This window comes from Shewanella sp. K8, assembly GCF_028823715.1.
In the GTDB taxonomy this organism is placed as follows: Bacteria; Pseudomonadota; Gammaproteobacteria; order Enterobacterales; family Shewanellaceae; genus Shewanella; species Shewanella algae.
Window position 1 is genome coordinate 1 of sequence record NZ_JAPEHY010000042.1, and the last position, 40,636, is coordinate 40,636.

Sequence of the window (40,636 nt, forward strand, 5' to 3'; positions counted from 1 at the left end):
GAATACTTCTTTCTGAAAGTCAGAGAGGCGTTCCCCGGAGATCCGCGATGAACCTGAAAAGAGGCCTGCAGTGCCGATGCATTCCGCTAAAGCTTTCTTGGGCTTCCTCTGGTTTTCTAGGGCTGCCTCTGGTTTTCTAGGGCTTCCTGGGGCTAAGCTCAGTCCTGCCAGCGGCGGAAGATCAGCGAAGTATTGATGCCACCAAAGGCAAAGTTATTGCTCATCACCAAGTCGGTATCCAGTGCCCGGCCTTCGGCGCGAATATAATCCAGCTCGGCGCAATCCTCGGCAACATTCTCCAGGTTGATGGTGGGGGCAAACCAGCCGTCACGCATCATCATAATGCTCCACCAGGCCTCCAGCGCGCCGCAAGCGCCCAGGGTATGGCCGGTATAGCTCTTCAGCGATGAAATCGGCATCTGCTCACCAAATACTGCGACAGTAGCCCGGCTCTCGGCGGCATCGCCGCGGTCGGTGGCCGTACCGTGGGCGTTGACATAGCCTATCTGCTGCGGCGCTATCTTGGCATCTTTGAGCGCCAGCCGAATCGCCTTTTCCATGGTGTCGGCGTTAGGTTGCGTCACATGCAGGCCGTCTGAGTTGGTACCAAAGCCCAGCACCTCGGCGTAGATGCGGGCGCCTCTGGCCTTGGCATGCTCCAGCTCTTCGAGCACCAGGGTGCAGGCGCCTTCGCCTATCACCAGGCCGTCCCGGTCGCGATCGAAAGGCCTGGGGGTCAATTCAGGAGTGTCGTTGCGGGTACTGGTGGCAAACAGGGTGTCGAACACGACCGCTTCTGTGGGGCAGAGTTCTTCGCCGCCACCCGCCAGCATCAAATCCTGCTGGCCATACTTGATGGCTTCATAGGCATAACCTATGCCCTGGCTGCCGGACGTACAGGCGCTACTGGTGGTTAATACCCGCCCCTTGAGGCCGAAAAATACCCCGACATTGACCGCCGTGGTATGGGCCATCATGCGGATATAGCTGGTGGCGGTGACGCCGCTCATATCGCCGTGTTTGAGCATGTCGCCAAAGGCGGTGATGGGATCTGTACTGCCGGTGGAAGAGCCGTAGGCTATGCCCATGGCGCCTGAGGCTATCAGAGGATCATGCAACAGGCCGGCATCCTCCAGCGCCATTTCACTGGCGCGGGTGGCCATCAGAGACACCCGCCCCATGGAGCGGATCTTCTTGCGCGAATAGTGTGCCGGAGTGCTGAAGTCGCTGACCGGCGCCGCCAGACGGGTGTGCAGGCCATCGAACCTGTCCCATTCATCCATGCGAACCACGGCATTTTGGCCTGCCTGCAGCCTGGCCTTGACGCTGTCCCAATCCTGGCCCAGGGCGGAAATGCCGCCCATGCCGGTAATCACCACCCTACGGCTCATAGCATGCCTCCGTTGACCGAGATCACCTGGCGGGTGATATAACCGGCTTCGTCAGACATCAGGAAGTTGGCCAGGGCAGCTATCTCTGCAGGCTGGCCCATGCGCCGCAACGGCACCAGTTGCTGTACCAGTTCGGGGCTGAAGGCATCGACCATTTCGGTTTCGATAATCCCGGGAGCGATGCAGTTGACCGTGATCTTACGTTTGGCCAGCTCCAGTGCCAGCGCCTTGGAGGCGCTGTAGTTCACCTGGCCACGGTTACCGGCCAAACCGGAAACCGAAGACAGCGTAATGATGCGGCCGCCCTTGCGCCGTTGGATCATCGGCATCAGCGCCGGATGGATCACATTGTAGAAACCATCGAGATTGGTGTGGATGACACCGTCCCACTCGGCCTCTGTCATCGCCGGGAAAGCCGTATCGCGGGCGATTCCGGCATTGAGAACCAGGCCGTGATAGGCACCGTTGGCTTCTATGTCGGCCTCAATGACTTGGCGGCAGGTCTGGCGCTCGGCGACATCGAACTGCAGCAGGCTGACCTTGACGCCCAAGGCTTGGATTTCGGCGGCGCTGGCCTCGGCGGCGGCTTGATTGGCATGAAAGTGCAGGGCGATATCAAAGCCGGACTGCGCCAGGCGCAGGGCGATAGCCTTGCCTATGCCGCGGCTGGAACCTGTGACCAAAACTCTCTGTGTCATGCGGAATCTCCCTGCATCGCCTCCAGACTACCGGCAATATAGGCCTGGGTGTCCTGGGGCTGAAAAACGTTTACATTGGCGCTGGCGATCTCTGTGTCGCCATCAAAGATGCGGCAGTCGAACACTGCCAGTCCCGTGTCTTCCTGATAGAGGCGCTGCACCTGAGTCAGGTATTCGCGTCCGGGCAGGAATCCCGGGATATGCATGCTGAGCTTACGGCTGCCCAGCAAAAAACCGACCCGGATAATATCACCGCGGGCCTCGGCTTCCACTCCGGCCAGTGCTGCTATGCTCTGGGCCATATATTCTATGCCGACATAATTGGGCACCAGAGCTCGGGCGTCATCGAAATAGGGGCTCTGCTCACTAATCTTCACCTTGGTCAGCAGCCTGTCTTGGCTGTGCTCGACCACGGCGTCTATCAGTATCATGGGCGCCCTGTGGGGCAGAAAATCGGCGATATCACGCTCGGTTAAAGGCTGGGTCATTCCGGGGCTCCACGGCTGAAGATCAGGCTGGCATTGCTGCCGCCAAAGGCGAAGGAGTTACTCATCAGGTGATTCAGAGAGTGGCGGCTGCCCTGTTTGACCAGCGGCAGTGCGGGATCCTTGCCATCCTGCTCACCATCCCACAGATGCGGCGGCAGTTGTCCATCAGGGTTGAGGGGCGACAACAGCAGCCAGCAGAATACCGCTTCCAATGCCCCGGCGGCGCCCAGTGCGTGGCCGGTCAAGGGCTTGGTGGAACTGCAAGGCGGCAGTGCTTCGGCAAATACCGAGTGCATGGCGCGGCTTTCCATGGCGTCATTCTTGGGGGTGGCAGTGCCGTGCAGATTGACATAGTCGATGTCATCAGGCGTCAGCTCCGCCTGCTTGAGTGCCATCTCCATGGCGGCAATTGCGCCGCTGCCCTCGGGATGGGGCGCCGAGATATGGTGGGCATCGGCCGACTCGCCGACACCGGACAGCAGCACCTGGCCGCTTCCTCTCTCCAGGGTAAACAGCGCCGCGCCTTCACCTATGTTGATGCCGTCGCGGTTGGCGCTAAAAGGATTGCAGTGCCCCTTGGAGACAGACTCAAGCGCATCGAAGCCGTTGAGGGTCAATTGGCACAGGCTGTCGACCCCGCCGACTATCACCATGTCGCACAGTCCGGCGTCCAACAGCCGTTTACCGGCGGCAAACACCTTGGCGCTGGAGGAGCAGGCCGTCGACAGTGTGTAACAGGGACCGCTCAGCTTGAACCAGGCTTGCAGGAAGCGACTGGTACCCCCCAGCTCCTGCTGAAAATAGTGGTAATCCGAAGGGAAATGGCCGTGGCGATTGCGGTACTCCAGTGCCTCTTCGCCCTTGGAGATCCCTGAGGTGCTGGTGCCTATGACAACCGCGATGCGCTCCTTGCCATATTTGGCCTTGGCGGCTTCCACCGCCGGGGTAATTTGCAGCGCGGCACACAGCAACAGGGCGTTGTTACGACAGTCATAGTCGGCAAACTCGGCGGGAATGGCCGGTAATTCGCTGTTCACTACCCCGACTATGGCCGGCCGTTCAAACAACAGGTTGTCGCGGCTGACCATGCCGCGGCTGTCACCGGCGAGCAAGGCGTTAAGCACCTCGTCGGCCCGGTTGCCGAGAGGGGTACAAAAACCCGCATGATTTATGGCTGTAGTTGTCATATCTCTGTTTTGGGATCCGGCCCTGTATCCATTACAGGGGCTTAATGTTCAGTTTTAAATCGGCCTGCGGCATGTTCATGGCCACTTCCGCATGCCAGATGTCGGGGCTGGAGTAACTTATCCGTATCAGCTCGCGATTGTCATTGCTCAGCAATACCCGGCACAGGACGGCGGCGCAATCTTCCAGTTTCACCCTGGCACCATCCAGATAAGCGTTCAGCTTTTCCTCCGGCCAATAGATGAGCTGCAGCAAGGCCAGCAGATATTCTGCTTTAAACTCATTGCCGAGCAGCACACTCTGCTCGCTGGTCAGTGTATGTCCATCGTAGATCAAGGTAAACAGTGCTTGGCCCAGAGGTGCCAGCCCCACCACAGTCATCTGCTGCGGCTGCAGTTCCAGTTGGCTGATAAGCTCATGGCTCTGCTCCCCTCGTTGCAGCCGCACCTGCTGGCTGAGACTGAGCGTTTGCTCCAAAGTTTGAGCTTGAACCGAGTCACTGCCCTGGGGCTCATCTGGCTGCTTTGCGTCTTTGGCAGCCTTGGTATCAGAGGTTTGTCCCTTGGGCGCGGCCTGGTTCAGCGGCAGCGGCGCCAGACAATAACTGACATCCTTTGCCAGGGCAACGCAGGTTTGGCGATACAATAGCTGGCTGCAGCCACTCAGGCCAACCAGCACAGTGGCAAGCAGTAGCAAGCGGGTGACAGCGGCTGTCATAAGGCTTCCTCGACGGCGTCGCGGCAGAGGTTCACCACCAGATCCAATCTGCGCCGGGATTCACTGACAAAGGGGTTGTTGCTGTCCCAGGCGTAGCCCGCCAGGATAGAGCAAATCATCTGTTTTATTTTGGGGTTGGCGTCTTCAAAGAAGATCACCTCCTGGAATCTGCCGTCATACCAGGCTTCCACATAGGTGCGGAAGGTGTTGACCCCCAGCATCAAGGGCTCGGCATAATCCTGCTGCCAGTCTACCGCTTCCCCCTTGAGTTGGCGTACCAGACAGTCGCAGGCCAGACTGGCCGAGTGCATGGCTATGGTCACCCCGGAGGAGAATACCGGGTCGAGAAACTCACCGGCATTGCCCAGCAGGGCAAACTTGTCGCTGGCCAGGGTGCTGACATTGGCCGAATAGCCCTTCAAGGTGGCGCAGTCGCGGATCACTCTGGCGTCCTTAAGCAGCGCCTCCAGCCCTGGCTCTTCATTGACTATGGTGCGCAGTTGCTGCTCCAGGCTGCCTTCGAGTCTTGCCAGCAGATGCGGTTCGGCCACCACCCCCAGCGAACAGGTGCCGTTACTGAAGGGGATCAACCAATACCAGATATCCTTGTTGCGCGGATGCACGCTGATAAGGATCTTGTTACGGTCAAACTCCGGGTCGCTGATATTGTCCTCAATATGGGTAAAGATGGCCGAGCGGGCCGGCAGGCTGGAGGGGCATTCCAGCTGTAGCAATCTTGGCAGTACCCGGCCAAAGCCACTGGCATCCAGCAGATATTTGGCCTGCACTGAATAGACTCGTCCATTTTCGTCTGCCACTGTCAGCCGTGGTTCTGCGCTGAGATCTACCGCGGTGACCGTCTGGCCATAACGTATCTCTACCCCTTGGGTACTGGCGGTGTCGGCCAGCAGTTTGTCGAACTGGCCTCGGGGAACCTGAAAGGTGGTGCCGGGGCCCGGGGTAAACTTGTCACTGAAATCAAAGGTGGTGTAGCGGCCGTTGCGCCGAAAGGCGGCGCCGTTTTTAAACTGAAACCCGGCCTCGGCTACGGCTTCTGTCATCCCAGCCTGCTCCAGCACTGTCATGCAGCAGGGCAGCAGGCTCTCTCCGATGGAAAAGCGTGGAAATTGGGCCCGCTCCAGCACCAGAGCATCTACTCCTTGTTGTTTCAGCAGGCTGGCCGCGACCGAGCCGGATGGCCCGGCACCGATAATTACCACATCGACTTGTTCCACGGCATTGGCAGTGTTCACTTTGCATTCCTTGTAAGAGTTGAGGTTAGGGGAGCGAGTAACAGGGTAAAACCTATGCCCAGCGCCAGGGTCATGCCAAAGGCGGCAATGGCATAGGTGTCACTCAAAGCCAGCAGGCCAAAGGCCAGCAGGGTTGAGGCGGCAGACATCAGCACCGCCAACATCACGCCTCTGGGATGCTGTTTAGCTTCGGCAAAAAACAGGCTGTAGTCCACGCCTATGCCGAACACCAACACCAGTGCCAGGGCATGAAACAGGGTCAAGCCGCTGCCGAGCCAGCCAAGGGCGCCCAGAGTCAGAATCGCCGCCAGAGTCGGCACCAGCGCCACCCAAAGGCCGCGGCGCAAACCAAAGCGCCAGCTGAAAATCACCGCCGCTAGTGTCAGTGCCAGTGCCAGCATCAGCAGGGTCAATTGACGGTATTTGGCCATCAGCGCCGAGATATCGGCGACCTTGTCGACCAACTGCGCGCCCGGGTTGCTGCTTGCCAGCTGCTTGAGGGCGTCGAGATCGTGGATGCCACCGAGCAGCACTATGGCGGCGTGAGCCGTTATTCCGTCAGTGGGGGCGAGGTAGAGGTCACTCAGCCCTGAGGATTTAGCCCCTTCACTGGTGAGCCAGTCTGTGGCCGAGAGCGGCTGGAATTCGGCCCATTGCCTCGAGAGCGGCCCGGCCAGCTCGGCGTTCAGCCCCAGGGTGTCCAAAACCTTGTCTGTTTGGCGATAGATAAGCCCCTGCAACTGATGATCTTGCTGCTGGCGTTTGATGCTCGGCAAATAGCGGGCGATATTCACGCTGTTGCCGAGTTTGCCTTCAGCAATCAAACGCTCGAGCCCGGGCGCCAGCTGTTCGAGACGCTGCAGCATCTCCTCGGCGCTGTCACCTCGGACCAGCAGGAACTGGTTGTCTGTGCCGCCACTCAGCAGTTGCCTGAGAGTATTTTCCGGCTCGCTGACTGCTGGTGGGCTGCTCTGCAGCGCGCGGATATCATCGTTGGCCTTGAGGTTAATGCCGCCAAACAGCAGCAGTAACCCCAGTGGCACCAGGATTAACAGACTGCTGCGCCGACCGAGAGCTTGCCAGAGATTCAGCAAGCGTCCAGCCAGCGCCAGGCGGCTGTCTCCGGCAAGCAAAGGGCTGGCGGCTATGGCCGGGTAAGCCAGCAGCAGTGTCAGCCAGGTGAAAATCAGCCCGCTGGCACAGAACACGGCCACTTGTTGCATGCCGGGAAAAGGCGCCTGGCCTATGCCCAGGTAAGCGCCGACACTGGTGATCAAGGCCAGGGTCACGGCCGGGAATATCAGGCCAATCACCTGCCTGGGAGAAGCCTTGGGATGTTGCAAGCGCTCGCAGTAGAAGTGAAAGCTGTAGTCGATGGCGATTCCGATAAGGCTGGTGCCGAACACCAGTGTCAGCAGATGCAGTTCGCCAAACAGTGTCAGGGTAGTGACCGTCGCCGCCAGAAATCCACTGCCCAGGGTGAGCAGTGCCACCGTCAGCGGCATCAAGGAGCGAAACGCCAGCAGCACCAGCAGGATCACTCCAAGCAGGGAGACTAATCCGATACGGTTGATCTCGCTCTTGGCCGATTCTGTGGCGGCCGCGGCATGAAACAGGGCGCCGGCCTTGAGCACTCGAATATCTTGCGGCAGAGGCGCCAAGGCCTGCTCCAGTGCCTTGAGCTGGGTGGCCTGTTGCTGCGGGTTAAAGGCGCTGCCTATGCCCTCGGCCATCACTATGGCAGCATACTGGCCTTGCGGCGTTGGCGCCAACAGTATGCCATCTGCCTGGGTGAGACTGCGGCCCTCGGCCAGCGACTTGAGCCAGTCGGGGAACAGCAACAGCGGATCTTCGGCAATCAGGTCGCTGCCGGCGGCGCCAAAGGCGCTATAGAGCTGTTGCTGCGCGTTTTGAATCAGAGTGGTTAATTCACCGCTAGCGAGTTGCTGCCTCTGGCTGTCACTGAGCAGCCCCATGCGATAGGGGAAATAGAAACGCCCCAGAGCGCTGAAGCTGTCGGCCTCGGCGCTGCGCACTCTCTTAAAGGCGCCTTGCTCCTTTTCCAGCGCACTCAGTAGCTGTTTGCCGGCGTCGATCGCCTGAGGCTTATCCTTGGCAATCAGGCCGATATACACTTGATTGCCCAGTTTCTGCTCCATGCGTTTCAGCGCCGCTTCGGCGAGCGGATCTTCCTGTACCTTGGGCAGCATGGCGAGAATATCGCTCTGAATACGGCCGCCCTGTTGCCACTGCCAGACGCCAAGCAGAATAAGCAGCGTCAGCAGCCCCAGCCACAACAGCAGGCCAACCGGCGCCGAGAGCCAGGGACGAGCGGGTTCAGGGCGAGGCGACATCAGGGGGTCACCTCGGGAAAGAAGCGAGCGCGCTCGCTGTCATTGAGTGGGGATTTATCCAGTTCAGAGAAGAATATCTGGCTGATATCGCCGTTCTTGGCCAGCAGGGTCAGAGATTCGAGATCCTGATTGCCTTCGAGCACCATTTGCGGCAGCAGAGCCGCCATTGTCTGCTCCTTGGCCTTGAGTCCCAGTTGCCAATGACCCGCTTGGTCATTGAGCAGATAGAGTTCAAACCCCTGGCTCAATGCCTGAATATCACCGGAGAGCAGGGATTGCATCATGCGCGGCAGCATTTCAGCCACGGCCGCCGGGCCGGCATTGGCCTTGGTAACACTGAGCTTGCCTTGGCTGTCCTGCTGGATAAGCTCGCCCTGTTTCAGCAGCAAGAGGTTGCCGAAGGGAGTCTGCTGTTGCCAGAGCATGCCCAGCTCTCGCTGAAACAGAAATTCGCCGCTGCTGCGAAGTGGCTGCTTCAGTACCCTGAGCCAGCGCACTTGCTCAAACTGGCCTCGGCTGCTGTCGCTGAGAGCCATCTTAGTGCTTAACTGCTGCAGGGCCTGCTCTGTGGCCAGGTTGGCAAAGAGTTTGTCGAATGCCTGCGCCTCCGGCCTGATTTTTCCCTTGGCTTCGGCGGCCAATACTGCCACCGGCTCTGTCTGAGTGTTATCAGCCGGCGCCACTTTTCCCAATGCCATAGTGGCTGGCGCCACTTCTCCTAATGCCATAGTGGCTGGCGCCACTTCCCCTAAAGCCATGTTGCTGCAAGCGGCACCAAACCAAACCAGTCCCAGCAGCCCAAGCAGTAAGGCGGGCTGCCGAGTGAGCCGAAAGCCGAAAGCTGAGGGTTTCATGGTTTGGCCTCGGCGGCCGCGATGAAGGGCGCCAGGCGCTCGCGGAATACCGGCGGGGTCACCAAGCACAGTTCCTGAGTCTGCATATCCACTGCGGCCTGTATGGTGTAGCCCTTGGTGAGGCGCTCACCGCTGGTGGCGTCGCAAATCTGGTAGTTAATCTTCAGCCGATTTTCCCACTCAACCAAGGCGGCACTCACCCGGATCTTCTGCTCGAAACGGCTGGGTTTGACGTATTTCAGCTGCAGATCTACTATCGGCCAGGCGTAACCTGACTCCTGCATTCGGCTGTAGCCGTAGTCGAACCTGTCCAGCAGCTTGCAGCGGGCTATCTCAAAATAACGCAGATAGTTGCCGTGCCAGGTAATGCCCATGGAATCGACATCGTGGAAGGGGATCTCCAGCTCTATTTCAGTGCTGAGGATGGCTTTCATCGGCACACCTCCCACTCCCCGGCTTGGATCTTGGCCAGGGTTTGCCGCAACAAGGCTTCCAGCGGCCTGTCTTCAATCAAGAGTTCAAAGTCGGCTTCCAGCTGCGCCAGGGTGGTAGCTACTGACTCGGTCAGCGACTCACGTTCCAGTTCACCGCCGAGCAGGCGCAGGCGGATCCCCTGACTCATGGCCAGCAGTGCGGCGGCGGCCACCTGCTCGGTCAGTTCCAATACCCGCAGGGCATCACGGGCGGCAATGGTGCCCATGCTGACCTTGTCCTGGTTGTGGCACTCGGTAGAGCGCGAGAACACGCTGGCGGGCATAGTGTGTTTCAGTGCCTCGGCGGTCCAGGCCGAGCAACCTATCTGTACTGCCTTGAAACCGTGGTTGATGGGGCTGCGCTCGCCCTGGCTGGCCGACAGGTTGGCCGGCAGGCCGTTGTTGAATTTGGGATCCATCACCAGAGCCATCTGCCTGTCCAGCAGGTCCGCCAAATTGGCCACCGCATTCTTGAGGCTGTCCATGGCAAAAGCGATATGGCCGCCATAGAAGTGGCCACCGTGGAGAATATGTTCCCCCTCGCCGTCCACTATCGGGTTGTCGTTGGCGCTGTTGAGTTCGGTCTCGATAAACTGGCGCATAAAGGGCAGGGCATCGGCCAAGACCCCGATAATGTGCGGCGCGCAGCGAATCGAATATCTGTCCTGCAGTCGGTCAGAGTTGCGTGGGTGCTCATGGTGGTTGAGGTCTTCACGGATCCAGGCCGCGACCTGGTTCTGCCCCGGATGCGGCTTGGCGGCAAACAGTATCTCGTCGAAATGGTTGGAGTTGCCCTTGAGCGTCAGTGAGGCCATGGCGGTAATGCGGGCGCACAGGCGGCTCAGGTACTCGGCCCTGTCATAGGCCAGACAAGCCAGCGCCGTCATCACGGCGGTGCCGTTCATCAGTGCCAGGCCCTCTTTGGGCCTGAGCTTGAGGGCGCTGATCCCAAGTTCGGCGTAGACCTCGCTGGTGGCGCGGCGCTGTCCTTGATAGAAGACCTCCCGCTCGCCAACCAGTACGGCGGCCAGATAAGACAGTGGCGTGAGATCGCCGCTGGCACCCACAGAGCCTTCCTCCGGGATCACCGGCACTATGTTGAGATTCAGCAGCAGGGCTATACGCTCCAGCAGCTCATAGCTGACACCGGACTTACCCACGGCCAGTGAGTTGAGGCGACAGGCCATCACGGCTCTGGCCTGGGGGATCTCCAGCACCTTGCCCATGCCGCAACCATGAAAGCGCGACAGATGCAGCGGCAATTCGTGTACCAGATCCGGGCCGACATTGACGGTACAGGAATCGCCGTAGCCTGTGGTGACCCCATAGACCACGCCTTCTTCATGAAGCAGGCTGTCGATAAAGCGGGCGCCGCGCTGGATATAGTCACGGTACTCTGCACTGGCGTTGAGGGTTACCGGCGCTCCTTTGGCGATGGCGACCACCTGTTCCAATGTCAGTGATGTTTGGCCGAAGCCGACCGTCTTGGCGGCCAGAACTGTTGCGCTCATGAATTGTCCTTGGGGCGGTCAGCAACTTGGTCCTGCCGCCAAAAATCAAAAAAGTTAAACCACTGCAGTGGTGCCTTGCGGGCAAAATGTTCCAGTCGCTGGGCATAGAGGCCTGCTGCCTGTTGCAGTCGCTGCTGCCGCTTGGCTCTCGGGCCTTTGAGGCTCTGCTCGAAGGGCTCGAGCCAGACCTTATAGCCCTGCTGCTCCCGCAGGCAGAACATGGTGTAGATGGGGCAGTCCAGCAGACCGGCCAGAATAAAGGGGCCCTGGGGGAAGGGCGCCATTTCGCCGAGGAACGGCACTTTCACCGTGCGACCCGGGCTGTGGCTGGAGGTGCGGTCGGCGGCAATCACCACCAATTCTCCGGCCTCGACCTTACTTTGCAACAACATGGAGGTGGCCGGATTGAGTTCGGTGACCTGGAGTAAGTTGAGTTCACTGTCCGGGTTCAGCTGCTTGAGCACCCGGTTGAAGTTTTCGGCATTGCGGGTCATCACCATCACATTGACCTTCACCTTGCGCTGGTGAATGGAGATGGCGCGGCACAGCTCGATATTGCCAAGGTGAGACACCAGCAACACGGCTCCCTGGCCGCTTTGTAACTGCTCGGCCAGCTGCTGACGGTCGCTGAACTCCACCTGCTGCAAGCGAATGCGATCGCACCAGGCATCGATGCGATCCAGCGCGGCATTGCCAAAGGCGAAGAAGTGGCGCAGGCTGTCGCGCCAAGTCACCGGCTGACTGAGGCTCGGGTGCTGTGGCTCCAGTGCCTGTACCCGCTTTAGAAACGCTTGTGACGCCTCGCGGGCCTGTCGCCCCGTGATAAAGAAATAACAGATCACCGGGTACATGATCGCCCGTGCCAGCCAGTGGCCGCCGAAACGATAGCTTTCGGCCAGCAGCTTGATACCCCAGTAGCTGCCCCGCTCCTTGACGTTAGACCAATGAGCGCCTTGGGGGTTGTCTTGTGCCGCTTGGGTTGGCCCCAGTTTCTGCCCCTTGAGCTTGCGCCACAGCATGGAGAAAAACAGCCTGGTGTGCAGCTTGCTGATCCTTACATTGTCGGCCAGCCCCTGAAAATGGCTGCTGCCGTCTTCCGGGTAGATCACCTTGGTGGGAATATGTTCTATGGCAACACCGCGCCAGTAGAGACGCACCATGACTTCGATATCAAAGTCCATCCGCTCGCCGAGGGCTTCGCTGCTAAGCAGGGCCTCGGTGGCCGCCAGTGGATAGATTCGAAAGCCGCACATGGAATCGCGGATATCCAGGCTCAGGGTCTCGACCCAGACCCAAAAATGGGTCAGGTAACGGCCGTAGAGCCGACCCTTGGGCACGGAATCATCATATTGCGGCAGGCCGGAGATCAGCGCCTTGGGGTTGAGCTGTGCTCTGGCTATCAGCGCCGGAATATCTTCCAGATTATGTTGGCCGTCGGCGTCCACCTGTAGGCCATGGGAAAAACCCGTGGCCCAGGCGGCGCGCAGGCCTGTCATCACGGCGGCGCCCTTGCCGCGGTTATAAGGGTGATGCAGCAGGCTGACCCAGTCGCTGTGTTGTTCGGCCAACTGTTGCAACAGATAGCGGGTCTCATCGTCGCTGCCGTCGTTGATCAAAAAGCAGGGCAGCCCCAGTGGTTTGAGGGCTTCCAGCGTCGCAGCGATATGGCCCCTGTGGTTGTAATTGGGGATGATCAGCGCCAGCTTCATTGCTTGGCCTCTGTCTTGAAGGCGATACGACCCGAGCCGAACTTCTGTTCGCCGTCGCTGTAGCTGAAGCTCAATTTGCCCTTGGCGGGGTTATTGCTGATGCTGAGGGTGACTTGCATATTCGGCAACAGCAGTTGCTGAAACTTGAGCACCTCGAGTACCGCGACTTCGGCATCATAGCCGAATGCCTGGCTGCCGAGACGCACGGCCCAGTCCAGTTGAGTCACGCCGGGCAATACCGGCTGGCCGGGAAAGTGGCCGGCAAACATAGGCAGCTCGGCCGGAATGCTCAGGCACCAACTGGCTTCATTGTCCTGATGCCGGTGTTGAAGAATGGGCGGAAGAACAGACTTAATCATGATCAAACAGCTCAAGAATATCGTTTTTGAGCAACTTGCCCTGGGCGTTGAGCGGCAGCTGCTGTGGATAGCGCCAGCGCCTTGGCAGAGTCACACGTTCAAATTGGCTCAGCAGATGGGCCTTGAGGGCGTTGTTGATGCTGAGTTTGCCCTCGGCTTCCAGCTGTGCCTTACCGGCGGCGGAAAGCTCTACCGCCGCGCCCAGTTGTACCCTGGGGTTTTCCAGCAGCACCAGATGCGATTGGGTCACCCAGGGATGGGCGTTGAGCAAGGTTTCCATCTGCACCAGAGACAGGCGCTTTTCCTCTATCTTGACGATGCGGTCCAAGCGGCCTTCGAGGCAGAATTGGCCTTCGCCCAGCAGCCGAACCTTGTCTTCACAGCGGTATTGGCCGTCGTCTTCGAGATAGGGCGAGCGCAGCAGCAAAGCGCCGTCGCTGTCATTGCTCAGCTCCATGGGGGCAAAGGCCTGCCAGGGCGTGTCGCTGCTCTGTTGGCGCCGATAACCTATGCCGCCGGTTTCCGTGCTGCCGTAGACCTCGATTGGCAGGCTACCGTAGCAGCGCTTGACCCCTTGGGCGGCTTCCAGGCTCAGGGGCCCGCCGGAGCTGAAGATCAGGCTGGGAGTGTGCAGCTGGCGTTCATGCTCCAGCGCATCCGGCAGCCTCGACAGCTGCGCCGGGCTGCTGATCAGGCACAGGTTGGGAAATAGGGCGGTGTAATAACTCAGGGTTTCCGGGTATTCCACCAGATCGCTGAGGAAGGGGCGACTGGCCGCCAGTGGCCAGAGAATCTTAAACAGCAAGCCATAGATATGCTGGTGGCTGACGGTGGCAATCACGCTGCAGTGTGGCAGGTGAGCGGCGAAGGTCTGCTCCAACACACTGACTTCGGCATCCAGTTGCTGCAGACGCTTGCGAACCGCCTTGGGTTGGCCGCTGGAGCCTGAGGTGAACAGCAGCAGTTCGCCGAACTCATCCCCCTCGGCCATCTGCGGCCAGGGCGAGTGGGGCAGTGACAGCTCTTTTTTCAGCTCGAGCCAGATCTTGCCCTCACACAGGGGGCGGTCTGACACTATGGCATCAAACTCCTGGGTCAGTTCGCTGAGAGTACCCGGCTGAGTGTTGGCCGGCAGTATGATCTGCTTGCCCGACAACAGGGCGGCGCAGAGGCCAACGGCGAACAGATCGCTGCTGTCGCAGGCCAGTAACCAACGCTTTTCCGGCCGGGCTTGCAGGCGCTGATGCAGATGATAGACCTGGGTGGCGAACAGTGAACCCGTGACTATGTCATGGTGGTTAAAACTGATCAGTTGTTGCCCTGCGGGGCCTTGGGTAAGCCAGGTTTTCAATAACTCTGTCATAACTGTCCCTTTATGATCGCTTCAGACAAAAGTGGCGATAGAGCCATTCTCCGCCACCGAGCAGCCCCATCAGCAGATAGGCTATCAGGCCGTTGTACAGGGTCCAGGTCTCCAGGCTGGTAAACAGCGCCGTATAAGCCGCCGTGCCGCCGTTGAAGACAAACAGACCGCACCAGAGTTGTGTGACCCTTACCAGGTAGGGCCTGGCTTCCTCGGGCAGATCCGGCTCGGCCAACCTGGCCAGACGTTCCACCATGCTGGGACCTTTAAGCAGCGAAGAGGCAAACAGCACCAGCATGCAGGCATTGACCAGCACAGGGTAGTACAGCAGCCAGTCCTGACGCTTGGCGAGCAGGCTGCCGAGCGCCAGCAGTAACCCCAGAACGACCGGGGCGGCCAGCGCCTTGAGCTTTTGCTTCCCCAGCAGCAACCTGGCACCGAGCAAGGCCGCCAGCAAGAGTGCCAGGCCATTGCCCGGCAGATAGTTCAGCCCCAGATATACCGCCAGGGGATATCCCAGCAGCAACAGGGCCGTGACTGTCTGAGCCAGGGCACGCATCAGTCTTTAACCAGTCCCTCGATGGCGTTAACCACGTCGTTGACCGTCCGTACCGACTTGAATTCATCGGGCTGGATCTTTTTGCCGGTCAGCTGCTGCAGTTTGATCACCAGATCCACCGCATCTATGCTGTCCAGATCCAGCTCTTCATAGAGGGAAGCCTCAGGGGTTATCGCCTCGGCATCCACTTCAAACTCATCGACCAGGATCTTGCTCAGCATTTCCAATATCTGTTCACGGCTTTGCATGAGCACCTCCTACGCGCGCTGGGATTCGATAAACGCGGCAAGGCTGGCAACACTGTAAAAGTGGGCCTTGGTTGCCTCTGAGTTGGCTTCGATCTTGACGTCGAACTGTTTCTTGATCGCCAAGCCCAGCTCAAGTGCATCGATGGAATCCAGTCCCAACCCCTCACCGAACAGCGGTGCTTCGGTATCTATATCGTCGATACTGATATCCTCAAGATCGAGGCAATCTATGATTAGCTGTTTAATTTCGTTATGTAAGCTCATAATTTATATCTAATTGTTGTTTGTAATAGGTTTCCAGATCTCTGGTGAGTTGGCGCGCCATCCGGGCATCGCCACCGCTTTCGGCATCATACCTCAGATGCGCTATGCTTGCCCCGGTTTCCACTTGCATCTGTATGGTGCGTCTCGGGATTTCGTACCAGGGATCCTGTTTGGTGAGTCCGGGATGAACCACCCTGAGTACCACTGGCAGAATATCGGCCCCGGTGCGTAGGGCGATATTGGCCGAACCGCGGGCAAAGGGATTGATCACTGCGCCTTTTACCGTGCGGGTGCCCTCGGGAAAGATGATCAGATTGGTGCCTCTGGCCAACACTTCACGGCAGTCCTGTAGCAGCAGCTCGGCGCCGCGATTGGGAATATAGCCGGCGGCGGAGACGACTCCGCGCAGAAAGGGGTTACGCCACAGTCCCTGTTTTACTATGCAGCCGGCATTGGGCATCAGGCTGATTAACACCACCACATCTATGAGGGTGGGGTGATTGGCAATCACCACCATGCCTTTGGCCTGCCGTAATCGCTGCAGATTTACCGTGCTGACCCTGACCACGCCGGCCCAGGTCAACATATGCACGAAGCCGCGGAACATGTAGTGCACTGCTTTTTGTACTCTTTGAATGCGCACATCGCGCTCGCCGGGCCAGAACCTCAGCACAGGTAAAATGGTCAAGGAGCTCAGCAAGCCGCCGAGGCCGAAGGCGATATAACAGCTGATGCCGGCGAGCCAACGGGGAAAATAGCCGATACCGGTTTCCGGGGCTGTCATAGCGGCTCCCTTGAGGGTTCCAGCTGCCAATGCCAATGGGCCAGTTGCCCCTGGATTGCCGTGCCGTTTGCCAGTGCCTGCAGCAGGGCGCCGAAGCTCAGCGGCTGCCCGGCGCCGGTCTGCTGGCTCAGGGTAACTCGGGCTATGCCGGTAACATTGGCCGGGGCCAGCTGCAGAGACAAGGCCAGCGGCAGTTCCATCTCTTGGGTAAATTCATCATAGACTGGCGGCACAGGGTCATCGCCGAACACCAATAGCAGGGGGCTGGGGTCCTCGGCCAACTGGGCCCAGGCTTCCAACATGGCTTGGGACAGGGTATCTGTGCCCGCCGCCACTGAAGTTGAAGCGCCTGTGTTACCCGTGACTATGCCAAACAGACCGCTGGCGGTGTTGTGAACAGATTGGCTGAAACCCATGGGAGAGAGTGGCTGCCTGGCAATAATATCCTGCAGCAGTTCTATGGTGCGATTGAGTTCGCCATGGCGCGAGGCAAATACGCTGCGGCATTGGCTGGGGGCTTCAGCCTGAAAGGCGGCTTCCAGCATCATCTTGCTCAGGCGGCTGAAACGGCGCCGCTGCATGGCGGCAACCTGGGGTAACTTGGGGGCAATGCGATCGCTGTCATCAAGGGCGCAGTTGCTACTTTGCCACTGCTGCCAATCTTGCTGCTGTTGATACTCCGGGGACCAGGCTCCCCAGGAGAGAATACTGAACGCTAGTTGCACTGCTTTGCCTCTGACACAGATCTTTGTTGCTATCCCTTACGGGTCGTGAGGGAGTGAATCTGTCGGGTCGGAATGCGACCGCCGTACCGATTGCCCGTTCCCTCTGAAACACCGGTACAAAGGGCCATATTCTACACTGAAAGTACGGGTTTTAAGAAGGGGTTTAGGTTACAGCTAAAGATCAGTTACAACTTTTCGCTAACAAGGGAATCACCCGGCGGGCGCCGGGTGATTCAGATGCCGCTCAGTTGCTCAGCTGGCTCTGCAGCCGCCGCAGTACCGTCTTGATCTTACGAGTGTTGTCGGGACCCATACGTACCAGCATTTTCTGCGCGTTGGGCAGGGCTTCCAGTTTGGGATCGACAAACTTGTAGTTCACGCTGATGGCGTACAGCTCGATAGGATCTTCTATCACTGGGGTTGCCAACAGCACCTTGATGGCTTGTTGCATCCGCTCATCGAATTTGAGGTTGGGGTAACCCAGCTCATCGAAGGCCTGCTCCAGCAGCGGCGACAACTGACGATAGGTGTTGAGCAACTGCTCGTCGTTGAGGCCGGTGAGGAAGTCGGCGTAAAGGTCGTATCTGTGGTAGCTATCCGGATCCAGATAGGTCTTGTTGGAGATTTCAGATACTGTGAAGGTGTCGCTCGGGCCTTTCATCGGACTGGTTTTACGGGCCAGTTCGCCTTGGGCCAGATTATCGACAAACACCACGAACTGGCGTACCAGATCTTGTTCAACCAGCAGTGGCTCTATCTTCATGCCATCAGCCATTGCCACGGCCTTTTCATGAACATATTCATCACTTTCGGCCAGTGAAGGCAGAGGTTGTTCCTGCTCGACTTCGGGCTGAACCACTTCAGGTTCTGGCTCGGGTACGGTTTCAGGTTCAGGCACCTGGACTTGGGTTTGCAGCGGTTCGCTGGGAGCGGGTTCGGGGAGTTCAACCTGGGTGGGCTCTGCTGCTTGCTGCGGCTCTTGTTCGCCGCTGAAATAGTAGTAGGCTCCTCCTGCAATCAGCAATACCAACACCAATAGGATGATAGCAATGCCACTGTTGCCAGAGGACTTTTCCTGCGGCGCGATTCTATCTTCTTGATTGACTTGCATTGGATTTCCTTTCATTGATACCTGTGAGGCAGCGCCTCTCCCATTCTGCAAATATTGGCCATCTTGTCCAGCGTTCGGCCGCCTGGCAGCAGGATTTATTTGTGAAATATTGCCAGTAGAGCAGATCCTGTGGTGATTGACTTGAATCCCGGCTGAACTCTCGGCAACTTTGTGACCTTTTTAGCGCACTAGGCCTGAACATACTGCTGCCGGTCGCCCAGCCAACGCTGAATGATGGCATCGACATTCTCCGGTGCCTGGCTCATCACGTGGCGAGCCAGTTTCTGGATGTGAGGAATAAGCGCCTGATCCCGTACCAGATCGGCCACCTTCATATCGGCTATACCTGTCTGGCGGGTGCCCAGTACTTCACCCGGGCCGCGGATCTCCAGATCTTTTTGGGCAATGACAAAGCCGTCGTTGCTCTGGCGCAATACTCCAAGCCGTTTGGTGGCCGTGTGTGACAACGGCGCCTTGTACAGCAGGACGCAGTGGCTGGCCACGGCGCCACGACCGACCCGGCCGCGCAACTGGTGCAACTGCGCCAGCCCCAGCCGCTCCGGGTTCTCGATGATCATCAGACTGGCGTTGGGCACATCGACCCCCACTTCAATGACTGTGGTGGCCACCAACAACTTGAGTTCGCCGCGTTTGAAGCTGTCCATGACTTGTTGTTTTTCGGCGCTCTTCATACGGCCATGAACCAGGCCTATGCTCAGCTCCGGCAGGGCGGCACGCAGTTCTTCGCAGGTGTCTTCGGCTGCCTGGCATTCGAGCACTTCGGATTCTTCGATAAGGGTGCAGACCCAGTAGGCCTGGCGACCGTCATTGAGCGCCGCCTGACGTACCCTGTCGATCACCTCCTGACGCCGACTGTCACTGATGGCCACTGTGGTGACCGGGGTTCGCCCCGGCGGTAACTCGTCGATGATGGAGGTATCCAGGTCCGCATAGGCGGTCATCGCCAGGGTGCGGGGAATAGGGGTCGCCGTCATGATCAGCTGGTGGGGATGAAAACCCTGGCTGATGCCTTTCTCTCTCAGCCCCAGGCGCTGATGTACGCCGAATCTGTGTTGCTCATCTATGATGATCAACGCCAGCTTGTGAAACTGTACCTGCTCTTGAAAGATGGCGTGGGTACCTATCACCATGTGGGCACTGCCGGAGGCGATATCCTCCAGCGACTGGGCCCTGGCCTTGCCCTTGAGCTTGCCCGCCAGCCAGCCGACTTTGAGCCCCAATGGCTCCAGCCATTGACTGAAATTAATTGCATGTTGCTCGGCCAACAGCTCTGTGGGCGCCATCATGGCCACCTGATAACCGTTTTCTATCGCCTGCAGTGCGGCCATGGCCGCCACCAGGGTCTTGCCCGAGCCAACATCGCCCTGAACCAGGCGCATCATGGGTTGCGGCTTTTCAATATCGCGGCCGATATCTGCCACCACTCGCTGCTGCGCCCCCGTAGGTTTAAAGGGCAAGGCGGCGAGGAAGGGATTGAGTAAAGCGCCGGTGGCGGGCAAAGGCACGGCTTTGTCATGATTACTGCGCTCCCTGAGCTTGAGCATAGACAGGTTATGCGCCAGCAGTTCTTCCTGCACCAGGCGTTGCTGCGCCGGGTGTTGCCCCTGTTCCAGACGGTAGATATCGACATCCGCCGGGGGCCTATGCAGGGTGCGCACCGCCTGAGCCAGGCTTTGCTGATTGGGGCGCAGCGCCTCGGGCAGCAACTCCTGCAGTCCGTCCTCCTGCAGCAGGTTTAGAGCCTGCTCGGTCAATTTCATCCAACTGGCCTGCTTGAGCCCTTCAGTGGTGGGATAGATGGGTGTCAGGGTTTCACTGAGGTTGGGCGGTTCGTCGCCCTTGAGTATCTTGTAATCCGGATGAATGATCTCGGCCTGGTGGTTACCTCGGCGCACTTCGCCGTAGGCTCTAATGGTCAGACCTTGTTGCATGGCATTGCGCTGGGCGGCTGAGAAATTGAAGAACCTCAGGGTCATGGTGCCGCTGTCATCACGGACATTGCAGATCAACATACGCTTGCGGCCATTGATGATCTGGCTGGACTGAATTTCGGCTTCTATGGTGCCGTAGCTGCCGGGAGTAAGGCTGGCTATGGGGTAGATGCGGGTTCTGTCTTCGTAGCGCAGCGGCAGGTGGAACAGCAGATCCTGTACCGTGTTGATTCCGAGCTTGTGCAGTTTCTCAGCCATTTTAGCGGCTACGCCCTTGAGCTCGGTGATAGCAATAAGATCCAGTCTCTGCAAACCTTTAGCACCGGATTACTGTGAATTTATACATATACTATCAGAGAAATAGCCCTTGGCAATGCGTTGCGTTTATCGGCTGGGTAAAGTGTGGAGCAATGGTGGCAGGGCTTCTGCCTGGGGGCGAGTGTATGGCAAAAGCCCTGATATATTGGTGGCAGATTAATCTGTCAGCGCCACCAGTTCAGCAGGGTGACCAGGGGCTTTATCAGTAGCTGAACACTGCCTATTACAAACAGCCAGGCGCCGATAATAGTGTGAACATCTGTGAGAAAAAAGAAGCTGCCCAGTAGAAAACAGAGAGCGACTATCAGGTCGCTTAGGGTATTGAACAAGGCGTGTTTGGGAAGAGGGGTGGCGGGGGCTTTGATATCTTGCTCGGCAAAATATCGCTGCTTACTGTCGATCATGGTTCCTTCTTGGTAGTTATGATTCGCCGCGATACCTTAACGCTGCCATCCTCCGAGCGCAAATCTAATTCCCTTTGTTTTTGTGTGTATAAATATATCAACATAATCATTGAATTAAGTTAACAGCTGGCCCCTTTGGTTTGTCAGGCTTGGCTAAAGAGTAGCGTAACTTAACGGCCCAGGCCTGAACCCTGGGTAACTGTTATTTCGCCGTTAAAGCCTATCAGTTCGGCGAGTGTTTGTGCGTAGGCTCTGGCCTTGTCTGTGGCCTGCTTTTGAGGTTTGAACAGGCCAAAACCGAGTCGCTCACGCTCAGCAAAACAGAGTACCACGCTGACACTTATGAGCTCTTCGTCAGTCAGGTGTTCAAGCATGTGACTTCTGAATCTTTCGTTATAGGTATTGCGTTGCACCTCTATGCGGCAGAGTTGACTGAGAGGCTTGCTTTTTCCGCCCCGGAAGAAGCAGCCCTGTTGCAGATCCAGAGTAACGGGTTTGAGCAGGCGGTAGAGGTTCAGGCCCATGATGATGCCGCTGAGCCCCAGCACTATAGCTATGATGGCAGCCGTAAACCAAGTGTCCTGTCTGGCGGGGTCCAACACCAGTACTCCCAGAATTCCGGCAAGCATCGCCAGTAGTCCCCAAAGCGCGTATTTCAGTTGCGTTTGCCTGCTGCGCCAGACGAGTTTCAACTTGCCTGGCTCAGCCTCGAGCTTTGTCATCAGCATATGCTGCTGATATTGGCATAGCCTGGTCTGCTGTGGGTTTTTGGTCATAAAATGGTCACCATGAAATCAGTAGTTCGTCGTAAAACCCAGTGCTCAAACCAGCAGGCTCGAGTGAGCCGCTATCAGTTGCCAGCCGGTTGTCCTGTGCAGCCAAACCCGGGTAAAGCGAAAACGGCCGTTGGTCGGCGCTTTGGCATAGCTGCCTTGAATATTCACCTCCGCCGACACTATCGTAGTCCCCTGATGCAGCCGTATCTCTTCGGCCAGGATGTCTATCCGAGTGATGTTGAGCAGGCCTGAGCTGTGGGCATGCAGATCCTCTGCTTTGCCGAGCACTTGCCCCAGGTGATTGGTGAATATCAGTTGAGGCGACAACAGTCTATCCAGCAAATTGATATCCGAATTCAACATGGCGCTACGCAGTTGGCTTTCCAGTTGCTGAATGTCTGAGATGTGATTCATGGTTATTCCCAAGGCCTGATGAGTGACGGCAAAGAGGCAAGAAGGTTTAAAAAATACTGACTTTGGCACACTTGCCACAGTACCAGGAGTTCTGCCATTGATTCAGTGCCGCCTGGTATTGCTGCATCGACTTTCGCCCTCCCAAGTAGTTTTTCCACAGCCAATCGGCGCTCAGGATCAGAGTAAAACAGGAGACAAAAAAGCACAGCACTCCCAGCCAAAAACTGCTCCAGTTGCTGCCTGCCTGAAACCCCAGGTAGCCGCCCAAGAGTAGTCCGGGGAAAGCCGCCAGAAATAGCACCAAGGGCTGAGGGTCAGATGGCGGCGAGCAGCGCTTGGCCAGTTCGGTTTGCAGTTGGGCGCCACCCTTGAGTTTTTGTTTTCCATGCACAGAGAAGGGCTGGTTGTTCCACACGGGTTTGGCCGAGGCGCTGACTGAAACTTCTGTTGTGCCTTCGGCATGAATGGCTTTGAAGTGTCTGATATTGTCTGAGCCGCAATGTCTGCAACGCATTGATTGTTCTCCTTAACTTGGGCTAACTGGATCCCTGATTCTTCTCGTCCAAACAACAGCCTTCGGGTAACAAGCCTTTGCTGGTCGCCGAGTCATGGTAAAGCTTTTAGCCTCGGCGGTGAACCCGAAAACCAGCTACAGGCACTCTTTTTATCCGTATTCGCAGCGTTTGGGTAAACTCATATAAATTAACTTCTATGCACTTATGATGAAAATATATTCATTGGATGCTGGAAGTGTGAAAGATAGTTCATCTGCGGATGGCCAATTTCATATTGATCGATTGGATTGCCAATACAAATTTCGCCGGAATGTTTGCTAAAGCAGAGCGGTTTCAATATTTGAGCCGTATTTGGCTTAACTTAGTCTATACATCTGCCGAGGTAGACTTTATCTATTTACAATAATCATACAGGTTTGGCCCCATATTTAACTCATTGAGATTAATGAAAATACATTAGGAATTTATATTCCTTGAATATTAAATGGTTCAAAAAATAAATAAAAAATAATTGAACCAGGGGGCGTAATGACAGCAGCAATATCGGCAGTAGAAATCACCAGGGGCTCGGCACAGTGGAAGGCGGCAACCCGCTTCGACAGCACGGACTGGGGCTGGGTGGTCATGAGTATAGGCATGGCCATTGGCGCGGGGATAGTATTTCTGCCCATTCAAATAGGCTTGATGGGACTTTGGGTATTCCTGCTATCGGCCATTATTGGCTATCCAGCCATGTATATGTTTCAGAAACTATTTATTAATACCTTGGTGGAATCTCCCAAATGCCGGGATTATCCGGATGTGATTTCCGGTTATCTGGGGAAAAACTGGGGAATATTACTGGGTGTGCTCTATTTCTTGATGTTGGTGATTTGGGTATTGGTTTATTCGACCGCAATTACCAATGACAGCGCTTCTTTCCTGCAGAGTTTTGGCCTCACCAAACAGCTGTTGTCCGATAATCCTTTCTACGGGTTGGCACTGGTTTGCATCCTGGTGAGTCTGGCATCCAGAGGCGAGGCGCTGCTATTCAAGGTTTCATCCTTTATGGTACTCACCAAATTGAGCGTGATAGCGATACTGGGTTTCATGATGATAGAGCAGTGGGATCTGAATAACATAGGTGCGGTTCCCACTCCCCAGAGTGGCTTCAAAGACACTATCGTCATGCTGCCATTTACCCTGTCATCGATTCTGTTTGTGACCAACCTGAGCCCTTTGGTGATCTCCTATCGCGCCAGGGAAAAGTCGATAGAGGTGGCGCGCTACAAGGCTCAGAGAGCGATGAAGTTGGCCTTTGGCATTTTGTTTGTGGTGGTATTTTTCTATGCCGTGTCTTTCAGCCTGGCCATGGGGCATGACCAAGCGCTAAAAGCCTACGATGAGAATATCTCCGCCTTGGCCATGGTGGCTCAGGGAATCCCCGGAGACACCATCAAGCTGTTCAGCCTGATCCTGAATATTTTTGCCGTTATGACAGCCTTCTTTGCGGTTTACATGGGGTTTCGTGAAGCCTGTTATGGCCTGACCATGAACTTGCTGAGGCGCACCACTGCGGAAGAGAAGATCAATACCAAGTATGTCAATCGCGGCATTATTTTGTTCACCATACTGCTTGCCTGGGGCGCCATCTGTTTCAATGCGCCTGTGCTCAGCTTTACCAGCATCAGCAGCCCGATCTTCGGCCTGGTGGGATGTTTGATCCCGGCTTACCTGGTCTATCGGGTGCCTGCGCTGCATAAATATAAGGGCTTGTCTCTCTACATAGTTATCGCGACCGGCGCCTTGCTGTGTCTGTCCCCCTTGCTGACATTCAGCTGAAGCCTTGTGGCAAGGCCTTGAGCAGGTTGGAGTTCCCGCTCAAGGCCTACCCAGCTTCACCCCCAGGCTTTGGGACGTAATCCATCATGCAATTCACTCTATCTCTGGTCATTTAAGGAATCCTATGCACGAGTATTTGCTGTTTTCCCTGGGCGTATTACCGCTCTTGGTCATGATCCTGCTGATCCTGAAAATCAAGATGCCGATACATCAGGCGGTGTTAATCACTCTGTTACTGACCCTGGTCGAGGCAACCATTTTCTGGCATACCCCGGCACTGACCTTGGGCTCGGCCATGGCTTATGGGGTTATCAAAGGCATGTGGCCAATAGTGATAGTGATCCTGGGGGCCATCTTCAGCTATAACCTGATGCTTCAAACCCGCAGCATGGAGGTACTGAAAAACCTTCTCGCCGGGATCAGCGACGATAAGCGGATCCAGGTGTTACTGATCTCCTGGTGTTTTGGCGGATTTCTCGAGGCCGCCGCCGGATACGGTACTGCAGTGGCGATTCCTATCGGGATATTGATTGCTTTGGGTTTCAAGCCGCTGAAGGCGGCGATTGCTTCTCTGGTGGCCAACACAGTGCCTACGGCGTTTGGTGCCGTGGGGATCCCTGTGTCGATTCTGGCTGAGCAGGTAAACCTGCCTGTGACTGAGCTCAGCGGCGCAGTTATCGCGCAGCTGGCACTGTTTACCTTGCTGCTGCCTTTTGTGATTGTCGCCATCATAGGGGATGGGCTCAAGGCGATACGGGGAGTGTTTGGTATTTCGCTGGTATGCGGAATAGCAACACTGCTGCCGCAGTACTTTGTCGCCATTCATCTGGGAGCTGAGTTGCCCGCTTTTGCCGGCAGTTTGGTCAGTTTGCTGGTGGTGGCCTTGATGGCTAAAAAACGCCAAAAGCCCACCCCGGCCGCTTATCGTATCGACAATGACCAGTGCCGCATCACCGGCCACTACAGTGGTGGACAAATCTTCAAAGCCTGCGCCATCTATCTGCTGATCTTTGTGTTTATTCTGTTGTGCTCGCCGCTGTTTCCGGAAATCAAGAGCCTGCTGACTCAGGTGTCTTCCAAGCCGGTATTTCCGCTGGCCAATGGGGTGGAGCTGAGTTTGACCATTGACTGGATAGCCACGCCGGGTGTCTTGATCATTCTGGCGACCTTTATCGGCGGTACCCTTCAGGGAGCCTCATTGGCCAGCATGTTAAAGGTGTTCAGCGCGACGTTAAAGCAACTGAAAAACTCCATCATAGCCATCACCGCCATAGTGGCGATGGCAACCGTGATGGATGTCAGCGGTCTGATAACAGATATGGCCCATACCCTGGTGAATATTACCGGAGGGGCATATCTGTTTATCGCCCCCTTGATTGGCGCGTTGGGGACTTTTGTCACCGGCAGCGATACCAACTCCAATGTGCTGTTTGGTAAGTTGCAAACAGTGGCTGCGGAAAAGCTGCAGGTGGATCCGCTGTGGCTGGCTGCCGCCAATACCTCCGGAGCCACGGGCGGGAAAATGATCTCGCCCCAGAGCATAGCCATTGCCGTGTCTGCGACCCGGATGGAGGGCCAGGGCAGCGCTATCATGTCCGGCACCATCAAATACTGTATGGCTTACATCCTGATCCTGGGGCTTAAGGTGGGCCTGGTGTATTACCTGTTTATGAGCTGATGTCAGAGAATTTCTTCGACGAGGAGTTTACGCGAGGAGTTATTGTCTCGTGTACTCTTTGTGCAAAGAGAGCTTGCCGCTGACAGGCCAGAGTAATGGCAGTATGCTTGTTACTTGCCCGCCTGCTTACAGCCAGCCCTTTTGTTTGGCGATTCGGGCGGCATCGATACGATTGGAGGCTCCCAGCTTGTTGATGGCTTCCGACAGATAGTTGCGTACCGTGCCTTCACTGATAAAGAGAGCAGCGGCAATCTCGCCGCTGCTCTTGCCCTCGGCGGCCAGTCGCAGGGCACGGCGTTCTTTGTCGGATAGCGGGTCTTGCTCCCCAAGAGCCAGCATGGCCAGTTCGGGGGCAATGACTTTTTTACCTTGCATCACCTTGGCTATGGCCTCGACCAGTTCCTCCACCGGGGCATCCTTGAGCAGGAAGCCGCAGACACCGGCCTCCAGCGCCCGTTTGATATAGCCGGCGCGGCCAAAGGTGGTGATGATAATGGTCTTCAGCGCAGGTTGCTCTCGGGCGACCCAGGCAGCCAGCTCCAGCCCCGAAGTGCCGGGCATTTCGATATCTGTCAGCAGCAGTTGAAAATCCTCGGTCTTGAGCAGTGCCAATGCCTGGTCGCCATCCGTGGCCTGGGTGACGCTGAAGTCCCCGGACAGTTGCAGCAGGCCGGCAAGCGCGCCGCGAACCATGGCTTGATCTTCCGCCAGCAATATCTTCATACCTGGCCCTCCTGGGGATTTTTGTGTTGCTCTTGGGCGAGCTTGTCCATGTTCTCGGTACTCTCGGTTTTCACTGTGCTCTTTGCTTTCTCAATGCCCTCTCCCTGAGCCGATAACAGCTGTTGTCTGGGCAGCAGTAAAAGAGCGCTGAACCCCTTTGCTGTATCGATTTGCAGCTCTCCACCCAAGAGGGCAAGCCGCTCGGCTATGCCTTTGAGGCCGTTCCCCGGAGTGGGTTTGAGCCTTATAGTGCCGTTGTCTCTCAGGCAAATAGTAAGGTGAGGCTCCAGGGTAAAGCTCAAGTGTGCCTCTGTGGCATCACTGTGCCTGAGAATATTGCTCACCAGTTCGGTCAGGATCAGTATCAGTTGGCTTTCTGCCAGTGGCGACAGCACAGGCAGTTCCCCCTCCAGGCTGACCGCCAAGCCTTTTTCGCGCAAGCGCCGACAGAGTTGGGCGCAGCAGCTATCAAGCCCCTGATGCCGATAGTCGGCCACAGCCCGGCGAATTTGGCTCAGGCTGTCACGGGCAATCTGCGCCAGTTCAGTGAGTTGTTCCCGACTGGCTTGCAGATCATTTTTTTGCAGCAGCTTGTTCGCCAGCTCGGCCTTGAGGGCGATGGAAGAGAGTTGATGTCCCATGAGGTCGTGCAAATCCCTGCCGATACGCTCCCGCTCCAACATGGTCGCCAGGGCACGGATCTCCTCTTCGCTACGGCGGGCTTGTCGTTTGGCCTGTTGGCGTTTGCGCTCGGCGACCCCAAGCAGAGAGATAGCGGCTGTCAGGCCGCAGCCATAATAGACAAAATAGAGGCCGTTAAAACCCAGCAACTGATTCAATGCCAGTAGCACCAGGGCGATCAGCAATAATGCCGGCAAGAGCAGCCTGAGAGGATAAAAAAAGCCGATAAAGAAGGCGGCGAAGGTAAACAGCGACAAAGAACCCGGATTGGCAGGGGTGATCAAGATAGCCAGTAGGATGATCCCCAGAATTGGCCAGTGCACTTTAGCCCTATCGGCGCCATAGGCGCGAAAATAACAGTAGATAAAGGGCGGCAAAACCAGCAGGCTGGCGAGCCATTGCCAGGGCGACACCGGCATAATAAACAGTGGGATAAAGTAAAAGGCCAGATTGACCAGATAGTATTTGGCCAGTTTGAGTTCGGTTTGAGTCTGTGGATCCTGCATCGGTTGTCCTCGCATCTCCAGCGCAAATAATGGCGTGTATCGGTGCACAAGTAAACCGGATCCCCGGGCGGAGATCCGGTCGAGACCTTAAGGTGGTGCGAATAAGCTCCAGTGGCGCTCTGGTTCGCACCTTCCCTTATTGCTGAGTTTGTTTTGACAGAAGAAAACCCGCCCAGGCGTAGTCAGGATCCAGTGCCAGCGCTTGTTGCCAACTCCGGCTGGCGGCTTTGGATTGCCCCAGCTGTTGCTGTATCACTCCCCGCCAGGTGTAGGCTTCGGCCTGACCCCAGCAGATATCGCTGCAGGGATTGGCATAGAGTTTCAGGGCGCGTTCAATTTCCTGCAGGGCTCTGTCACTGCTGCCACCATACTCGACAGGAGTATAGAAACTGGAGATGGCGCCAATGAGCGCGACTCTGGGGCTGTTGGGCGCCAGTTGTCTGGCATTTTGCAGAGACTTGCCTGCAGCTTTCCCCAGGGTTGCCGATTGGCTTGGATTGGCGGTTATCTGCATACCATAAACAGCAGACAGAAGTGCCAGAGCTTCACCGTCCTTGTTGAAGTTCGGTTGAGCCAGGCTTTCGGCCGCTGTGGCCAAGGCCTGATCCCGGGTCTGAAGCTGGCCGAGTATATTGGCGCTGACAGCCAAACGATAGTTAGCGTAGGCCTGTTGATATCCCTGACTGTTGTCGGCGTAGAGGCTCAAGGTGTCAATGTCGATTTGATTTGCAGCGGCATCGATTTCATCAATGGTGGCTGCCTGGGTTGAGAGGGCCAGACTCAGGCCCAATAACAGTGTGAGTTTACGCATCATTCGCTCCTTGGATGAACAGACTCGAATCTGAGTCGGGTTTAGTATTCCCGAGAGCCTGAATTGGCGGTATTCACAAAGGTCATAAGTTGCAGGTGACAAATGTCATCATTACCGGCAAGTCACCGGCCTTGGTGGATATGCCGGCCGATGCCGTTTTCAAGATCAATCATAAGCTGGATAAGGATCTGACCACGGCGCTGGTCAAACTGAGCCGTGCCAGCATGTCAGCCATAGATGACAATACCCTGGCGATGACGCTGAGCTATGAAGATGGCTCCGAGCAGGTAATACTGGGGCGTAAGCAGGGGGAGATGGTGGACTTCTACCTGGATCAGGAATTCATTGCCAGTGTCAGCATAGCTGAGATGGAGAGTTATGTAGCGGCTCGCTCTTGAGCGCTTCTGGGCTGCTTGAGCCATTAACTTGATGATATCCCGGGTTTTGACTATCCATTCTGGACGTCAAAACCCGGGATTTTTTATGCTACTGTGGCTTGGCAACAAAGCTTTTCAGAAGCATTCAGTTGCCAGTGGCGTACTCAGATTCAGGCGCTGGCGTGGGTAACCAGATAGCCCATATAGCCGCAGTAACCCAGCAGCAATATGGCGCCTTCGCGGCGACCGATACGAAAACCGCTCCAGGCAAAGGGCAACACCAACAGTGCCAGGGTTAGCATCACGCTGAAGTCCAGGCTGCTGAAACCGGCTGAGCTGATTGGGTGCACCAAGGCAGTAACCCCGAGGATCCCCAGCAGGTTGAACAGGTTGGAGCCAACCACATTACCTATGGCGATATCGCTCTGGCCCTTGAGAGCGGCCAGAATCGAGGTCACCAATTCCGGCATGCTGGTGCCTATGGCAATAATGGTCAGACCGATCACTACTTCGCTGATGCCGAAGGTACGGGCCAACTCGACCGCGCCATCGACAAACAGTATGCCACCGCCCACCAACATACCGATACCGGCGATGATAAACAGCAGCGACAGCAGAGGGTTCTTGGGGCCTTCAATAGGTTCATCAGTCTCTTCGCCCTTGCTGCTGAAATAGCTGAGCAACAGATAGCCTACCAGTAAGCTGGTCAGTACGGCGCCGTCAATCAGGCTCAGTTCACCGTCGAGTACCAGCAGCCACATCAAAATAGAGGCGCCTATCATCAGCGGAATGTCGCGTCTGACCATTTGTGACTGTACCCCTATCGGGCGGATCAGCGCAGTCAGTGCCAGGATCAGACCGATATTGGCGATATTGGAGCCCACCACGTTACCCAGGGCAATACCCGGACTGCCGGCCAGTGCTGACTTAACGCTCACTGCCAGCTCGGGCGCGCTGGTGCCGAAGGCGACGATCGTCAGGCCGATCACCAGCGGGGTGATCCCCAGACGCAGGGCGATGACGCTGGCGCCGCGAACCAAGGCTTCGGCTCCCAGAGTCAGGATCAAGAAGCCGCCGAGAATAGAGAGTGCAATCAACATTAAAAACCGCTTTTCCTGTCAGTAAGGTGCCATGCAGAACGGCACCGATGAATGTGTTTGGGCTGCCAGCATAAGGTTTTTCCCCCCGAAGGCAACCTCTTTTTGACAGAATATGTCACAAAAATCCCGGCCGAAGCCGGGATAATCAGATAAACCAAGGAGCGTCGGCTCTAGATTTCATCTTCCCAGACAACCTTGGCACCGCGAATGCCTTCCATCCGGCTGGCGTATCTGCTCTCCAACACATGGCGCTTGATTTTCAGCGTCGGAGTCAGCACGTCGTTTTCTATGGTCCAGGGCTCCTTGACCACCAGAACCGCTTCCACGGTTTCATGGGATTCCAGGTTGGGGTTAACCGCATCCACAGTGGCCTTGAGCGAGGCGCGCACCTCTTCTCTGGCTTGCAGCGCCGCCCCTTCAGAGAGTTGCACCAAAGCCACAGGGTGAGGCAGTCCCAGGCCGATGACACAGATAAGTTCCACATGGGGATCCTGCGCCAACTTACGTTCAATCGGCACTGGCGCCACATACTTGCCCTTGGCGGTCTTGAAGTTATCCTTGACCCGGCCTGTGATGCTGACGCAACCGTCGGCATCTATGGCGCAGAGATCGCCTGTGAGGAAAAAGCCCTCTTCATCGAAGGCGGCGGCTGTGGCTTCCGGCGCCTTGTAGTATTCACGCATCAATCCCGGGCTCTTCACCAGCAGTTCGCCATTGGCCGCCTGCTTGACCTCGCAGCCGATCACCGGCTTGCCTACTGTGCCTATCTTACTGGCATCGAAGGGAAAGTTGATGATTGAGTAGGCGCAGTTTTCTGTCATGCCCCAGGCTTCGCAGATATCCAAACCTATGCTGTGATACCACTCCACCAGTGATGGCGGTATCGGCGCCGAACCTGAACCGAGCAAACGACACTTGTCCAGCCCCAGCCCTTTATGGATCTTGCGTTTGACCAGATGGCCGATGAGGGGGATCTTCAGCAGCAGATTGAGTCTGGCGTAGCCGACCTTATCGATAATATTCTTCTGGAACAGGGTCCACAGCCGAGGTACCGAGAAGAACACGGTTGGCCGCATTCGCTGCACATCGGCAACAAAGCTGTCGAGGCTTTCGACAAAGGCAACGCAGGAGCCGGAATAGAAAGAGGAACCCTCTATCGCCACCCGCTCTGTGATATGGGCCAGCGGCAGGTAGGATAGCAGTCTGTCTTTACCATCTGTCTTGAGATCGCGCACCACGGCATTACAGGTCCAGCCGTAGCTGCCGAAGGTTTGGATGGCACCCTTGGGCTTGCCGGTGGAACCTGAGGTGTAGATCAGCGTCATCACCTGCTCGGCTTCGGGATAAGGGGCATCCACCAGAGGTGTACCGAGATTCAACAGCTGCTGCCAGTGATATTGAGCCGGCATGGTGTCATAAGGCATTGCCAGGCGCAGAATATCACCGCCGACACCGGCTTCCTGATCGGCCCAGTGATCCAGCTTACCCAGCATGATGGCCTTACAGCCACTGTGTTCCAGCACGTAGCGTATGGTATCAGCATTGGCAGTGGGGTAAATGGGCACACTGATATAGCCGCCGTGCATCAGCGCCAGATCGGTAATGAACCATTCGGCGCAGTTTTTCGACAGCACGGCGATCTTGTCGCCGGGTTGCAGCCCCAAGTGACGCAGGCCGCCGCAGAGTTGTTGCACCTTGGCCTGTACCTGACGCCAGGTCAGATCCTGATATTGGCCGTTGATCGGCTGCCTGAGATAGATCTCATCGCCTTGAGTCTCTACCCAGTGGTCGAGCATTTCCACCGGGCTCTTGAATGATGCTTCCATGGGGTGTCCCCTTTAACTGTTCTTGTTATCTGCGTAGCTGCAGCTTCCCCCACGGCGGCTGCAACGATCTGATTATCTGTTAGTTTCGCTATGCAGTGGCCAAACCAGTATGGCGACAATTGTGATCTGGCGCAATATTTAATCGGTTGTTTGAAAAGCTTCACAGTTCGGGGATGGGTTCACGCATCCGCTGCCACCAGTCGGCAGCGGCGACTATCTGGCCCTGCGTGTCTATGGCCGGGTAGGGAATGCCTTTGCGCCGACAGGCTTTGGCATAAATGGGGTGGCCTTGCTCAAACAACATGGTCTGGCAATAGTCATTGTCCAGCTTGCGGGCGCCATAGAGCCCGGCCTCCTGCCGCTGACGCTGCGCCTCATACAATAGCAGCGCCGACGCCACCGAGACATTGAGGGATTGCACCATGCCGACCATGGGGATCACTACCTGCTCGTCGGCTAGTGCCAGGGCTTCGGCGCTTATACCATCACGTTCATTGCCGACAATAAAGGCGGTGGGGCGGCGGTAATCCAGCTCCCTAAAGTCACGGGCCTGAGGGCCGAAATGGGTGGCGACCAGCTGCATCCCGCGCGCCTTGCAGGCCTTGGCAGCCGAGGCGAAGTCATAGTGTTTAATGGTTTTGACCCACTGCTGGCTGCCGGAGGCGGTATTGCCGGACAGGCGCATATCGGCATCGGGCCAGACTGCATGAATTTCGTGGATACCCACAGCATCGGCACTGCGCAGCGCGGCGGAAATATTGTTGCTCTTGTGGACTTTGTCCAGGATCAGGCTCAGATCCGGCTGGCGCATATCCAGCATTTGGTTGATGCGAGCGAAGCGTTCGGGGCTCATTGGCGGGGGATCCTATATGAAAAAGGGCGCCGTAGCGCCCTGTATTGGGGATGGAACTCAGAGTTCCATCACACCGTCCATTTCGACCAGAGAACCCTTTGGCAGCTCTTTCACGCCGATGGCGGCGCGGGCCGGGTAAGGCTGGTTGAAGTAACGGCTCATGATTTCGTTGACCGTGGCAAAGTTGCCCAGATCCAGCATATAGATATTCAGTTTGACGATATCGGCCATGGAACCGCCGGCGGCTTCACAGACGGCCTTGAGGTTGTCGAATACCCGTACAACCTGGGTTTCAAAGTCGTCACCGGCCAGTGCCATGGTGGCTGGGTCCAGCGGGATCTGCCCGGACAGGTAGACTGTGCTGCCCACTTTGACTGCCTGGGAGTAGGTGCCGATAGCGGCGGGAGCCTTGTCTGTTGCTATGATGATCTTCTCTGCCATAACGCTCTCTCTTTTTTCTGTTATCAACGGTTACGGGATGTACGCAGAACCTCGGGTAGTACCCTGATTCGGCGCATAACATTTGCCATGTGGATCCGGTCGCGAACCGAGATGCGCAGGTTGATCAGATAGACGCGGCCATCGCGCTCTTCGGTGCTGAGATTGTGAATATTGGAGCCTTCGGCGGCAATGATATTGGTGATCTTCGCCAGCGCGCCCTGATGGTTGACGATTTCGACCCTCAGGTTGGCCTGGAATTCGACGCCATCGACGGCATCCCACTGCACCGGAATATACTTGTCCGGCTCGCCTTGATAGCCGCGGATGTTGGCGCAATTTTCCATGTGCACCACCAGGCCCTTGCCCGGGCTTACGTGAGCAATCACGGCATCCCCAGGAATGGGGCGGCAGCAGTTGGCGAAGGTAACCAGCATGCCTTCGGCGCCGCGGATCGGCATCAGCTTGTGTTCATCATGCTGCTTCTGCGGCTCTATCTTGTCGCCCTTGAGGCGTTGGGCTATGACTATACTCATGGCATTGCCAAGACCTATGTCGGCCAGCAGTGATTGCAGATCGGCGTGTTTGGTGTCTTTGACTACCTTGTCTATCTGAGCCGGATCTATCTGTTCCAGCTTAGTTTCGCCCAGTGCATGGTTCAGCAGACGCCTACCCAGGGTGCTGGCTTCGTCCTGCTTGAGGCTCTTGAGCACCTGACGGATTTTGGCGCGGGCCTTGCCGGTAACCACGAAGTTGAGCCAGGCGGCGTTGGGGCGGGCGCCCTTGGCGGTGATGATCTCGACCGTTTGCCCGGAAATCAGCGGCTGACTCAACGGATAGGCCTGGCGGTTGACCCGGGCGCCGACACAGGTGTTACCCACATCCGTGTGCACCTCATAGGCGAAATCCACTGCGGTGGCGCCTACCGGCAGTTCCAGAATGCGGCCCTCGGGAGTGAACACATAGATCTCTTCCGGGAACAGCTCTGTCTTGACGTTTTCAACAAATTCAAACGAGGTGGAAGCACTCTGCTGCAGTTCCAGCAGGCTTTGCATCCATTTGCGGGCGCGCAGCTGGGTAGTGGTACCCGAGGCGCCGGTCTGGCCACTCTTGTACATCCAGTGGGCCGCAACCCCTTTGTCGGCCATCTGGTCCATGTCTTCGGTACGGATCTGAATTTCCACCGGTACCGCATGGGGACCAAACAGTGAGGTATGCAACGACTGATAGCCGTTGGCCTTGGGAATGGCGATATAGTCTTTAAATCTGCCCGGACGCGGCTTGTAGAGGCCGTGCATTACTCCGAGCACCCGATAACAGGTGTCTATGGAGTCCACTATCAGGCGGAAGGCATAGATATCCATCACTTCCTGGAATTGCAGCTCTTTGCTGCGCATCTTGTTGTAGATGGAATAGAGGTTCTTTTCCCTGCCCTTGACCTTGCCCTTGATACCCACATCTTCCAGGCGGGTACGAATGGCGGTTTCTATGCTTTGGATCAGTTCCTTGCGGTTACCGCGGGCGGCACGAACCACCTCTTTGAGTACCCGATAGCGCATGGGGTAATAGGCCTGAAAGCCGAGATCTTCCAACTCTGTCTTGATATTGTGAATACCCAGACGGTTGGCGATGGGGGCGTAAATTTCCAGGGTTTCGCGGGCAATGCGGCGACGTTTGTCGGGCCGCAGGGCGCCCAGGGTGCGCATATTGTGGGTGCGGTCGGCCAGTTTGATGAGGATCACCCGGATATCCTGAGTCATGGCCATCATCATCTTGCGGAAGTTTTCCGCCTGGGCCTCTTTCTTGTCGCGGAATTTGATCTTGTCGAGCTTGGAGACACCTTCCACCAGCTCCGCCACCGAGGCGCCGAACAGTTCGGCCAGATCCTGATGGGTAACTTGGGTGTCTTCTATGGTGTCGTGCAGCAGGGCGGCCATCAGCGTCTCGTGGTCGAGACGCATTTCGGCCAGGATGCGGGCAACCGCAACCGGATGGGTAATATAGGGTTCGCCACTGGTGCGCATCTGCCCTTCATGGGCATCACGCGCCACCTGATAGGCCTGCTTGAGTAATTCTACCTGCTCCGGCTCCAGATAACTGGCGGCAGACTCCTTGAGACCTTCAAACAGATACAAGTGGCTGTTCTCCTAAGAATATGCCTTAGAGTGAAGAGTTACCTTCTGCAATCGCTGCCACGGCAGCAATTTCAGCTGCTTCGCGCTCACGTACGCTCTGACGCTCATCGGCATCCAGAGTCGCTGAGTTAACCAGTCCCTGTTCGATTTCGCGCAGTGCGATAACAGTGGGTTTGTCGTTTTGCTCTTCAACCAAAGGATCTTTACCCTGGACGGCGATCTGACGGGCACGACGCGCCGCAACCATGATCATATCAAAACGGTTGCCGATTTGTTTAACGGCGTCTTCTACAGTAACGCGAGCCATGTGTTGAAACTCCAGTGATTTGAATGGAAAAAATGACGCAAAATTGTACACGAAGGCAATTAATCTGCCAACAGACCCTTAAGCATATCATTGTGAGTATTAATTTGACTAGCACGAGTCAGGCGTTGCGAGCGAATGATCGCGCTCAGATCCCCCAGTGCAGTCTCAAAATCGTCGTTGACTATGATGAAATCATACTCTTTATAGTGCGACATTTCTGACACCGCCTGTGCCATGCGGGAGGCGATGACTTCGCTGCTATCCTGACCGCGACCTGTCAGACGGCGCTCCAGTTCTTCGCGGGACGGTGGCAGAATAAAGATACCGATGGCCTCGGGCATCAGTTTCTTCACTTGCTGGGCACCCTGCCAGTCGATATCCAGGAACACATCTATGCCCCGTTCAAGCGTCTCTTCAATGACCTTGCGGGAAGTGCCATAAAAGTTACCGAAGACTTCGGCCCACTCGAAGAAGGCTTCTTCGGCAATCAGCGCCTTGAACTCCTCCACCGACACATAATGATAGTGCTGGCCGTGAACCTCTCCCGGACGGGGCTGGCGGGTGGTGTGCGATACGGAAACTTGTTTGTCGGCCGGTTTATTGGCCAGCAGGGCTGCAATCAGTGACGATTTGCCCGCTCCACTGGGGGCCGAGACAATAAAAAGGTTTCCGCGTGCACTCATAATATTTGGGTTCCAAGTCTTTGGCTGTAAAAAAGCCGGTGGCTGATGAGGGAAGCTGCGAACTATGCCCTGTCGGCACTCTGGCTTGCGCCAGCTACAGGTGTTCAAGGCAGCTTCCTTAAGGGCAGCTATTATATAGGCAGGCAATGCTGCCATGCCAGTGGCGCTGACAATTGCCATCAAATTCGTTAGGCTGCCATCAATAAGTCGGTCGATTTTTAAGGGGTTCTGTGCTGTATAAATCGCTCATCTGTATTCAGGGTTACGACAATGGTCTGCGACACGCGGTCATCAGTGGCGCCGTCTATCTTTTGTTACTCGTGCTGGGGTTGCTTTTTGGTGGCGGCAGTTTCATCTGGGTGCCCGGGATTTTACTGGCGCCCGTACTACTGCTCAGTTGCCGTCGTCGCTTGGGTGATGGCGGCCGTAACCCCTGGTTGTCACTGATAGCCCTGCTGCCTTGGCTCATTCTGCTGTTGGCCCTGAGTACCGACCAGGATAGCAGTTATCTGATAGGTGCCCTGGTGCTGGCTTTGGCGCTGCATGCAGGTTTGGCGCTGTTGCCTGGGGGGAGTCGCAGCCGCGGCGCCCGCAGCAAGCGAGACTATGTGCAGGGATACTGTGGCCCTGTGCCTTTGAGCGCCGAGCGTAAGAGCAAGATAAGACGGGTCGAGCCAACCCTGGGCAGTGATGTTCATGGCTATTCGGATAACCACGCTCAAGGCTATTCAGATGATCACGTTTATCAGAGTAGCGACCTCGACAATAACAAACCGCATCACAGCAGCGCCGGGTATAGTGCCGCAGGGCAACAGCTTGAGCACCCTCTGAGCCCAGCGTATGAGCCGGCAAGCTTTGCTGCTGCCAATAGCGACCATGATATCAGTCATGACGCCATATCCTATGGACCTGGCCGCAGCCGTTATTTCGACTCGGCGCCGACCGAGGTCGATACCTCAGCGATAGATACAGAGCCTGGCTGGCATACAGATAAGCAAGCCCGGCATAAGGTCAATAGCGCTGAGCCTGGGTTTGATGATGAGGTCGACCGCACCGGCTCCTTGTCTGTGTTGCTGCTCTCCTGGCGCGATGCCATATTGCAACTTTGGCAGCGGCTGGGCGGCCTCTCGGCCGCCCAGCGTAAGGGACTTGCCATAGCCGCTCTGGTCACAGCGCTGCTTGGCTTGGGATTGATCATATGGCTGCTGTGGCCTCAGGCTGAGCCTAATGACGCATCAGGCCGTGAGACTACTGAGATTGCGGCCGCAACTTCCGATAGGGTGACTGTGCGCCTGCCGGACAGCTTCAACCTGTCGCTCGATGGCGACTTGCTGCGTATGAGCTGGCTTGGCGATACTGACGCTCCTGGCCCCTTGTGGGATCTGGCTACCGCCAAGGGCGACCGCCGCTGCGCCGAGCTGGTGTTCAACAATGGCACTGGCTATCGGCCCATGTCGGTCGTTATCGGCGATAACGGCAAGGTAGAAGCGGCCTTCAGCCCTCTGGATAGTCAGGTGATTGTTCAGGATATGGCGCGGCGGGGCTCGGTTAAACTCTGCGGTTATGACTTCAGCCTCAAGGGCAGTCAGGCGGCATTGGGTTCTGTTCCTGCCTTCCGGCAGCTTATTGAATAGGGCGCATGTTGGTGCACGGTTAACCACAGCTTTGGTTCATCAGAGCTGTGATTCTGTTATACTGCCTCGCTTCTTTCGGCTCGGCTTTCTTCCTTCGCGGCATATTCGACAGTTTATGGATACAAAATTAACTCTGGTGATTATGGCCGCCGGGCTGGGAAGCCGTTTTGGCGGTGATAAACAGTTGGCGGCATTGGGGCCCAATGGGGAAACCATGCTGCAATTGGCGCTAAGCTCGGCCATCAAGGCCGGGTTTGCCCGCGCGGTGCTGGTTATCCGCCCTGAGCTTGAAAGCGAGATCTGTCGCCAGTTAAGCGACTTCCTGCCTTCCGGGTTTGAGTGGCACCTTTGTTATCAGACGCTGGACGATCTGCCACAGCCGGTATCGGCAAGGCAGACAGGGGATATCACAAAGCGCCACAGTAACAGGCAAAAACCCTGGGGCACGGCGCATGCCCTCTGGAGTGCCAGGCATCTGGTTGATGGCCTCATGGCAGTGATCACCGCAGATGATTATTATGGCGATCATGCCTTTGTGCAGTTGGCCGAGGGGATTAGGCAGCATCCCAATGAATGGATGATGGTGGCCTGGCCGCTGGGACTGACCTTGTCCGAGCATGGCGGGGTGAATCGTGGCCTGTGTGAGGTCAATGGGAAGGGGTACCTGACTTCGGTGCAGGAGTGGCTCGATATTCGTCAAGGCACCCATGGCCTTGAGGGAGAGCTTCAGGGCGAACGCCGGCCGATAGCCGCCGATGCCTTGGTATCCATGACCTGCTGGGGCTTTTCGGCGAATATATTTGCCGCACTGGAGCAGGGGCTCAGACGCTTTTTGGCAACCCATGGCGATGATCTTAAAGCCGAGTGTTATCTGCCTGCGATAGTGCAAAATGCAATTGAGCAGCCAGACCCAGAGCCGTGCCAACAACAGCAAAACCTTGCCACCCGCAGTGTCAGGGTGGAAACCGCCCGCGATGCCTGGTTGGGAGTGACATATCCCCAGGACGCCGCCCGGGTGAAACAGCAATTACAGGAGTTAATGGGTGCTTGAGCTTATCCGGCAGCAGGTGCTGCCTCACTTCGGGATCCCTGACAATGCCAAAATCAGCCCACTGGGCAATGGCCATATCAACGACACTTTTCTGATCCGCAGCGCCGATAGCGAACTTGTGCTGCAAAAGATCAACACTCAGGTATTTCGTGCGCCCAAGGCCTTGGTCAATAATGCGGCCAAGGTCAGCGAGCATTTGAGTCAGTGTGCTGCTGAAGGCGGCTATCAACTGCAGCTGATAAGACCTGTGATGACCCGTGAGCAGCAGTTGGCGGTGGATCTCGGTGAACAGGGATTCTGGCGCGCCATCAGTTATCTGCCTTTCAGTCAGAGCATCGAAGTGGTGCGCTCTGAGGCCGAGGCCGAACAGGCGGCGCGTGCCTTTGGCCATTTCGCCCGCGCCCTGAGCCAAGTAGACCCCCATGAACTGGAAGATGTGATCCCTCTGTTTCACCATCTGCCGGGCAGAATCGAAGCGCTTTCCAAGGCGGTTGCCGAGGACCCGCTTGGGCGCCTGCAGCACTGTCGGCAGTGGGCCGAGTTGGCCTTGTCCCAGCAATCGTTGCTTGCGGAGCTTGAAGATACCTGTGCCGGTTTGCCGCTGCGGATTTGCCACAATGACACCAAGATAAACAACATGCTGTTCGACAAGCGTGATATGTCCAGCATGGCCATCATAGATCTCGACACCTGCATGAAGGGTTTCCTGATGTATGACTTCGGCGACATGGTGCGCACCTTCTGCTCGCCCGAGGCAGAAGACTCCACAGCACTCGATAAGGTCAGAGTCAGGCCCGAAGTGTTTGCCGCCATCTGCCGGGGTTACCTGGCAGAGCTGGGCGAGGTGTTGACGCCACTGGAGCGCCAGAGTCTATGGCTGGGTGCCCGGGTGATTTGTCTTATGATAGGTGTGCGTTTCCTCACCGACTATCTGGTGGGGGATAAGTATTTCCATATCCATCGCGAAGGCCATAACCTGGACAGAGCCGCCAACCAGTTCACCCTCTATCTCAGCCTATTGCAGCAGAGCGAGGCCCTTAAGGCGTGCTTGGTTTGAGCTATCTCGCCGTCTCTGAAAAGGGGCGGTGAGAGGTCTCCTTTACGATATTGCCTGGAAAATCTGCTGGCGATGCAGGGCTAGATATTCTTCTGCCGGGGCAAACTTGTTTGGTAGACGAATGGGCTGGTTTTCAAAGCGCTCAAAACTGTCACTCAAATATCGATTTTCTTTCGTCAGGAGTTTAGGGGATAGCAGCAACTCCAGATGGGAATTCAAAGTGATTAAGCCTTTGTCAAAAGCGGCGTCATGCAAGCTGGAAAGACACAGGCCGTTACTGGGGTTGAGACGTTGCTTAGGCTCTTGGTTCCAAGGCACTATATGGCTGGCAATCAGTAACTCTGGAATGTCTAATCCTGTTATGCAACAGCGAAAATCATAGGCACTCAAAACCGAGTTTCTAAATACTTGTTGGCCGACTCTGGCCTTAGGGAAGGTGCGAATAAGTCCTCGTGGCACTCTGGCTTGCACAGCCATTGGCGTTCAAGGCATCTGACTGAAGGCATGCCGGGGCCTGTCGAAGTCGGATA

The 40,636-nt window shown here is 56.5% G+C and carries 41 protein-coding genes; 6 read left to right on the forward strand and 35 right to left on the reverse strand.

Translation table 11 applies throughout. The features are described 5' to 3' along the window. Positions 1-158: 158 nt before the first annotated feature. The 24 genes from ON072_RS18460 to ON072_RS18575 form a co-directional block, all read right to left on the reverse strand. Entirely contained in the window at positions 159-1,391 is a 1,233-nt protein-coding gene (locus ON072_RS18460; protein WP_144218268.1) for a beta-ketoacyl-ACP synthase, read from the reverse strand. After that, positions 1,388-2,089, reverse strand: coding sequence for a 3-ketoacyl-ACP reductase FabG2 (locus tag ON072_RS18465; RefSeq protein WP_274626136.1), 702 nt, complete (start codon positions 2,087-2,089; stop codon positions 1,388-1,390). The genes ON072_RS18460 and ON072_RS18465 overlap by 4 nt, the downstream gene beginning before the upstream one ends. After that, positions 2,086-2,577 carry an ApeP family dehydratase gene (locus tag ON072_RS18470; RefSeq protein WP_144380207.1) on the reverse strand — a complete coding sequence of 164 codons (492 nt, stop codon included), beginning with the start codon at positions 2,575-2,577 and terminating at the stop codon, positions 2,086-2,088. Before ON072_RS18470 ends, ON072_RS18465 begins: the two co-directional genes overlap by 4 nt. Next, positions 2,574-3,764, reverse strand: a complete 1,191-nt coding sequence (locus ON072_RS18475; protein ID WP_096142505.1) for a beta-ketoacyl-[acyl-carrier-protein] synthase family protein — start codon at positions 3,762-3,764, stop codon at positions 2,574-2,576. The genes ON072_RS18470 and ON072_RS18475 overlap by 4 nt, the downstream gene beginning before the upstream one ends. Positions 3,765-3,795: 31 nt before the next feature. Next, positions 3,796-4,479, reverse strand: coding sequence for a DUF3261 domain-containing protein (locus tag ON072_RS18480; protein ID WP_096142504.1), 684 nt, complete (start codon positions 4,477-4,479; stop codon positions 3,796-3,798). Further along, on the reverse strand, positions 4,476-5,732 hold the full coding sequence (locus tag ON072_RS18485) for an NAD(P)/FAD-dependent oxidoreductase (protein WP_062793396.1): 1,257 nt from the start codon (positions 5,730-5,732) through the stop codon (positions 4,476-4,478). The genes ON072_RS18480 and ON072_RS18485 overlap by 4 nt, the downstream gene beginning before the upstream one ends. Next, on the reverse strand, positions 5,729-8,086 hold the full coding sequence (locus tag ON072_RS18490) for an MMPL family transporter (protein ID WP_261753092.1): 2,358 nt from the start codon (positions 8,084-8,086) through the stop codon (positions 5,729-5,731). The genes ON072_RS18485 and ON072_RS18490 overlap by 4 nt, the downstream gene beginning before the upstream one ends. Next, positions 8,086-8,940, reverse strand: a complete 855-nt coding sequence (locus ON072_RS18495; protein ID WP_261753093.1) for a LolA family protein — start codon at positions 8,938-8,940, stop codon at positions 8,086-8,088. The genes ON072_RS18490 and ON072_RS18495 overlap by 1 nt, the downstream gene beginning before the upstream one ends. Next, positions 8,937-9,374 carry an acyl-CoA thioesterase gene (locus ON072_RS18500; protein WP_107005770.1) on the reverse strand — a complete coding sequence of 146 codons (438 nt, stop codon included), beginning with the start codon at positions 9,372-9,374 and terminating at the stop codon, positions 8,937-8,939. The genes ON072_RS18495 and ON072_RS18500 overlap by 4 nt, the downstream gene beginning before the upstream one ends. Beyond that, entirely contained in the window at positions 9,371-10,924 is a 1,554-nt protein-coding gene (locus tag ON072_RS18505; protein WP_261753094.1) for an HAL/PAL/TAL family ammonia-lyase, read from the reverse strand. The genes ON072_RS18500 and ON072_RS18505 overlap by 4 nt, the downstream gene beginning before the upstream one ends. Then, on the reverse strand, positions 10,921-12,633 hold the full coding sequence (locus ON072_RS18510; protein ID WP_144380209.1) for a glycosyltransferase family 2 protein: 1,713 nt from the start codon (positions 12,631-12,633) through the stop codon (positions 10,921-10,923). The genes ON072_RS18505 and ON072_RS18510 overlap by 4 nt, the downstream gene beginning before the upstream one ends. Further along, positions 12,630-12,992 carry an ApeI family dehydratase gene (locus ON072_RS18515; RefSeq protein ID WP_044735409.1) on the reverse strand — a complete coding sequence of 121 codons (363 nt, stop codon included), beginning with the start codon at positions 12,990-12,992 and terminating at the stop codon, positions 12,630-12,632. Before ON072_RS18515 ends, ON072_RS18510 begins: the two co-directional genes overlap by 4 nt. Then, on the reverse strand, positions 12,985-14,355 hold the full coding sequence (locus ON072_RS18520) for an AMP-binding protein (RefSeq protein ID WP_144380210.1): 1,371 nt from the start codon (positions 14,353-14,355) through the stop codon (positions 12,985-12,987). The genes ON072_RS18515 and ON072_RS18520 overlap by 8 nt, the downstream gene beginning before the upstream one ends. A gap of 10 nt (positions 14,356-14,365) precedes the next feature. After that, complete coding sequence (locus ON072_RS18525; protein WP_144380211.1) at positions 14,366-14,914, reverse strand: COG4648 family protein; 549 nt, start codon at positions 14,912-14,914, stop codon at positions 14,366-14,368. After that, positions 14,914-15,162, reverse strand: coding sequence for an acyl carrier protein (locus tag ON072_RS18530; protein ID WP_025010131.1), 249 nt, complete (start codon positions 15,160-15,162; stop codon positions 14,914-14,916). Before ON072_RS18530 ends, ON072_RS18525 begins: the two co-directional genes overlap by 1 nt. 9 nt (positions 15,163-15,171) lie before the next feature. Beyond that, on the reverse strand, positions 15,172-15,426 hold the full coding sequence (locus ON072_RS18535; protein WP_025010130.1) for a phosphopantetheine-binding protein: 255 nt from the start codon (positions 15,424-15,426) through the stop codon (positions 15,172-15,174). Continuing rightward, positions 15,413-16,210 carry a lysophospholipid acyltransferase family protein gene (locus ON072_RS18540; RefSeq protein ID WP_144380212.1) on the reverse strand — a complete coding sequence of 266 codons (798 nt, stop codon included), beginning with the start codon at positions 16,208-16,210 and terminating at the stop codon, positions 15,413-15,415. Before ON072_RS18540 ends, ON072_RS18535 begins: the two co-directional genes overlap by 14 nt. Beyond that, positions 16,207-16,935, reverse strand: coding sequence for a beta-ketoacyl synthase chain length factor (locus tag ON072_RS18545; protein ID WP_054744177.1), 729 nt, complete (start codon positions 16,933-16,935; stop codon positions 16,207-16,209). The genes ON072_RS18540 and ON072_RS18545 overlap by 4 nt, the downstream gene beginning before the upstream one ends. Positions 16,936-17,179: 244 nt before the next feature. After that, positions 17,180-18,046 (reverse strand): DUF3014 domain-containing protein, encoded by an 867-nt coding sequence (locus ON072_RS18550; protein ID WP_261753095.1) that lies wholly within the window; start codon positions 18,044-18,046, stop codon positions 17,180-17,182. A gap of 188 nt (positions 18,047-18,234) precedes the next feature. After that, the gene (recG, locus tag ON072_RS18555; protein WP_025010126.1) at positions 18,235-20,310 is read right to left on the reverse strand and encodes an ATP-dependent DNA helicase RecG; all 2,076 of its coding nucleotides are present in this window, start codon (positions 20,308-20,310) and stop codon (positions 18,235-18,237) included. 170 nt (positions 20,311-20,480) lie between these two features. Then, positions 20,481-20,720 (reverse strand): YrhK family protein, encoded by a 240-nt coding sequence (locus ON072_RS18560; protein WP_037474551.1) that lies wholly within the window; start codon positions 20,718-20,720, stop codon positions 20,481-20,483. A gap of 170 nt (positions 20,721-20,890) precedes the next feature. Next, positions 20,891-21,496, reverse strand: a complete 606-nt coding sequence (locus ON072_RS18565; RefSeq protein WP_045283266.1) for a hypothetical protein — start codon at positions 21,494-21,496, stop codon at positions 20,891-20,893. A gap of 45 nt (positions 21,497-21,541) precedes the next feature. Further along, positions 21,542-21,910, reverse strand: a complete 369-nt coding sequence (locus ON072_RS18570) for a nuclear transport factor 2 family protein (protein WP_274626137.1) — start codon at positions 21,908-21,910, stop codon at positions 21,542-21,544. Between the two features lie 46 nt (positions 21,911-21,956). Further along, complete coding sequence (locus ON072_RS18575; RefSeq protein ID WP_144134953.1) at positions 21,957-22,424, reverse strand: hypothetical protein; 468 nt, start codon at positions 22,422-22,424, stop codon at positions 21,957-21,959. 529 nt (positions 22,425-22,953) lie between these two features. Between ON072_RS18575 and ON072_RS18580 the strand changes: the two genes are divergently transcribed. Then, the gene (locus ON072_RS18580; RefSeq protein WP_208159173.1) at positions 22,954-24,246 is read left to right on the forward strand and encodes a hypothetical protein; all 1,293 of its coding nucleotides are present in this window, start codon (positions 22,954-22,956) and stop codon (positions 24,244-24,246) included. Positions 24,247-24,370: 124 nt separating this feature from the next. Next, positions 24,371-25,924 (forward strand): L-lactate permease, encoded by a 1,554-nt coding sequence (locus tag ON072_RS18585; protein WP_274626138.1) that lies wholly within the window; start codon positions 24,371-24,373, stop codon positions 25,922-25,924. Between the two features lie 126 nt (positions 25,925-26,050). Here the strand turns inward: ON072_RS18585 and ON072_RS18590 are convergent, their stop codons facing one another. The 3 genes from ON072_RS18590 to ON072_RS18600 all read right to left on the reverse strand — a co-directional run bounded on the left by ON072_RS18590 (position 26,051) and on the right by ON072_RS18600 (position 28,645). Next, positions 26,051-26,647 carry a response regulator transcription factor gene (locus ON072_RS18590; protein WP_025010119.1) on the reverse strand — a complete coding sequence of 199 codons (597 nt, stop codon included), beginning with the start codon at positions 26,645-26,647 and terminating at the stop codon, positions 26,051-26,053. After that, positions 26,644-27,834, reverse strand: a complete 1,191-nt coding sequence (locus ON072_RS18595; protein ID WP_274626139.1) for a sensor histidine kinase — start codon at positions 27,832-27,834, stop codon at positions 26,644-26,646. The genes ON072_RS18590 and ON072_RS18595 overlap by 4 nt, the downstream gene beginning before the upstream one ends. Before the next feature lie 136 nt (positions 27,835-27,970). Next, on the reverse strand, positions 27,971-28,645 hold the full coding sequence (locus ON072_RS18600; RefSeq protein ID WP_107111236.1) for a tetratricopeptide repeat protein: 675 nt from the start codon (positions 28,643-28,645) through the stop codon (positions 27,971-27,973). 89 nt (positions 28,646-28,734) lie between these two features. Here ON072_RS18600 and ON072_RS18605 point away from each other — a divergent pair, with 89 nt between their 5' ends. Next, a complete protein-coding gene (locus tag ON072_RS18605; RefSeq protein ID WP_243880484.1) occupies positions 28,735-29,043 on the forward strand; it encodes a DUF3332 family protein in 309 nt (102 codons plus the stop codon). A 149-nt stretch (positions 29,044-29,192) separates the two neighbouring features. Here the strand turns inward: ON072_RS18605 and ON072_RS18610 are convergent, their stop codons facing one another. From ON072_RS18610 to gmk, 7 genes are all read right to left on the reverse strand, one after another. Next, entirely contained in the window at positions 29,193-30,122 is a 930-nt protein-coding gene (locus ON072_RS18610) for a calcium/sodium antiporter (RefSeq protein WP_044735398.1), read from the reverse strand. A gap of 170 nt (positions 30,123-30,292) precedes the next feature. Beyond that, positions 30,293-31,948, reverse strand: a complete 1,656-nt coding sequence (locus tag ON072_RS18615; protein WP_144220715.1) for an AMP-binding protein — start codon at positions 31,946-31,948, stop codon at positions 30,293-30,295. 160 nt (positions 31,949-32,108) lie between these two features. Next, positions 32,109-32,801, reverse strand: a complete 693-nt coding sequence (trmH, locus tag ON072_RS18620; protein ID WP_025010113.1) for a tRNA (guanosine(18)-2'-O)-methyltransferase TrmH — start codon at positions 32,799-32,801, stop codon at positions 32,109-32,111. A gap of 57 nt (positions 32,802-32,858) precedes the next feature. Next, entirely contained in the window at positions 32,859-33,242 is a 384-nt protein-coding gene (locus ON072_RS18625; protein WP_025888534.1) for a RidA family protein, read from the reverse strand. 23 nt (positions 33,243-33,265) lie between these two features. Continuing rightward, the gene (spoT, locus tag ON072_RS18630) at positions 33,266-35,374 is read right to left on the reverse strand and encodes a bifunctional GTP diphosphokinase/guanosine-3',5'-bis pyrophosphate 3'-pyrophosphohydrolase (protein WP_028780077.1); all 2,109 of its coding nucleotides are present in this window, start codon (positions 35,372-35,374) and stop codon (positions 33,266-33,268) included. Positions 35,375-35,399: 25 nt separating this feature from the next. Further along, positions 35,400-35,681 (reverse strand): DNA-directed RNA polymerase subunit omega, encoded by a 282-nt coding sequence (gene rpoZ, locus ON072_RS18635; protein WP_025010112.1) that lies wholly within the window; start codon positions 35,679-35,681, stop codon positions 35,400-35,402. Positions 35,682-35,740: 59 nt separating this feature from the next. Beyond that, positions 35,741-36,364, reverse strand: coding sequence for a guanylate kinase (gene gmk, locus ON072_RS18640; RefSeq protein WP_025888535.1), 624 nt, complete (start codon positions 36,362-36,364; stop codon positions 35,741-35,743). Positions 36,365-36,594: 230 nt separating this feature from the next. Here gmk and ON072_RS18645 point away from each other — a divergent pair, with 230 nt between their 5' ends. The 3 genes from ON072_RS18645 to ON072_RS18655 all read left to right on the forward strand — a co-directional run bounded on the left by ON072_RS18645 (position 36,595) and on the right by ON072_RS18655 (position 40,106). Then, positions 36,595-37,998 carry a hypothetical protein gene (locus ON072_RS18645; protein ID WP_274626140.1) on the forward strand — a complete coding sequence of 468 codons (1,404 nt, stop codon included), beginning with the start codon at positions 36,595-36,597 and terminating at the stop codon, positions 37,996-37,998. Positions 37,999-38,113: 115 nt separating this feature from the next. Beyond that, positions 38,114-39,049, forward strand: a complete 936-nt coding sequence (locus ON072_RS18650) for an NTP transferase domain-containing protein (RefSeq protein WP_274626141.1) — start codon at positions 38,114-38,116, stop codon at positions 39,047-39,049. Next, a complete protein-coding gene (locus ON072_RS18655; RefSeq protein ID WP_261753101.1) occupies positions 39,042-40,106 on the forward strand; it encodes a phosphotransferase enzyme family protein in 1,065 nt (354 codons plus the stop codon). The genes ON072_RS18650 and ON072_RS18655 overlap by 8 nt, the downstream gene beginning before the upstream one ends. A 42-nt stretch (positions 40,107-40,148) precedes the next feature. Here the strand turns inward: ON072_RS18655 and ON072_RS18660 are convergent, their stop codons facing one another. Next, on the reverse strand, positions 40,149-40,583 hold the full coding sequence (locus tag ON072_RS18660; RefSeq protein ID WP_101055351.1) for an HNH endonuclease: 435 nt from the start codon (positions 40,581-40,583) through the stop codon (positions 40,149-40,151). Positions 40,584-40,636 lie beyond the last annotated feature (53 nt).

What these genes read in the sequence shown, in the direction of transcription:
- ON072_RS18460 (WP_144218268.1), bottom strand. Translation starts at nt 1,391, where the DNA reads ATGAGCCGTAGGGTGGTGATTACCGGCATGGGCGGCATTTCCGCCCTG.
- ON072_RS18465 (WP_274626136.1), bottom strand. Translation starts at nt 2,089, where the DNA reads ATGACACAGAGAGTTTTGGTCACAGGTTCCAGCCGCGGCATAGGCAAG.
- ON072_RS18470 (WP_144380207.1), bottom strand. Translation starts at nt 2,577, where the DNA reads ATGACCCAGCCTTTAACCGAGCGTGATATCGCCGATTTTCTGCCCCAC.
- ON072_RS18475 (WP_096142505.1), bottom strand. Translation starts at nt 3,764, where the DNA reads ATGACAACTACAGCCATAAATCATGCGGGTTTTTGTACCCCTCTCGGC.
- ON072_RS18480 (WP_096142504.1), bottom strand. Translation starts at nt 4,479, where the DNA reads ATGACAGCCGCTGTCACCCGCTTGCTACTGCTTGCCACTGTGCTGGTT.
- ON072_RS18490 (WP_261753092.1), bottom strand. Translation starts at nt 8,086, where the DNA reads ATGTCGCCTCGCCCTGAACCCGCTCGTCCCTGGCTCTCGGCGCCGGTT.
- ON072_RS18495 (WP_261753093.1), bottom strand. Translation starts at nt 8,940, where the DNA reads ATGAAACCCTCAGCTTTCGGCTTTCGGCTCACTCGGCAGCCCGCCTTA.
- ON072_RS18500 (WP_107005770.1), bottom strand. Translation starts at nt 9,374, where the DNA reads ATGAAAGCCATCCTCAGCACTGAAATAGAGCTGGAGATCCCCTTCCAC.
- ON072_RS18505 (WP_261753094.1), bottom strand. Translation starts at nt 10,924, where the DNA reads ATGAGCGCAACAGTTCTGGCCGCCAAGACGGTCGGCTTCGGCCAAACA.
- ON072_RS18510 (WP_144380209.1), bottom strand. Translation starts at nt 12,633, where the DNA reads ATGAAGCTGGCGCTGATCATCCCCAATTACAACCACAGGGGCCATATC.
- ON072_RS18515 (WP_044735409.1), bottom strand. Translation starts at nt 12,992, where the DNA reads ATGATTAAGTCTGTTCTTCCGCCCATTCTTCAACACCGGCATCAGGAC.
- ON072_RS18520 (WP_144380210.1), bottom strand. Translation starts at nt 14,355, where the DNA reads ATGACAGAGTTATTGAAAACCTGGCTTACCCAAGGCCCCGCAGGGCAA.
- ON072_RS18525 (WP_144380211.1), bottom strand. Translation starts at nt 14,914, where the DNA reads ATGCGTGCCCTGGCTCAGACAGTCACGGCCCTGTTGCTGCTGGGATAT.
- ON072_RS18530 (WP_025010131.1), bottom strand. Translation starts at nt 15,162, where the DNA reads ATGCAAAGCCGTGAACAGATATTGGAAATGCTGAGCAAGATCCTGGTC.
- ON072_RS18535 (WP_025010130.1), bottom strand. Translation starts at nt 15,426, where the DNA reads ATGAGCTTACATAACGAAATTAAACAGCTAATCATAGATTGCCTCGAT.
- ON072_RS18540 (WP_144380212.1), bottom strand. Translation starts at nt 16,210, where the DNA reads ATGACAGCCCCGGAAACCGGTATCGGCTATTTTCCCCGTTGGCTCGCC.
- ON072_RS18550 (WP_261753095.1), bottom strand. Translation starts at nt 18,046, where the DNA reads ATGCAAGTCAATCAAGAAGATAGAATCGCGCCGCAGGAAAAGTCCTCT.
- ON072_RS18560 (WP_037474551.1), bottom strand. Translation starts at nt 20,720, where the DNA reads ATGATCGACAGTAAGCAGCGATATTTTGCCGAGCAAGATATCAAAGCC.
- ON072_RS18565 (WP_045283266.1), bottom strand. Translation starts at nt 21,496, where the DNA reads ATGACCAAAAACCCACAGCAGACCAGGCTATGCCAATATCAGCAGCAT.
- ON072_RS18570 (WP_274626137.1), bottom strand. Translation starts at nt 21,910, where the DNA reads ATGAATCACATCTCAGACATTCAGCAACTGGAAAGCCAACTGCGTAGC.
- ON072_RS18575 (WP_144134953.1), bottom strand. Translation starts at nt 22,424, where the DNA reads ATGCGTTGCAGACATTGCGGCTCAGACAATATCAGACACTTCAAAGCC.
- ON072_RS18580 (WP_208159173.1), top strand. Translation starts at nt 22,954, where the DNA reads ATGACAGCAGCAATATCGGCAGTAGAAATCACCAGGGGCTCGGCACAG.
- ON072_RS18585 (WP_274626138.1), top strand. Translation starts at nt 24,371, where the DNA reads ATGCACGAGTATTTGCTGTTTTCCCTGGGCGTATTACCGCTCTTGGTC.
- ON072_RS18590 (WP_025010119.1), bottom strand. Translation starts at nt 26,647, where the DNA reads ATGAAGATATTGCTGGCGGAAGATCAAGCCATGGTTCGCGGCGCGCTT.
- ON072_RS18595 (WP_274626139.1), bottom strand. Translation starts at nt 27,834, where the DNA reads ATGCAGGATCCACAGACTCAAACCGAACTCAAACTGGCCAAATACTAT.
- ON072_RS18600 (WP_107111236.1), bottom strand. Translation starts at nt 28,645, where the DNA reads ATGCGTAAACTCACACTGTTATTGGGCCTGAGTCTGGCCCTCTCAACC.
- ON072_RS18610 (WP_044735398.1), bottom strand. Translation starts at nt 30,122, where the DNA reads ATGTTGATTGCACTCTCTATTCTCGGCGGCTTCTTGATCCTGACTCTG.
- ON072_RS18615 (WP_144220715.1), bottom strand. Translation starts at nt 31,948, where the DNA reads ATGGAAGCATCATTCAAGAGCCCGGTGGAAATGCTCGACCACTGGGTA.
- trmH (WP_025010113.1), bottom strand. Translation starts at nt 32,801, where the DNA reads ATGAGCCCCGAACGCTTCGCTCGCATCAACCAAATGCTGGATATGCGC.
- ON072_RS18625 (WP_025888534.1), bottom strand. Translation starts at nt 33,242, where the DNA reads ATGGCAGAGAAGATCATCATAGCAACAGACAAGGCTCCCGCCGCTATC.
- rpoZ (WP_025010112.1), bottom strand. Translation starts at nt 35,681, where the DNA reads ATGGCTCGCGTTACTGTAGAAGACGCCGTTAAACAAATCGGCAACCGT.
- gmk (WP_025888535.1), bottom strand. Translation starts at nt 36,364, where the DNA reads ATGAGTGCACGCGGAAACCTTTTTATTGTCTCGGCCCCCAGTGGAGCG.
- ON072_RS18650 (WP_274626141.1), top strand. Translation starts at nt 38,114, where the DNA reads ATGGATACAAAATTAACTCTGGTGATTATGGCCGCCGGGCTGGGAAGC.
- ON072_RS18660 (WP_101055351.1), bottom strand. Translation starts at nt 40,583, where the DNA reads ATGGCTGTGCAAGCCAGAGTGCCACGAGGACTTATTCGCACCTTCCCT.